This window comes from Mixta hanseatica (genome assembly GCF_023517775.1).
Classification (GTDB): Bacteria; Pseudomonadota; Gammaproteobacteria; order Enterobacterales; family Enterobacteriaceae; genus Mixta; species Mixta hanseatica.
Genome location: NZ_CP082904.1, coordinates 915,827 through 973,497 on the forward strand (window position 1 = coordinate 915,827; position 57,671 = coordinate 973,497).

Below are 57,671 nucleotides of genomic sequence, written 5' to 3' on the forward strand. Positions count from 1 at the left end.
CTGAGCGATACGCTGGGCGTTTTCCAGTTGCGGGTACCAGAACATTGCGGCGAACAGGAAGGCTGGGTTAACCCGCATCTGGTTTTGAATGCGCGTATCAGTATTTTTCAATACCTGCGCCAGCATCCGCTCCATCTGGCTGTCGCTATGCTCGGTAAAGCCGCGGCTCAGAATCGGGAACAGCGGCTGGAATAGCTGGTATTCGCGCAGCAGCAGGTAGGTTTTATAACCGTAGCCCGCCTGCAGCAGCTTCAGCGCTTCCTCAAACAGACGCGCCGGAGGAATATCGTTCAGCAGCGTGGCAAGACGCGGAATCGGCTCGGCGGTGGTTTCCGCGATGGTCATATCCAGCTTGGCGGCAAAGCGCACCACGCGCAGCATCCTGACCGGATCTTCACGATAGCGCGTTTCCGGATCGCCAATCAGGCGGATGATACCCTGCTGCAGATCCTGCAGGCCGCCGACATAATCGCGCACGCTAAAGTCAGCTACGCTGTAGTAAAGGCTGTTGATGGTTAAATCACGGCGCTGGGCGTCATCTTCAATGGTGCCGAAGATGTTGTCGCGCAGTAGCATGCCGTTTTGGCCGCGCTGGGCGTTGCTGTCTTCTTCAGCCTGATGATGACCGCGGAAAGTGGCCACTTCGATCACTTCCGGGCCAAACATCACGTGCGCAAGACGGAAGCGACGGCCAACCAGACGACAGTTGCGGAACAGCTTACGCATTTGCTCCGGCGTGGCGTTGGTGGTCACATCAAAATCTTTCGGCGCTTTACCCAGCAGCAGGTCACGGACACCACCGCCCACCAGATAGGCTTCATAGCCCGCTTTATTCAGGCGATAAAGAACTTTCAGGGCGTTTTCGCTAATGTCTTTGCGCGAGATGTTGTGACTTTCACGAGGGATGACGGTCATCTGCAGTTCGTCTTCCTCAACCTCTGCCAGCGCCGTGTCTTCACGACTCAGAACTTTACGGCAAAAATTAGCTACTCGGGTAAAAATAGGACACCTCGATAATGACGATAATTCGGTGGTAAAATCAGCGGCTAATCATAGCCTGTTGCGAACCATTTGAGAATGGTGTTGTCGTTTCAATGGCGGCCAGCGCGTCATCGCGCGGCACTTTTGCCAAATCCCACTGCGCAACGGCCAGCGCTAACAGCTGCGTGGTTGTTATATCCTGCCAGTTTTCCGGCGTGCTTTGTCCCAGAAAACGCAGCGCCTTTACCAGCACCGGACGCGGATCGCCATCCGGCAGGGCAGGGGCATGGTTCTGCTTCGACAGTTTGTTGCCGTCATGATTCAGCACCAGCGGCAAATGCAGATAAGCCGGTTCCTGCCAGCCCAGCTGCCGCCAGAGCGCAATCTGCCGTACCGTTGGCGCGATTAAGTCCGCGCCGCGCACGATTTCCGTCACGCCCTGAAAATGGTCGTCCACTACTACCGCCAGGTTATAGGCGAACAGCCCGTCGCGGCGGTGAATAATAAAGTCTTCTTCCGCCAGCGCGGGCTCGACGCGTACCGCGCCGCGCAGTAAATCATCGAACTGATAAACCGGCTGCCGCTGACGCAGACGCAACGCCGCCTGCTGCGGGCCAAGGTGCAGGTCGCGGCAGTGTCCATCATAAAAGCCGCCAATCTGCTGAATACGGCTACGGGTACAGGTGCAGTAGTAGCTTTGTCGATGCTGACGCAGCCACTCCAGCGCGTCGCGGTAGGCCTGATGCCGTTGCGATTGCCATACCACTTCACCGTCCCAGTGCAGGCCGTAGTGTTCCAGCTGATGCAGAATAGCGGTAGCGGCGCCGGGCACTTCACGCGGCGGATCGATATCTTCGATGCGAACCAGCCAGCGGCCGCCCTGAGCACGGGCGTGCAGATAGCTGCCAAGCGCGGCAATAAGCGAGCCGAAGTGAAGTTCACCGGAAGGGGAGGGAGCAAAACGTCCTGTACAGGATGTTGACATAACCGCTTTCACGTAATAGCAGCGAGGCGGGATAATCATCCCGCCCGCACTGCTTTTAACGTGCCGTTAGCCGGCCATTTGTTTTTCGCGGATTTCCGCCAGCGTTTTACAATCGATGCAAAGATCGGCGGTCGGACGCGCTTCAAGGCGACGAATACCGATTTCAACGCCACAGGATTCACAGTAGCCGAAATCGTCGTCTTCCACCTTTTTCAGAGTCTTCTCGATCTTTTTGATCAGTTTACGCTCGCGGTCGCGGTTGCGCAGTTCGAGGCTGAACTCTTCTTCCTGAGCGGCACGGTCGACCGGATCGGGGAAGTTAGCGGCTTCGTCCTGCATATGAGATACCGTACGATCGACTTCATCCCTGAGTTGATTACGCCACGCTTCTAGGATTTTCCTGAAGTGAGACAGCTGGGCTTCGTTCATATACTCTTCGCCCGGTTTCTCCTGGTACGGCTCCACCCCAGCGATGGCGAGAATACTCAGGGACGATGTTTTACGGTTTTGCCCTTCTTGCATGTTGTTTCTCCTGGATAACACGCACTATCGATCCCCAGAGGGGAAAAAAACAGGCCGCTATAAATAACAGAAGCAGTCAAGGTTGGCAATTATTCCTGAACATGTCTTGACAAGCCTGTGAGGAACAGCGTATTTAGCGCAACGCTACTTTCTATCACAGCAAATCGCACAAAATATTACAACGCCAGGTTTATCCGCTGATTCAGCCACATGCCCGCCGGTGATAACTGCGCCTTATAACAGAGGATCTCCACCCCGCTCTGTTGTGCCTGTGCCAGTTGTTCTGCGTAACGCACATCAATATGACGCGCGGGGGCTACGTCCTCAATCCCCGAGTGCAAAACAGTAAATAACATAACCGCGCGTTCGCCCCGCTGGGCGATGCTGGCCAGTTCACGCAGGTGCTTCTGGCCCCGAACGGTCACCGCATCCGGAAAGTATCCTTTACCCTGTTGTAACAGCGTTACGGATTTCACTTCAATATAGCACTCAGGCCTGTTGTGCGCCTGCAGCAGAAAATCGATTCGGCTACGTTCTGCGCCATATTTCACTTCAGCCCGCAGCTGCGGGTAACCAGATAATTCTGCAATTTTCTCTGCCGCCAGCGCTTCGCGTACCAGCTGATTCGCACGCAGCGTATTAACGCAGATAAGATGACCGGTTTGCGTTTCCGTCAGCTCCCAGCTGTGCGGATATTTGCGCGTCAGGCTGGTAGAAGTAGAGTACCAGACGGTATCGCCAGGCGTCGCGCAGCCGGTCATCGCGCCGGTATTGGCGCAGTGTATCGTTAATGTTTCGCCTTCCGGTGTGACGACGTCGGCAAGAAAACGTTTATAACGGCTTATCAGCCGCGCCGGACGCAATGCCGGTTGAAAATTCATAGCTTCTCCTGCAGCGGCCAGCTTTGCAGCGCGCGATAGCGGGTTCGTCCCTGGGCGAAAACCGACTGGTATAAAGAAAAATGATCCACCGTAAACTGCCAATGAAAATTGCGCGGCGGCAGAGCGACCGGGCGGGTCGCATTGCGCAGCAGCGTAATGTGCGGATGAAACGGTTGCGGGCTTTGATAACAGCCGCTGCGCGCCGCCTGAGCGCGCAGCATCTCCGCCAGCTGCAGCAGGCCGCGCGGCGCCTGACGACAGCCGAGCCACACTACGCCGGGGCGCGGCCAGTGACCGGCATCATCCAGATGCAGAGTAAACGCAGGCTGGCGAATACGTCCGGCCAGCTGTTGCAGCCCCTGCGCCTTTTCATCACTGATTTCGCCCAGGAACGCCAGCGTAATATGCAGGCTGGCGGCCACCACCGGGCGGCCAGCCTCCTCGGGAAACTGTTCGGCGCGCCAGCGAACCAGCTGCTGCTGTAGCGGTTTGGGTAAACCGATGCCGAAAAAGAGACGACGTGCGCTCATAACACTCTCCGGTAAACAACACAGAGGAATGCTACAATGCGCACCATCATAAGACCAATGCTGGACGGAGTTTCGTTTGAGTGAATTACCGGTAAGCGCCGTGCTGCCAGAGGTGCTGGCGGCGTTAAAACAGGCGCCGCAGGTATTGCTGGCTGCGCCGACGGGCGCAGGTAAATCCACCTGGCTGCCGCTGCGGCTGTTGCAGCAGGGCGACATTGCCGGGCGCATTATTATGCTGGAGCCGCGTCGTCTGGCGGCACGTAACGTGGCGCAGCGGTTGGCGGAGCAACTGGGTGAAGAGCCTGGCGCAACCGTAGGCTATCGCATGCGCGCCGACAGCCGCGTTGGGCCCGCCACCCGGTTAGAAGTGGTTACCGAAGGTATCCTGACGCGTATGCTGCAGCAGGACCCAATGTTGGACGGCGTAGGGCTGGTTATCCTTGATGAGTTTCATGAGCGTAGTTTGCAGGCCGATCTGGCGCTGGCGCTGTTGTTGGATGTACAGCAGGGGCTGCGCGACGATCTGCGTCTGTTAATTATGTCCGCTACGCTGGATAACGCACGCCTAAGCGCGCGTTTGCCCGCCGCGCCGTTGATCGTTTCCGAAGGGCGCAGTTTTCCGGTTGAGCGCCGCTACGCCAGCCTGCCGGCGCAGTTGCCGTTCGATGAGGCGATCGCGCGCGAAGTGGCCCAGCTGTTGCGTGAAGAGAGCGGTTCACTGCTGCTGTTTTTGCCCGGCGTCGGGGAAATCGAGCGGGTCAAAAACCAGCTGGCGCAGCGCGTCGGTAGCGATATTGAGCTGTGTCCGTTGTATGGCGCGCTGCCGCTGGCGGCACAGCGACGGGCGATTCTGCCGGCGCCGCCGGGCAAACGCAAAGTGGTGCTGGCGACCAACATCGCCGAAACCAGCTTAACCATCGATGGCATTCGTCTGGTGGTGGACAGCGCGCTGGAGCGCTCGGCGCGTTTCGATGCGCGCAGCGGCATTACGCGGTTACAAACTCAGCGTATCAGCCAGGCCTCAATGACGCAGCGCGCCGGACGCGCCGGACGTTTAGCGCCCGGCATCTGTTTACATTTGATCGGCCGCGAACAGGCGGAACGCGCCGCCGCTCAGAGCGAGCCGGAGATCCTGCAAAGCGATCTCAGCGCGCTGTGGCTGGATCTGTTGCAGTGGGGCTGCCATGACGCCGCGCAACTGAACTGGATCGATGCGCCGCCAGCACCTGCATTGCTGGCGGCGCAAACGCTGCTGCGGATGCTGGGCGCTCTGGGCGAGAACGATCAGCTGACGGCGCAGGGCCGTGCTATGGCGAAGCTGGGCAGCGAGCCGCGGCTGGCGGCGTTATTAACCGCCGCCCACGATCGCGATGCGCAGGCGACCGCCGCCCGGTTGGCCGCTATCCTCGAAGAACCGCCGCGTCAGGGCAGTCGTAATCTGCTTGATCATCTGTTTACCCCGCATACGGGCTGGCAGCAACGCGCTCGCCAGCTGCAAAAACGGCTGAACGTCGCGGGCGGTCACCCGGACGCGGCGCTGGCGCCCATGCTGCTGGCGCAGGCCTTCCCCGATCGCCTGGCGCGCCGACGTGGTGAAAGCGGACGCTACCAGCTGGCGGGCGGCCCGGGTGCGATGCTCGATCATGAAGATGGCCTGACGCGGCATGAATGGCTGATCGCGCCGCAGCTACTGCAGGGCGATGCGCAGACCGAGGCGCGTATCCTGCTGGCGCTGCCGGTGGATATCCATACGCTGCAGCGCGACTATCCCGGCCTGGTGCGTAGCGAAACCGATATCGAATGGGACGAGGCCAAAGCCACGCTGCGCGCCTGGCAGCGCGATAAAATCGGCGTGCTGGCGCTGAAATCGCAGCCGCTGGCGAAGCCTGACGTGGACGTGCTGCATCCGGCGATGCTGCGCTGGATCCGCGAAAAGGGGCTGGAAGTGCTTAACTGGACGCCGGAAGCGCAGCAGCTGCGGCTTCGTCTGCAGTGCGCTGCGCAGTGGCTGCCGGAGGAAAAGTGGCCGGCGATGGATGATGAGGCGCTGCTCGCCACGCTGGAAAGCTGGCTGCTGCCGGAAATGCGCAGCGTACGCGATATGAAAGGTTTACGTCAGGTTAGCCTGGTCGGCGCTTTATTACATTTGCTCACATGGTCACAACGTCAGCGGCTGGATAGTGCGCTACCAACTCATTACACTGTGCCGACCGGCAGCCGTCTGCCGATTCGCTACGATAGCGAGAAGCCGCCCGCGCTGGCGGTGCGCCTGCAGGAAATGTTCGGCGAGGCGCAAAACCCGACGATTGCGGAAGGGCGCGTGGCGCTGGTGCTGGAGCTGTTATCACCTGCGCAGCGGCCACTGCAGATCACTCGCGATCTCGCAGCTTTCTGGCAGGGCGCGTATCCACAGGTGCAGAAAGAGATGAAGGGACGCTATCCCAAACATGCCTGGCCTGACGATCCGGCCAGCGCGTTACCTACGCGCCGTACCAAAAAATATGCTGCGCCGCAGTAGCAAGGCAGCGCTGATTTCAGAGGGTTCTGCTTTTCGAAATAGAGCAGTAAGAACAGAGTAGCCGGCCATTACCTGGAGAAATGAAACGAATGTCTGGGAACGATCGCGAACCTATCGGGCGTAAAGGAAAACAGCCTAAACCGCCACGTCAATCGGGCGGACCGGGACGCCGCAGGGAAGAATATAACGACGAACAGAATGATGATGACCAGGAGGAAAGAGCGGTGCCACGTAAAGGAAAAGGGCGGCAAACACGCAGCAAAAAAAGAAAATGGCTGGGATGGTTAATTAAGCTATTTATCGTGGCTGTGGTGGTGATGGCCGCTTACGGCGTTTACCTCGACTCGGAAATCCGCAGCCGTATTGACGGCAAAGTCTGGCAACTGCCGGCGGCGGTATATGGTCGGATGGTCAGCCTTGAGCCGGGCATGGCCTATAACAAAAAAGAGATGATTGCGCTGCTGGAAGGCACACAGTATCGCCAGGTTACGCGGATGACGCGTCCCGGGGAATTTACCGTACAGGCCAACAGCATTGAAATGATCCGCCGGCCGTTTGATTTTCCTGACAGTAAAGAAGGGCAGATCCGCGCACGGCTGACCTTCAGCAACGACTCGCTGAGTGAAATTAAGAACCTTGATAACGGACGCGACTTTGGTTTCTTCCGGCTCGATCCGCGCCTGATTACCATGCTGCAATCGCCTAACGGTGAGCAGCGTCTGTTTGTGCCGCGTGCCGGTTTTCCCGATCTGCTGGTCGATACGCTGATTGCTACTGAAGATCGCCATTTCTATGAGCATGACGGTATCAGCTTCTATTCAATTGGCCGTGCATTCCTGGCGAATATCACCGCTGGCCGCGCGGTGCAGGGTGGCAGTACGTTGACGCAGCAGTTGGTGAAAAACCTGTTCCTCACCAACAAGCGTTCCCTGTGGCGTAAAGCCAACGAAGCCTATATGGCGCTGATCATGGATGCGCGTTATAGCAAAGATCGCATTCTTGAACTCTATCTGAACGAAGTCTATCTCGGACAGGCGGGTAACGATCAGATCCGCGGCTTCCCGCTGGCCAGCCTCTATTACTTTGGGCGTCCGGTTGATGAACTGAGCCTCGATCAGCAGGCGCTGCTGGTGGGTATGGTTAAAGGCGCATCGCTGTATAACCCATGGCGCAATCCGAAGCTATCGCTGGAGCGTCGCAACCTGGTGTTGCGTCTGTTGCAACAGCAGAAGGTGATCGACCAGGAGCTGTATGACATGCTCAGCGCCCGACCGCTTGGTGTGCAGCCAAAAGGCGGCGTGATTACCCCGCAGCCCGCCTTTATGCAGATGGTTCGCGGCGAACTGCAGGCGAAGCTAGGGGATAAAGTGAAAGATCTCTCCGGGGTGAAAATTTTCACCACGCTCGATCCGGTTTCGCAGGACGCGGCGGAAAAAGCGGTGGAAGAGGGCATTCCGGCGCTGAAAAAACAGCGCGGCCTGAAGGATCTGGAAACCGCGATGGTGATTGTCGATCGCTTTAGCGGCGAAGTTCGGGCGATGGTCGGCGGGGCCGATCCGCAATTTGCCGGCTATAACCGCGCCATGCAGGCGCGTCGCTCTATCGGCTCGCTGGCTAAACCGGCCACCTATCTGACGGCGCTGTCGCAGCCTGATACCTGGCGTCTGAATACCTGGATTGCCGATGAACCGATCGCACTGAAGCAGCCAAACGGGCAGGTATGGAAACCGCAGAACGACGATCGTCGCTTTAGTGGTAAAGTCATGTTGGTGGATGCACTGACTAACTCCATGAACGTTCCTACGGTAAACCTGGGGATGACGCTGGGGTTGGACAACGTGGCGAATACCTGGGTCAAACTGGGGCTGCCGAAGGATCAGCTGCATCCGGTGCCGGCCATGCTGCTGGGTGCGCTAAACCTGACGCCGGTTGAAGTGGCGCAGGCGTTTCAGTCGATTGCCAGCGGCGGTAATCGCGCGCTGCTCTCGGCCGTGCGCTCGGTGATTGCCGAAGATGGCAGCGTGCTGTATCAGAGTTTCCCGCAGGCGGAGCGCGTTGAACCGGCGCAAGCGGCTTATCTGACGCTGTATACCATGCAGCAGGTGGCGGCGCGCGGCACCGCGCATGCGTTGGGCGCAAGGTATCCTAATGCGCACCTTGCCGGGAAAACCGGCACCACTAACAATCAGGTCGACAGCTGGTTTGCCGGTGTGGATGGCAAAGAGGTAGCGATTACCTGGGTAGGACGCGACAATAACCAACCGACGAAGCTCTATGGCTCTTCTGGTGCGATGCAGCTCTATCGTCGCTATCTGGATAATCAGTCGCCGATGCCTCTGGTGCTGACGCCGCCGGAGGATATTGCTTCGATGGCGGTCGATTCTGCCGGCAACTTTGTCTGTGATACCGGCAGTAGCGGCTGGCGTACGCTACCGGTTTGGACCACCGATGCGACAGCGCTTTGTCAGCAGCAGATGCAGCAACAGATGCAGCAACAGCAGCAGCAACAGCAGCAGCAACAGCAGCAGCAAATGGAGCAGCAGCAACCGCAGCAACAGCCGCAGCAAAAGCAGGATAGCGATGGCGTTGCCGGATGGATCAAGGATATGTTTGGCGGTGATTAAACCGCGTTACTGAGCCATAAAAAAACGGGCGCATCCTGAAGGAGCGCCCGTTTTTTATAGCGAGCTTTTGGTTTAAAGCTCTTTATTTAATATCACAGGGCGGTTAAATAAGGCCTTAGGTTTTATTTAAGCAATTAAACCTATTTAAGATCTTGTTTGTTCCCCCTTAAGTAAACTGTGCGGTTGTTTTTTATTGCTTTGTGAGAAATTGCTGTGTTATTTTTTTTCAGGCAATAGCTGGTCCGTTAAAAAGCAGTTTGCGGTCCATCTGCTTGCTAATTTTCTTTTGCTTTATTAAGTCGGCCAATTATCGGATTTTTCCAAAGCGCTTAACCTTTTGTAATATTGCTTAGCGCTTTTAGCCAGCAGAATCGAAAGATGTGGGCATCATTATTAATGAAAAGGAATTTACTGTGGGCAATCTCTTAAAAAATATCAACCTATCCGCTAAGTTAGCGATGCTGGGCATTTTCGCCCTCGCACTGTTTCTTTTACCTACCGCGCTGTTGCTTAATCAAGGCAATCAAGCTATTGATGTGAAGCAGCAGGAGATAAACGGTATTCCAACAGCAAAGCAGTTATTAACCTTACTTGATGCGTACCAGCGTCACTGGCATGAAAGTCATATCGTCATTTCCCAGCAGAAAAACATGTCGTCAGCCCTTTCAGCAGAAATAAGCCAGATAGAAAAGCTGCAGACTTCATTGCTTAACACGTTGACTACGTCGCAGGCCAAATTTGCTATGAAAAAGATGCAAAGCACCATTGATGAATGGGCAGAGCTGCAGCGCAGCCTGAATAATCCCGCCTTCACGCTGAGTGACAACAACTTAAGTCATGAAAAATTAATGGCCTCATTGCTGGACGTTTCCGTAGACCTACTCGATTTTTCACAGCTGTCGCTCGATGCGGATTTGGACAGCTATCAGCTGATGTTGAGTACCTTTACCCGCGTACCGGAAATGATGACCGGCCTCGCTCAGGTGCGCGGCAGCGGTGCGGAATTTTTAGCGACCAATAACGTGAAGAAAGAGGTGATGCTGCCAACTTACTGATTTAGTGTATGATGGTGTTTTTGAGGTGCTCCAGTGGCTTCTGTTTCTATCAGCTGTCCCTCCTGTTCAGCTACTGACGGGGTGGTGCGTAACGGCAAAAGCACCGCCGGACATCAGCGCTATCTCTGCTCTCACTGCCGTAAAACATGGCAACTGCAGTTCACTTACACCGCTTCTCAACCCGGTACGCACCAGAAAATCATTGATATGGCCATGAATGGCGTTGGATGCCGGGCAACTGCCCGCATTATGGGCGTTGGCCTCAACACGATTTTACGTCACTTAAAAAACTCAGGCCGCAGTCGGTAACCTCGCGCATACAGCCGGGCAGTGACGTCATCGTCTGCGCGGAAATGGACGAACAGTGGGGCTATGTCGGGGCTAAATCGCGCCAGCGCTGGCTGTTTTACGCGTATGACAGGCTCCGGAAGACGGTTGTTGCGCACGTATTCGGTGAACGCACTATGGCGACGCTGGGGCGTCTTATGAGCCTGCTGTCACCCTTTGACGTGGTGATATGGATGACGGATGGCTGGCCGCTGTATGAATCCCGCCTGAAGGGAAAGCTGCACGTAATCAGCAAGCGATATACGCAGCGAATTGAGCGGCATAACCTGAATCTGAGGCAGCACCTGGCACGGCTGGGACGGAAGTCGCTGTCGTTCTCAAAATCGGTGGAGCTGCATGACAAAGTCATCGGGCATTATCTGAACATAAAACACTATCAATAAGTTGGAGTCATTACCAAGAAAGAGGCGGATTATGTCCGTGTTTCTTATCAAATAGAGCAAGCGAAAAGATCGCTGGATATATTCCATAAATACTTTGATAAAACCTTTATTCTGAACGATGAGTTAAAAACAAAATTAGCCCAGCCGGTCGATCAGCTATGGAAAGAAACTGCCGCTGTGCTTCAGATCGCAGATAATATCTTTACCCACCGGCAGGCGATTAAACTGAGTGAAAGCGATTATATGCTGCGCTTCGACTCTGTTTTAGCTAAATATGAACGTATTGGCCTGGCAGCAGCCGATGAACTTTCACAAATGCTGGATAAACAGGCCGGCGCTAAACGTCTTTCACAACTATGGTTATTGGGCTCGCTAATCGTACTGGCATTATTGATGGTTGCCTTTACCGTATTTATTGTAAAAACGGTAACCCGTCCGTTGAATGAAGCGACCCGCATTGCGCAGAAGGTCGCCAGCGGCGATTTAACCCATATTATTCAGGTGGAAGGCAATAATGAAACGGCTTCCCTGTTGCGTTCATTAAGCGAAATGACGCATCGCCTGTCGAATTTAGTTTACTCTATTCAGGAAAGTTCGGACGTTATCGCCCACTCTTCGGAAGAGATCGCCAGCGGCAACCAGAATCTTTCTGAACGGACGGAAAGCCAGGCCTCATCGCTTGCCGAAACGGCGGCCAGCATGGAACAGCTGACCTCTATTATTGGTCAAAATGCGGATAATACGCGTCACGCCGCTGAAATGGCGCAGGAAGCGACCGAAGCGGCATTAAGCGGCGGGGAAGCGATGGAGTCGGTCAAAACCTCAATGGAGCAGATCAATAACAGCGCCGGACAAATCCAGGAAATCATTGGCGTGATTGACGGCATCTCTTTTCAAACCAATATACTGGCGCTGAATGCCGCGGTGGAAGCGGCGCGCGCGGGCGAGCATGGTAAAGGTTTTGCCGTAGTAGCCGCTGAAGTACGTGCGTTGGCGCAGCGTTCAGCTACTGCCGCTCGCGAAATCAAACAGCTGATTGAACAGTCGGTAGTGCATTCGATGCAGGGCATTACTATGGTGCAGGACGCCCGGACGAAAGTGAACCAGAGCGTAACCTCTATCGAACAGACTGCGCAGATGGTTAAAGATATTTCTTCTTCCTCGAAAGAGCAAAGCGCCGGGATTTCGCAGATCAGCATCGCCGTTAATCAGATGGACAGCTCAACTCAGCAGAACGCCGCGCTGGTAGAGCAATCGGCAGCGGCTTCAGGTTCGCTGGCTGAGCGAGCAAGAACATTGCGTGAGGTTATCTCAGTGTTTCGCACCAGCAAAACGGAATAAAGCGGCTCAGGGCAGGGCTGCATTATCATCTCGCCCTTCCAGACACTAATAACAGCATCAGCAGCAAAGCAACACCGCAAACAGGGAAAAGGTTAATTCGGGCGCATTCAGGATGCGCCCGTTTTTTGATCTGACTCATAGCGCCCCGGGCACCGCTCTAAAGCTAGCCTGAATCGGGAGCGCATCGCCGCATTACCGCTTGCAGATCTGAGTTTGTTTCGCATATTATCCAACCACAACAATAAGCATACGAATAATTATCGTTTGCGTTTCCTTTTTCATCGTCTTTTCTATTTCCACTCAGAGAAAACATAATGGCAAATGCGCGTAGTAAAATCTTTGCTGCATCCGCTTCGGCGGGCTTATCGAAACGTCCGCTGGCGGTGCTGGTGGCTTTAACCCTGGCGGGAGGAAGTTCTGCGTTTGCGGCAGAGCAGACGCTAGTGGTTGATGCTTCAGCCGCCGCGCCGCAGGAAAGCGCATGGGGGCCGGCGGCGACTATCGCCGCTAAGCATAGCGCCACCGGCACCAAAACCGACACGCCGATTGAAAAGAACCCGCAGTCAGTCTCGGTGGTGACGCGTCAGGAAATGGATATCCATCAGCCAACCTCCGTTAAAGAAGCGCTGGGCTATACGCCGGGCGTGACGGTTTCTACGCGCGGCGCATCAAACACGTATGATGCAGTCAAAATTCGTGGTTTTGGTTCGGTTAACCAGAACAATTATCTGGATGGCCTGAAGTTGCAGGGCGACTTCTATAACGAAGTCCTTATCGATCCCTATATGCTTGAGCGCGTAGAGCTACTGCGCGGCCCGACTTCCGTACTGTATGGTAAAAGCAGCCCGGGCGGGATTATTACCATGACCAGCAAACGTCCGACGACAGAGCCGCTGCGTGAAGTGCAGTTCAAGATGGGCACCGATAATCTGTGGCAGACCGGGTTCGACTTCAGCAATGCGCTGGATGATGCCGGGGTCTATGCGTGGCGTCTTACCGGCGTGGCGCGTTCGAATGATAACCAGCAGGAGCGCGCGAAAGAGAAACGCTACGCTATTGCTCCATCCTTTACCTGGCGCCCAGATGATAAAACCAACCTGACGCTGTTGGCTAACCTGCAGGATTCGCCGGAAACCGGCTATTATGGTTGGTTGCCGAAAGAGGGGACCGTAGAACCCTTACCGAACGGTTCTCGTCTGCCGGTTAGCTTTAATGAAGGCGCCCGCAACAACACCTACTCGTTGTCGCATAAATTAGTTGGCTATAGCTTCGAGCACGGCTTTAACGACACATTTACGGTGCGTCAGAACCTGCGTTACGTAGAGGCAAAAACCTCGCAAAAAAGCATTTACGGCTACGGTATAAGCGCCGATAACCCCTATATCCTGAATCGTAGTACCGTGGTTGATAATGAAAAACTGCATAACTTCGCTGTTGATACGCAGCTTGAAAGCCAGTTTGCGACCGCAGCGGTAACGCACACGCTGTTAACAGGTATCGATTTCCAACAGATGCGTAACGATATCAATGCCCTGTTTGGCACTGGCACACCTCTGGATTTACGTAACCCGGATTACAGCGATTATGCTTTTGGCGCCGCTACTCCGTACCAGCAAAACAAGCAGAAGCAGACCGGGCTTTATGTGCAGGATCAGGCGGAGTGGAATCGATTCGTTCTGACCGCAGGCGGACGCTATGACTGGTTAAAACAGTCTACGCGCGCTTACCAGGCGGGTACCTATACCGAGCGCAGCGACAGCCAGTTTACCGGACGCGTGGGGCTGAACTATCTGTTTGATAATGGCATTACGCCTTACGTTAGCTATAGCGAATCGTTCGAGCCTAATTCCGGCGCGGATGCCGCTGGTCATACCTTTAAGCCCTCTAAAGGCCGTCAGTATGAAGCGGGCGTTAAATATGTGCCGAAAGACCAGCCGATTGTGCTGACCGCAGCTATCTATCAGCTGACTAAAACCAACAACCTGATGTCCGATCCCGCCAATCCTTATTCATCTATTCAGGGTGGAGAGATTCGCTCGCGCGGCGTAGAGCTGGAAGCGAAAGCGGCGTTAACGGCCAATATCAATATGACCGCGTCTTACTCCTATACCGATGCGGAATACACCAAAGACACTACCATGAAAGGCAATACGCCGGAGCAGGTACCAAAGCATATGGCTTCGCTGTGGGGCGATTACACCTTTAATGAGGGGCCGTTAAGCGGCCTGACGCTGGGCACTGGTGGTCGTCTGATCGGTTCCAGCTATGGCGATCCGGCGAACAGCTTTAAAGTCGGCAGCGCCGCCGTGGTCGATGCCGTGGTGAAATATGACCTTGGTCGTTTCGGCATGTACGGCTCCAGCTTAGCATTAAACGTTAACAACCTGCTGGACCGCGAATATGTCGCCAGCTGCTTCCAAACCTACGGCTGTTTCTGGGGCGCGGAACGCCAGGTGGTTGCTACCGCAACATTCCGTTTCTAAATCCATCCATCCGGGCGCGGCTTTGGTCGCGCCCGTCACCGTTGAAGATAACCATGTCACATCAGCTGTCACAGGAAACCACCTTCACGCTTGACCACGTCAGTTTTCGCGTCCCCGGACGTACGCTGCTGCATCCTCTCTCGCTCACCTTTCCCAGCGGTAAAGTGACCGGCCTTATTGGTCATAACGGCTCAGGGAAATCGACCCTGCTGAAAATGTTAGGTCGCCATCAGTCCGCCAGCGAAGGCCGCGTGCTGTTAAATAGCAAGCCGCTGGAGGAATGGAACAGCAAAGCCTTTGCCCGTCAGGTCGCCTATTTACCGCAGCATCTGCCGGCGGCGGAAGGCATGACGGTGCGCGAGCTGGTCGCGGTGGGGCGCTATCCGTGGCACGGCGCGCTGGGCCGCTATGGCGAAGAGGATCGCCAGCGCGTAGAGGAGGCGATTGCGCTGGTAGGGCTGAAGCCCTTTGCGCAACGGCTGGTGGATAGCCTCTCCGGCGGGGAACGTCAACGCGCCTGGCTGGCGATGCTGGTGGCGCAGAACAGCCGCTGCCTGCTGCTTGATGAACCGACTTCGGCGCTGGATATCGCGCATCAGGTTGAGGTGCTGGCACTGATCCAGCGTCTTACTCAGCAGCGCGGGCTAACGGTGATTGCCGTTCTGCATGATATTAATATGGCGGCGCGCTATTGCGATTCACTGGTTGCGCTACGTGCCGGCGAGATGATTGCGCATGGCGCGCCGGCAGAAATTATGCACAGCGACGTGCTGGAGCGCATTTATAACATTCCGATGGGCATTCTGCCGCACCCGCAAGGCGGCGCGCCGGTCAGCTTTGTTTACTGATACAAGGATGTGGCTATGCTGCCAATAACTCGTCGTCGCCTGCTTGCCGCTATGGCGCTCTCTCCGCTGCTTTGGCAGCAAACGCTGCGAGCCGAAACGCTTGATGCCAGTCGGATCGTCGCCCTTGAGTGGTTGCCCATCGAATTGATGATGGCGCTGGACGTGGTGCCGATGGCCGCCGCCGAACTCTTTAACTATCGCGACTGGGTCGGTAAGCCTGAACTGCCCACCAGCGTGATAGACGTCGGGCTGCGTACCGAGCCAAACCTTGAACTGCTGACGCAGCTCAAACCCTCCCTGATCCTTTACTCCAGCGGCTACGGCCCTTCGCCGCAGACCTTATCGCGTATCGCTCCCAGCCAGGGATTCGCCTTTAACAACGGTGACGGCAAACCGCTCTCGGCGGCGCGCCAGTCGCTGGCGCAGCTGGCGCAGCGCATCGGCAAAGAACCGCAGGCGCAGGCCCATCTTCAGATGTTTGATGATTTTATTGCCGCTACGCGCGCGCGTCTGGCGCCGCGTGCGGCAAAGCCGTTACTGCTGATGTCCCTGATTGATAAAGGCCACGCCATTGTGTTTGGTAAAGGCAGCCTGTTTTTAGAGGTGATGCAGAACCTGGGCTTGCAAAACGCCTGGCTCGGCGAGACCAACTTCTGGGGCAGCGCGGTGATAGGCATCGAACGTCTGGCGACCATTCATGATGCGCAGGTCATCTGCCTGAGCCATGGGGATGAAAGGTTAATGCAGCAGGTGGCGGCGACCGAACTTTGGCAATCGTTACCTTTTGTGCGTCAGCGGCGCTTTACCCGTGCGCCGACCGTCTGGTTTTATGGCGCCACGCTCTCGGCGATGGAATTTTGCCGTATTCTCGATAACGTACTGGAGGCATGATGCGTAGGCGTTTCGCTTTTCCGGTGATGCTAATCGGCGCGCTGTTCATGGGCGCGCTGGCGTTAACCGGCCTGAACTTCACTCATCATCTGTCGCAGCAGCAGTGGCTGAATGCGTTACTGCAGCCGGACCATACGAATATCGATCAGATGGTATTTCACTTTAGCCTGCTGCCGCGGCTGGCGGTGGCGCTGCTGGCCGGGGCCGGACTGGGGCTGGTAGGCGTGCTGTTCCAACAGGTATTGCGCAACCCGCTGGCGGAACCGACTACGCTGGGCGTGGCGAGCGGCGCCCAGCTTGGCATTACGGTGGCGACGCTATGGGCTTTGCCTGGCGGGATGTTCACGCAACAGATTGCCGCGCTAACCGGCGCGGTGAGCATTGGCCTGCTGGTGTTTGGCATCGCCTGGGGCAAGCGGCTGTCGCCGGTGACCCTGATCCTTGCTGGGCTGGTAATGAGCCTGTACTGCGGCGCGGTTAATCAGATCTTCGCTATTTTTAATCACGATCAGCTGCAAAACCTCTTTTTGTGGAGCACCGGTTCCTTAAGCCAGCAGGACTGGGGCAACGTAACCTTTTTGCTGCCGCGCCTGCTGCTGGGCTTTGCGTTAGCCTTGCTGCTGAGGCGGCCGCTGACGGTGCTGGGGCTGGATGATGGCGTAGCCAAAAATCTGGGTATGGCGCTGTCGCTGGTGCGGCTGGCGGCGCTGGGCCTGGCGATTATTCTGAGCGGCATGCTGGTGAATGCTGTCGGTATCATCGCCTTTATCGCTCTGTTTTCACCGCTGATGGCGAAACTGCTGGGCGCACGCCGTCTGGTTAGCCGCATGTTGCTGGCTCCGCTGCTGGGCGCGCTGCTGCTTTGGCTGGCGGACCAGTGCGTAATTTGGCTGACTGATAACTGGCGTGAAGTTTCCACCGGCACCTTAACGGCGCTGGTCGGCGCGCCAATCCTGCTGTGGCTGCTGCCGCGCCTGCGGACCGGCACAGTACCGCCGCCGCAAAGCCTGGGCGATCGCGTGCCTGCGGAGCGTCAGCATGTGCTGCTGTGGGTGCTGGCGGCGCTTGGCGTGCTGCTGCTATTGGCGGTGACCGCGTTGTCGCTGGGGCGCGATGCGCACGGCTGGCTGTGGGCAAGCGGCGATCTCTGGCATCAGTTGCAGACGTGGCGTGCGCCGCGGATGGTCGCCGCGCTGGCGGCGGGCGTCATGCTGGGCGTGGCGGGCAGCCTGATCCAGCGTCTGACCGGCAACCCGATGGCCAGTCCGGAAGTGCTGGGCATTAGCTCCGGAGCCGCCTGCGGCGTAGTGCTGATGCTGTTTCTGGTGCCGGGCGACGCCTTTGCCTGGTTGTTGCCGGCCGGCAGTCTCGGCGCGGCGGTAACGTTGATGCTGATTATGCTGGTCGCCGGGCGCGGCGGTTTTTCACCGGAGCGTATGCTGCTGGCGGGCATGGCCTTCAGCACCGCCTTTACCACCTTACTGGCGATGCTGCTGGCCAGCGGCGATCCGCGCATGGCGCAGCTGCTAAGCTGGATATCGGGTTCCACCTACGGCGTGGACGCAGGGCAGGCGCTACGTACCGCGCTGGTAGCGGTGGCGCTGGTGACGATAGCGCCGTTCGCCAGCCGCTGGCTGACTATTTTGCCGCTGGGAAGCGCTACGGCGCGTTCAATTGGCGTGGCGCTGATGCCGGCGCGCCTGTGCCTGTTACTGCTGGCCGCCGCGCTGACCGCCGCCGCGACGCTGACCATCGGGCCGTTAAGTTTTATTGGCCTGATGGCGCCGCATATCGCAAGGATGCTGGGGTTCCGACGGGCGCTGCCGCAGATGGTGGTTGCCGCGTTAATGGGCGGTGGCTTGATGATTGTTGCCGACTGGGGCGGCAGAATGGCGGCGTTTCCGAATCAGATCCCGGCAGGATTACTGGCAACTTTTATCGGCGCGCCTTACTTTGTCTGGCTGCTGCGAAAGGTAAAATAATAAACGGGCGCCGCAGGGCGCCCGTTAACGTTTAATCCAGGCTGGCTAAGCCGCTGGCGGTCAATCCTTACAAACGCGCGAAGCTGCGACGCGCCGCATCCACGGTGCGCTGAATATCTTCAGCACTATGCGCCAGCGACATAAAGCCCGCTTCAAACGCCGACGGCGCCAGGTAAACCCCTTCTTCCAGCATCAGATGGAAGAAGCGCTTAAAGCGCTCGGTATCACAACGCGTCACATCGTCATAGCAGGTCACTTCTGCCGCATCGGTAAAGAACAGGCCGAACATGCCGCCGACGTGATTAACCACCAGCGGGATATTTTCCGCCTGCGCCGCCGCGCGTAACCCCTGCGCCAGCTGGGTTGTCAGCTCGGTCAGCGTGGCGTGCGTGCCGGGCTGCGCAATTTCTGTCAGGCAGGCGTAACCAGCCGCCATAGCGATCGGGTTGCCGGAAAGCGTACCCGCCTGATACACCGGACCGGTCGGCGCCAGCGCTTCCATCACGTCACGGCGTCCACCGAACGCACCTACCGGCATCCCGCCGCCGATAATCTTACCCAGGCAGGTCAGATCCGGCGTTACGCCATAGTGCGCCTGAGCGCCGCCCAGCGCCACACGGAAGCCGGTCATCACTTCATCGATAATCAGCAGCGCGCCAAACTCATCGCACAGCGCGCGCAGGCCCGGCAGGAAATCTGGCTGCGGCGGAATACAGTTCATATTGCCCGCTACCGGCTCTACGATAATGCAGGCGATCTCATGCGGATATTGTTCAAACGCCGCGCGCACCGATGCCAGATCGTTATAGGTGCAGGTCAGGGTGTGCTTAGCGAAATCCGCCGGAACGCCGGGCGAATTTGGTTGGCCGAGCGTCAGCGCGCCGGAACCGGCTTTGACCAGCAGGCAGTCAGCATGGCCATGATAGCAGCCTTCAAATTTAATAATTTTATCGCGCTGGGTGAAGCCGCGCGCCAGACGAATGGCGCTCATGGTCGCTTCGGTGCCGGAGTTTACCATCCGTACCATTTCCATTGACGGCACCAGTTCGCACACCAGTTCCGCCATCTTCACTTCCATCTCTGTCGGCGCGCCAAAGCTTAAGCCGCGCTCCGCCGCTTCGATAACTGCGCTGCGGATCGCTGGATGATTATGGCCCAACACCATCGGGCCCCAGGAACCTACATAGTCGATATAGGCTTTGCCATCGGCATCGTACAGCCAGGCGCCATCGGCACGCTCAATAAATAACGGGACGCCGCCGACGCCGGTAAAGGCGCGTACCGGCGAATTCACGCCGCCGGGAATGGAACGCTGCGCCTGCTGATACAGGTTTTCGGACTTACTCATTAATCGGCTCCTGAATGAAAGAAAAACCCGGCTATTCTACGGGAACTTAGGGGTGCGTTGAAGGCGCGCAGCAGAGATTGATAACAAAGTATCTGGCTTTGCCGACCTTTACTGGCCTGCGCGCCGGCAACAGGAGTATTACCCAGAATGGCATTTTTTGCCCCTGCACAGGGTGCGGCGTATGATAACGGACTTCATTAACTTCCTGATGTGAGCGTTATGAATCAAACACCCACTTCCACCGAGCAACTGCATGTCATTCCTCTGCGTCGTACCGATTTTCTGCGGATGCTGCTGCGCCGTGATAAAACGCCCGTGGCGATTCTAATTGTCGCCGGTATCGTCGGCACGCTGGCCGGGCTGGTTGGGGTGGCCTTTGAGAAAGCGGTAACGGCGGTGCAGGCCTGGCGTCTGGGCGTGGTTGCCAGCACCGGAGATCATTTATGGCTGGCCTTCCCGCTGGCCTTTTTATTGTCCGCAGTACTGGCCGCCTTTGGCTACTGGCTGGTGCGTCGCTTTGCGCCAGAGGCGGGCGGTTCCGGCATTCCGGAAATTGAAGGCGCGCTGGAAGAGCTGCGTCCGGTCCGCTGGTGGCGCGTTATTCCGGTTAAATTCCTCGGCGGTATGGGCACGCTGGGGGCCGGCATGGTCCTGGGCAGAGAAGGGCCCACGGTACAGCTGGGCGGTAATGTCGGACGTATGGTGCTGGATCTATTTCGCATGCGCAGCGCTGAAGCGCGCCACTCGCTGCTGGCTACCGGGGCGGCCGCCGGGCTTTCCGCCGCCTTTAATGCGCCGCTGGCCGGTATCCTGTTTATCATCGAAGAGATGCGTTTGCAGTTTCGCTACAGCCTGATTTCTATTAAGGCGGTATTTATCGGCGTCATTATGTCGAGCGTGGTGTTTCGCTATTTTAATGGCGAACATGCGGTGATCGCTGTCGGCAAACTGGCGAGCGCGCCCATCAATACGCTGTGGCTCTATCTGCTGCTGGGCATGCTGTTTGGCGTTGTCGGCGTGTTGTTTAACCGGCTGATTTTTATGACTCAGGACTTTTTTCAGCGGCTGCACGGCGGCGTGATGAAAAAAGCGCTGATTATCGGGGCGCTGCTCGGCGGCCTGTGCGGTATTCTGGCAGTGATTAAACCAGAAGCGGCGGGCGGCGGATTCAGTCTGATTCCCATCGCGGCGGCAGGGCACTATACGGTAGGGATGCTATTGTTTATTTTTATCGCGCGCGTGATCACCACGCTGCTGTGCTTTAGCTCGGGCGCGCCGGGCGGTATCTTTGCGCCGATGCTGGCTCTGGGGACGCTGTTGGGCACTGCTTTCGGCATGGCCAGCGCCACTTTACTGCCTTCATTAACGCTCGATCCGGGCACCTTTGCCATTGCCGGAATGGGCGCGCTGTTTGCTGCTTCCGTGCGTGCGCCGTTGACCGGCATCGTGCTGGTGCTGGAGATGACCGATAATTATCAGCTAATTTTACCGATGATTATTACCTGCCTCGGCGCGACGCTGCTGGCGCAGTTCCTCGGCGGCAAGCCGCTTTACTCCTCGCTGTTAGCCAGGACACTGGCGAAGCAGCAGGCGCAGCAGGATGAGGAAAAGGCACAGAGTGCGAGGGCGGATACTTGATTGCTGCACCAGGCTATTAGATAATATTGACAAGCGCGGCCATTTCTGGCCTGGGCCGGAACAATTGCGGAGTGTTTCAATGAGTGATGAAGTAGCAGCACTGCCGCTGCAATTTACCGAGGCGGCAGCCAGTAAGGTGAAAACCCTGATTGCTGATGAAGACAATCCCGATCTGAAACTGCGGGTTTATATTACCGGCGGCGGTTGCAGTGGTTTTCAGTACGGCTTTACCTTCGATGATAAAATCAACGACGGCGATATGACCATTGAGAAATCAGGCGTTTCGCTGGTGGTGGATCCGATGAGCCTTCAATACCTGGTCGGTGGCGCGGTGGATTATACCGAAGGTCTGGAAGGTTCCCGTTTTATTGTCACCAATCCGAATGCTAAAACCACCTGTGGCTGTGGTTCTTCCTTCAGCATCTGACAACAGAGCGTGCTTTACGTCCTGTAAAGCACGTTGATTTTTCCTACCATTCAACGGTAATCAAACGCGTTTCCTGGCGAATCTTCGCATCCTGTTGCAGCGTAGTGGTGGTCACTTTCGGTTGCGCGGAGGGCTGCTGGCCGCAGTCCACCGCCGGCTGGCCGCGGATTGGCGCTTGCCCGTCGATTTCGCACTGCTTATAAATAGTCAACCTGACATCTATGCTGCCGGAAATTGTCGCCGCGCAGACGCTTCCCGTCATCAATAGCCCACAGGCAAAGAGAAGGATTTTCATGGTTTGTCCTGGTGTTAAACGCGCTTAACGCGCAGCAAAACCGGCGACCTTTATTTTTTGGCCGCTCGGTAAAACAGCTATCGGTATAAAAAACGAAACCTTTAATTAATGTTTGTCGGGCTGTAACGCCTGACACAGTTTTTCCGCCGCCAGCACGCTGCGTGGACCGGGACGACTCAGCCAGTCTTCCGGTATCGCCACCACTGGCACCGACAGCTGCGGCTGCCAGAAACGCCCGATCTGAGCGGCGGCATGGCTGTCGCCAGGAATAACGATCATATCGGGATGGCGCGCCAGCACCTGCTCGCGGCTGACCTGCGGCCAGGGCGCCGCGCTGGCCGCAAAGATATTTTCACCGCCGCACAGCGTCAGCAGCTGGTTTTGTAAGGTCGCGCGCGCGGCGGTAAATAGCGGTTGCTGACCAAACTGTAAAAATACGCGTCGATGGGTGGGGTTGGCATAGCGCTGGCGCAACGCCGCAAAACGCGCGGCCAGATCCTCTGCGGCGCGATGCGCCTGTTGCGGGGCAGGACTCCACGCCGCCAGCTGATGCAGCGCGGCGACAATGCTATCAACCGAGTTGGGATCCAGCCAGATAACCTCTACGCCCAATGCCCGCAGCTGATCAATTTGCCGCTGCGGGGAACCGCCGCGCCATGCTAACACCAGATCCGGCTTGAGCGCCAGGATGCGCTCCAGCTTAATGCCTTGCCAGTTGGCGACCTGCTCCAGCGACTTTGCCTCTGGTGGGTAATCGGACCAGGCGCTAACCGCCACCGGCGTAATGCCGGCGGCAAAGGCGAGTTCGGTAAGATGCGGCGCCAGCGTGATCACGCGCGGCGCGCCGACTGCCAGCGCCAGGCTGGAAAACAACCAGAGCGCCAGCAGGCAGATAACGTGTTTAGCCACGCGCCAGGTTGCCCAGCAGCGTTTCCACCAGCAGCGAAGATTGTTTAGCCGCGACGCTAAGGAACTCTTCAAAGCTAAGATGGGATTCCTGATCGGCAACGTCCGAGATGGCACGGATCACCACAAACGGCGTGGCGAACTGATGGCAAACGTGGCCGATGGCCGTAGCTTCCATTTCCACAGCGATCGCCTGTGGGAAGGTGGCACGAATACGCGCCAGCGGTTCTGCGCCGTTGATAAAGGCGTCGCCGCTAACCACCAGACCGCGTACCGCATGCAGATTCAGCTGGCTAATGCACGCTTCTGCGGCGGCAATCAGCGAGGCGTCCGCCGGGAAAGCGGCCGGGCAGCCCGCCATTTGGCCTGGCTCATAACCGAAGGCGGTGACGTCCGCATCGTGATAGCGCACTTCGTCTGAGACCACGATATCGCCTACCTTCAGCGAGGAGGCCAGCCCGCCCGCCGAACCGGTATTGATAATAAAGTCAGGGCGGCAGTGCTCCAGCAGCAGCGCGGTGCCCAACGCGGCAGAAACTTTACCGATCCCTGATTTCAACAGCGCCACTTCCACGCCGTTCAGCGTGCCGGTATAAATTTCACAGCCGGCGACAGAAATCGTCTGACGGTTTTCAATTTTATCGCGCAGCAGTGTGACTTCCTGCTCCATTGCACCAATAATGCCTGCTTTCATAGGGTTACTCGCTAAGTAATTAAAGTGGAATTCAGCGTTTGAACTGTTGCATAGTCTATCACAGGCCCACGGCAAGATGTTTTCATGCAGAAACAAGGGGAATCGATGGATAAGATTAATTTCCGGCAGCGAATCAGCTTCCAGCGCCCATGGAACAGTCGGGAAGCGCCGCAGGGGGAATATGCCATTACCCGCCATTTTGAAAGCGACCGTGGGCGTATTATTAATTCAGCGGCCATCCGCCGTTTACAGCAGAAAACGCAGGTATTTCCGTTAGAGCGTAATGCCGCGGTACGCTCACGTCTGACGCACTCGCTGGAAGTGCAACAGACCGGGCGCTACATCGCGAAAGAGATCCTGGAAACCTTAAAAACGCGTGGCGGCCTGGAAAAATATGGTTTGCATGAGCTGTCCGGCGCGTTTGAAAGCCTGGTAGAGATGGCCTGCCTGCTACACGATGTGGGTAATCCACCTTTTGGTCACTTTGGCGAGGCGGCGATTAACGACTGGTTCGACGCCAATTTACCGGCCGAGCTGGTGGATCCGCTGGTGGCCGGAGTGGACGATGGCGACGCGGCGCAGCAGGCGGATTTTAGCGCATTAAACGCCACTATCCGCCAGGACCTGTGCCATTTCGAAGGCAACGCGCAGGCGATTCGTCTGGTCCATACGCTGCTCCAGTTGAACCTGACCTACAGCCAGGTCGCCTGTATTTTAAAATATACCGCGCCCGCCTGGTGGCAGGGCGAAAAGCCAGCGCAGTTCACTACGTTGATGAAAAAGCCGGGATTTTATCTTTCCGAGCGCCACTATATTGCTGAACTGCGTGCGGCGACGCAGCTGCCGGAGCACCATCGTTTTCCGTTAACCTGGATCATGGAAGCGGCAGATGATATTTCCTACTGTATCGCTGATTTAGATGATGCGGTGGAAAAGGCGATTTTCAACGTCGATACGCTGTATGGCTATCTGGAAAAACTGTGGGGGCCGGTGCGTCCCGGCGATGCCTTTAGCCGCACTATCGGTTATGCGTGGCGTGAGGCCAACGGTAAGAAAATACGCGGACGCAGCGATCAGTTTTTTATGTCGTTGCGCGTTAGCGTGCAGAATGTGCTGGTTAGCCACGCCGTTAATCGGTTTGTGGATAATCTGGCGGCGATTTTCAACGGCGACTTTAATCACGCGCTGTTGGAAGATGAGGGCGAAGAAGGGCGTCTGCTTACGCTGTTTAAAACCGTTGCCCGTCGTCACGTATTTAATCATTCGGAAGTCGAACAGTTAGAATTACAGGGCTATCGGGTAATAAAAGGGCTGCTGGAGATTTACCAGCCGCTGCTTGAGCTTAATTATGAAGCCTTTACCACGCTAATGAAGGAGGATTTCCTTGCCGGACATCCTATCGAAACCCGGCTGTTCCATAAGCTTTCCGGCAAACATCGCCGTGCTTATCAGCAACATATGCGCACCGTGAAAATTGAGCATAAATATCAGCGGCTATTGTGGGAGCGTTATTATCGCGCGCGTCTGATTCAGGACTATATTAGTGGCATGACCGATCTTTATGCCTGGGATGAATACCGCCGTTTAATGGCGGTTGAATAATGAAGTTATAAAAGGAGTTTTGTAAAGATGCAGAATATTTTTTTACTTTTGCCAAAAAGTTACTGATGAACTTTGCGGTAAAAATTTAATCTCATCAACACGGCCAATATGATGGTCAGCTTCATTGATCCAATACGAGTAACAGACGAATGAAAAAAACAACTCTTGTATTAAGCGCATTAGCTCTTAGCCTGGGAATGGCGATGAGCCCGAGTTACGTTATGGCTGCTGAAACAGCCTCTTCCTCTACGCAGCAGCTTCCCAGCCTGGCGCCGATGCTGGAAAAGGTGATGCCGTCGGTGGTCAGTATTAATGTTGAAGGCAGCACCACGGCGAAAACGCCGCGTCTGCCGCCGCAGTTCCAGCAGTTCTTCGGCGACAACTCACCCTTCTGTCAGGAGGGGTCGCCGTTCCTGAATTCGCCGATGTGCCAGGGCGCCGCGCCTGGCGGCGCTGCGCCGCAGCAAAAATTCCGCGCGCTGGGCTCCGGCGTGGTGATTAATGCTGATAAAGGGTATGTGGTTACCAACAATCACGTGGTGGATAACGCCACCAAAATTCAGGTGCAGCTTAGCGATGGGCGTCGCTATGAGGCCAAAGTGATCGGCAAAGATCCGCGCTCTGATATAGCGCTGATTCAGTTACAGGATTTCAAAAATCTTACCGCCATCAAAATGGCTGACTCAGATAGCCTGCGCGTCGGCGATTATACGGTGGCCATCGGTAACCCGTACGGACTGGGCGAAACCGTCACCTCCGGTATCGTCTCCGCGCTGGGTCGTAGCGGCCTGAACGTAGAAAATTATGAGAACTTTATTCAGACCGATGCGGCCATTAACCGGGGTAACTCCGGCGGCGCGCTGGTTAACCTGAACGGTGAACTGATCGGGATTAATACCGCGATCCTCGCCCCGGATGGCGGCAATATCGGTATCGGCTTCGCCATTCCGAGCAATATGGTGAAGAATCTGACCGCGCAGATGGTGGAGTATGGTCAGGTGAAACGTGGCGAGCTGGGCATCATGGGCACCGAGCTAAACTCTGAGCTGGCGAAAGCGATGAAAGTGGACGCGCAGCGCGGCGCGTTTGTTAGCCAGGTGATGCCGAAATCTTCCGCGGCTAAAGCGGGGATTAAAGCGGGCGACGTCATCACCTCGCTCAACAAAAAACAGATCTCCAGCTTTGCCGCGTTGCGTGCTGAAGTTGGCTCGCTGCCGGTCGGCACTAAGCTGGAGCTGGGCCTGCTGCGTGACGGTAAACCGCTAACGGTAACGGTGGAACTGCAGCAAAGTTCGCAAGATAAAGTGGATTCCGCCACCATTTATACCGGCATTGAAGGCGCAGGCCTGAGCAATGCGGAGGTGAATGGTCAGAAAGGCGTGCGCGTAGACAGCGTTAAGCCTGGCAGCGCCGCGGCGCGTATCGGCCTGAAAAAAGACGATATGATCCTTGGCGTTAACCAGCAGCCGGTGACGAACCTCGGCGAGCTGCGTAAGATCCTGGATACCAAACCCTCCGTACTGGCGTTGAATATTAAACGCGGCGACAGCAATATTTATCTGTTAATGCAATAACGCTTTTTCGCGGGAAAACCCGTAAAGCAGCATGCAGCTAACGGCCCGACGGCCTGTTCGTCGGGCCGTTTTTACTTTGTGATATCGCCCGCAAATTTATTAACCGGAACGGTGCTTTGTGCAACTGCACAATGCTTCGCCGCGGTCGCCAACGTATGCTGCTTCTTCAGGCCCCGGCTGGAGTGAATGATGGCTAACTATCACCTGGATGCTCGTCTGGCCCAGGATATCGTTGCGCGTACGATGAAAATTATCGACAGTAACGTCAATGTCATGGATGCCCGTGGCCGGATTATCGGCAGCGGCGATCGCGAGCGTATTGGGGAGTTGCACGAAGGCGCGCTGCTGGCGCTGTCGCAGGCGCGCGTGGTGGATATTGACGAGGCCGTCGCGCGTCACCTGCACGGGGTACGGCCTGGCATCAATTTGCCGCTGCGTATAGCCGGTGAAATCGTTGGCGTGATCGGCCTGACCGGCGATCCCGTTTCGCTGCGTCAGTACGGCGAGCTGGTCTGTATGACGGCGGAAATGATGCTGGAGCAGGCGCGGCTGCTGCATATGCTGGCGCAGGATAGTCGTCTGCGCGAAGAGCTGGTGCTGAACCTTATTCGCAGTGAAACCCTTTCTCCGGCGCTGATGGCATGGGCGCAGCGGTTGGGCATCGATCTTAATCAGCCGCGCGTAGTGGCGGTGGTCGAGGTTGATAGCGGACAACTGGGGGTCGACAGCGCCATGGCCGAGCTACAGCAGCTCCAGACGCTGTTGACCATGCCGGAGCGCGACAATCTGATCGCTATCGTGTCGCTAACGGAAATGGTCGTGCTGAAGCCCGCGTTGAATGCCCATGGCCGTTACGATCAGGATGAGCATCGGCGGCGTGTGGAGCAACTGTTAGGACGTATGAAAGAGAGCGGACATCTGCGCATTCGCATTGCGTTAGGTAACTACTTTAGCGGCGAGGGCAGTATCGCCCGTTCTTACCGGACGGCGCGTACCACCATGAGCGTGGGCAAACAGCGTATGCCGGAACAGCGCAGCTTTTTTTATCAGGATTTAGTGCTGCCGGTGCTGCTTGATAGCCTGCGCGGCGGCTGGCAGGCGAATGAACTGTCGCGTCCGCTGGCGAAGCTAAAAGCGATGGATAATAACGGACTGCTGCGGCGTACCTTAATCTCCTGGTTCAGCAATAACGTGCAGCCTTCGGCCACCGCCCGGGCGCTGTTTATTCATCGTAATACGCTGGAATATCGACTGAACCGTATTTCTGAATTGACCGGGCTTGATCTGGGTAATTTTGACGATCGGCTGCTGTTATATGTGGCGCTACAGCTGGATGAACAACCCTAACAGGAGAAGACGCCGCATGATGCCGCGGCGTAGTCAGCGTTCTGCACCAGCTTGAGACAGACAGACCTGGTTTAGCGTGTCACTGGCGGCTATTACGGGTCAGCTTATCCAGGTCAGATTCAATTTCGGCGATTTTATTCGATACTACGCTCTCCAGATGACGCAGATCGTCCAAAATTTTACGCTTCAGGTCAATTTCCACCTGGTCACGCTGGCAGATCTGATCCAGCTCATCGATCACATAGCGCAGATTTGGGCTGATCTCCTGCACCTCTTTGTAACCCTGCCCGATGCCATCCGCCACCACGGTTTTACGCTGACGCGGATATTTAAATTTAACGCTTTTGGCAAAAAATTCGCCCTTATCTTTACGGAAGTAAATTTTCAGAATGTCATTGTTCGCTTCCTGACGCAGGCTGTAGCGATCGATATCTTCCGGATTGGAAATGCCCAGGCTTTTTAAATTGTCATACATGGCGATGTTTCCTGTGAACGTGAAATTAGGGCGTCGCAACTGTTCCGTTACACCTTATTTCGGCCCCTACGCTGTACGGGCATCCTGCTGAAACAGGGAAAAGGGCCTGTCATCACTGTAGACATAAACGACGACTTTCGGGAAATTGCGCCGCAGAAATGGCGGAGATGAATTATCGCCCGCGCAAAAAATAAACGCACCTTTAATTTGCAGCGATGCGAAGCGGCGCGGATAACGGCCAGGCGCAACAGGTCGAATGCCGGAACGGCGACGGGAAACCACGAAAGAGGGGGACGCCCTGCCGCAGAGACAGGGCAGGGCGTCAGGCCTTATTCATCAATGGTGCGCAGCAGCTCATTGATGCCAACCTTGCCGCGCGTTTTCGCGTCGACTTTCTTCACGATAACCGCGCAGTAGAGGCTGTAAGAGCCATCTTTTGACGGCAGGTTGCCGGAAACCACCACTGAGCCAGCCGGCACGCGGCCGTAATGGATTTCGCCGGTTTCACGATCGTAAATTTTGGTGCTCTGGCCGATATACACGCCCATAGAGATCACTGAACCTTCCTCAACGATCACGCCCTCTACGATTTCAGAACGTGCGCCGATAAAGCAGTTGTCTTCGATGATGGTCGGATTAGCCTGCAGCGGCTCCAGCACGCCGCCGATGCCGACGCCGCCGGAAAGGTGGACGTTTTTGCCAATCTGCGCGCAGGAACCCACGGTCGCCCAGGTATCCACCATCGAGCCTTCATCAACCCACGCGCCGATATTGACGTAGGAAGGCATCAGAACGGTGTTGCGGGCGATAAAGGCACCCTGACGTACGGCCGCCGGCGGCACCACGCGGAAGCCCTCTTTTTTGAAGCGCGCTTCATCATACGCGGCAAACTTCATCGGCACTTTATCGTAATAACGGCTTTCAGCGCCTTCGATTACCTGATTGTCATTGATACGGAAAGAGAGCAGCACAGCTTTTTTCAGCCACTGATGCGTGACCCACTGGCCATCAATCTTTTCGGCTACGCGCAGGGCGCCGCTGTCCAGCAGCGCGATAACCTGCTCTACGGCTGCGCGGGTGGCGGAATCTACGCTGGCAGGCGTGATGTCGGCACGGCGCTCAAACGCGCTCTCAATGACACTCTGTAACTGTTGCATTTACATTTTCTTCCTGGTTAGTGCATTCACCGTCGGGCTGCGTCGCTACTGGCCCGATGGGGTGGTGAACGACGGTGTAAAAAAGATCGGGGTCACACTTTATCGTTTGGATTAAGGGCCTCTGTCAACCGTTGTCGCAGCTTATGGCGCAAATTGGCGCTCAGCGCCCGGCGTTCATCATCGGCCAGAATAAACAGGTCTTCGACCCGTTCGCCGATGGTGCTGATACGCGCACCGTGCAGCGAAATACCTAAGTCGGCGAAAACTTCGCCTACCTGCGCCAGCAGGCCGGGGCGATCGAGCGCGATCAGTTCAAGCCAGGTACGGCGCTCATTAAAGGATGGCAGAAAGCGCACTTCGGTATCGACGTTAAAATGTTTCAGCTTCGCCGACTGACGGCGGGTGCGCGGCGGCGTCCAGCTAGTCTGGGTAATCGCCTGCTCCAGCGCCTGGATAATCATCTGATGACGATCTGCCGCCAGCGGACTGCCGTCCGGCTCCAGCACAATAAAGGTATCCATCGCCATCCCGTCGCGGCTGGTAAAGATCTGCGCATCGTGCACGCTGAGATTACGGCGGTCCAGCTCGCCGGCCACGGCGGCGAACAGGTAGGGGCGGTCCGGGCTCCAGATAAAGATTTCCGTGCCGCCGCGCGTCGCCTGCGGGCTGACCAGCACCAGCGGCTGGTGCAGGTCATGGTTCATTAAATGACGCGCATGCCACGCCAGCTGGTTAGGCGTATGGCGCAGGAAATAGTCGGCGCGGCAGCGGCTCCAGATCTGGTGCAGCGCCTCTTCATTGATGTTATCCATACGCAGCAGGGCTAACGCCTGCAGGCGATGATGGCGTACGCGCTCACGCAGATCGGGAGAGTTTTCCATTCCGCGGCGCAGCTGTTTTTCCGTGGCGAAAAACAGTTCGCGCAACAGGCTCTGTTTCCAGCTGTTCCACAGCGTTTCGTTGGTGGCGCAAATATCCGCCACCGTCAGGCAGACCAGATAGCGCAGGCGATTCTCGTTCTGCATCACCTCCGCGAACTGCTGAATCACCGTCGGGTCCTGAATATCGCGCCGCTGGGCGGTGACCGACATCAGCAGATGATAGCGCACCAGCCAGGCAAGCAGCTGCGCCTCGCGGGAGTTCAGGCCGTGCAACTCGGCAAAGGCCAGCACGTCCTGCGCGCCGAGAATGGAGTGGTCGCCGCCGCGGCCTTTGGCGATATCGTGAAACAGCGCCGCCAGCAGCAGCAGCTCCGGCTGCGGCAGACGCGGCCACAGCTCCACACAAAGCGGATGGCGCGAGCGGGTCTCTTCGCTGGCGAAACTTTCCAGCTTTTGCAGTACGCGTACGGTATGTTCATCCACCGTGTAGGCATGAAACAGGTCAAACTGCATCTGGCCGACGATTTTGCTCCACTGCGGCATATAGGCGGACAGCACGCTATGACGATGCATCGGCACCAGCGCCCGGCTGACCGCGCCCGGATGGCGAAGGATGGCGAGAAAATGGCTTCGCGCCTCCGGCAGATAGCAGAGCGGCTGTTGCAAATTACGGCGCGCGTGACGCAGCTGGCGCAGGGTAGATGAATAGATGCCTTTGATATTTTCATTGCGCACCATCACCCAAAACATGCGCATAATCGCCGCCGGCTGACGGCTGAACAGCGCATCATCGCGTAGATCGATCAGGCCGCCGCGTAGCTGAAAGTCTTCATCGATCGGCTGCGGTTTATCGGTGGCATCCAGTGCCAGAATCGCATCGTCAAACAGCTGCAGCAGCATCTGATTGAGTTCGCCGATGCGCCGCGTCACGCGGAAAAAGTCTTTCATCATCCGCTCGACCGGTTCGTTGCCTTCGCCCCGGTAATCCAGGCGTTGCGCGACGGTAAGCTGACGATCGAACAACAGCCGGTTATCGTAGCGGGGCAGGGTAAGGTGCAGGGCGAAGCGGATGCGCCAGAGAAAAGCCTGACATTCATTCAGCTCGTTGCGTTCGGCTTCAGTAAGAAAGCCAAAACCGACCATTTCATCCAGCGAGGTGGCGCCGAAGTGGCGGCGCGCCACCCACAGCAGGGTATGAATATCGCGCAGGCCGCCGGGGCTGCTTTTAATATCCGGCTCCAGATTGTAGCTGGTACCGTGATAGCGCTTATGGCGCTCCTGCTGCTCAGCGATTTTGGCGGCGTAAAAGCGCGAAGAGGGCCAGAAGCCGTCGCTGAAAATATGTTTTTGCAGTTCGAGGAACAGTGCCACATCGCCAACCAGCATTCGGGATTCAATCAGGTTGGTGGCGACGGTAAGATCGGAAAGCCCTTCCAGCAGGCACTCTTCCAGCGTGCGCACGCTGTGGCCCACCTCCAGCTTCAGATCCCATAGCAACGTCAGCAGCTCGCTGGCCTGCGCCGCGCTCTGTTCATCCAGCGTTTTACGGCTCAGGATCAGCAGGTCGATGTCGGAAAGGGGATGCAGCTCGCCGCGACCAAAGCCGCCCACCGCCACCAGCGAAACGCCATCGCGCGCTTCAAAACCGTAAAATCGCCACAGGCGACGCAGCAAGGCATCAATAAACAGCGTTCGGGCATCGATTAGGGTCGCGACATCTTCACCGGCGTCAAATGCGGCGGCAAGATGCTGCTGGAAGCGTTCAAGATGCTGCTTTAGCAACTCACGCGTGAGCTGCGTATCCTCCCAGCCTGACGCCGATTCGGCCAGGCCATTGATTACTTCATCGGTCACGCCATTGCGCATGGAAGAGTTGCTCCGCTTTCGCCATAAAAAAAGCCGACGTCAAGTCGGCTTTCGTTAAACCACGGTCAGGCGGTGTCCGCGCCCTCAGGCTTCGTTGACCAGCACTGCCGGAATGGTGTCATCTTTACGCAAGGTAAGAATTTCACAGCCGTTTTCCGTCACCACAATAGTATGCTCATACTGCGCCGACAAGCTGCGATCTTTAGTTTTTACCGTCCAGCCATCTTTCATGCTGCGGATGCGGTAATCGCCAGCGTTGACCATCGGCTCAATGGTAAAGGTCATGCCCGGCTGCAGCACTACGCCGCCGTCATCAGCATCATAATGCAGCACCTGCGGCTCTTCATGGAAGCCTTTGCCGATGCCGTGCCCGCAATATTCACGCACCACGGAAAAATCCTGCGCTTCAACGAATTTCTGGATCTCGCGGCCCAGCGTGCGCAGACGGATGCCCGGTTTCACCAGACGCAGCGCCAGATAGAGGCTTTCCTGGGTTATGCGGCACAGTCGCTCGCCCTGGATGGTTGGTTTGCCGACGAGATACATTTTTGAGGTATCGCCGTGATAGTCGTCTTTAATCACCGTCACGTCGATATTAACGATATCACCCTCTTTCAGCAGTTTATCGTCGCTGGGAATGCCGTGGCAAACCACGTCATTCACTGAGATGCAGACCGATTTCGGGAATCCGTGATAGCCCAGGCTGGCAGAAACGGCATGCTGCGTGTTTACGATATAATCATTGCAAATGCGATCGAGTTCGCCGGTAGAAACGCCCGGTTTAACGTAAGGTTCGATCATCTCCAGCACTTCAGCGGCGAGACGTCCCGCGACGCGCATTTTTTCGATTTCTTCTGGGGTTTTAATTGAAATTGCCATTAATTTAATCCGCAGTTGTCGTCATTTTCGACAATAATAGAGCAAGTGGTGCCATGTTAGCAGGTCGGCCTGTAGGCTGCCACTGGGCGTTTAGCCCCCGCTGACGCTAATTGTCATCATTACGCAACGGCAGCGGCCTATTATTCGCTGCGAAAGCGACGCGAACAATTATTGGCGTCAAATCGCGCTTTATGGTATAAAGCGCGCCGACGATTCCATGTAAGGCTGAAAAGCCCTGCGGGAAACGCATAAATCTCCCGTGTAAACAACACACACATATCGGCACATGCGCCGGGGTGCCTTTCGGGGTCGGTTGCATGGGATATGTGGAGGCCCAACCCCAAACTTACTACAGAGGTAATCATGGCAACTGTTTCCATGCGCGACATGCTCAAGGCTGGTGTTCACTTCGGTCACCAGACCCGTTACTGGAACCCGAAAATGAAGCCGTTCATCTTCGGTGCGCGTAACAAAGTTCACATCATCAACCTTGAGAAAACGGTTCCGATGTTCAACGATGCTCTGGCTGAGCTGAACAAAATCGCTTCCCGTAAAGGCAAGATCCTGTTCGTTGGTACTAAGCGCGCTGCCAGCGAAGCTATCAAAGAATCTGCTCTGAGCTGCGACCAGTTCTTCGTAAACCACCGCTGGTTGGGTGGTATGCTGACTAACTGGAAAACCGTTCGTCAGTCAATCAAACGTCTGAAAGATCTGGAAACTCAGTCTCAGGACGGTACTTTCGACAAACTGACCAAAAAAGAAGCGCTGATGCGTACTCGTGAACTGGCCAAGCTGGAAAACAGCCTGGGCGGTATCAAAGACATGGGCGGTCTGCCGGACGCACTGTTCGTGATCGATGCTGACCACGAGCACATCGCAATCAAAGAAGCAAACAACCTGGGTATCCCGGTATTTGCTATCGTTGATACCAACTCCGATCCGGATGGCGTTGATTACATCATCCCGGGTAACGACGATGCGATCCGTGCTGTTAGCCTGTACCTGACTGCTGTAGCGACCACCGTGCGCGAAGGCCGTTCTCAGGATCTGGCTGAGCAGGCAGAAGAAGCTTCTTTAGAGAACGCTTAATAAGGTTTGCTCTGTACAGAGCCCTTATCATTCAGATGTGATCTGTAAGGGGCCGATTATGGCCCCTTTATTTTTTTAACCGCGGCCCGGCACCTGGCCTGGCTGCGAAGCACTCCTGCTAACAGAAGCTGTTGACCCGCGGCAGGTTAAAGCGGGGCAAGCAGGCAACAGACAACTGAGGAAGAGAGAATGGCTGATATTACCGCTGCTCTGGTAAAAGAACTGCGCGAGCGTACTGGCGCTGGCATGATGGAATGTAAAAAAGCGCTGGTTGAAGCCAATGGCGACATCGAGCTGGCGATTGACAACATGCGCAAATCAGGTCAGGCGAAAGCGGCGAAAAAATCGGGTCGCGTTGCTGCTGAAGGCGTTATCCTGACTGAAGTCTCTGGCAACACCGGCGTGATCGTTGAGCTGAACTGCGAAACCGACTTCGTTGCGAAAGATGCAGGCTTCCTGGCTTTCGGTAAAGAAGTTATCGCTGCCGCTACCGCTGAGCGCATCGCTGATATCGATGTTCTGAAAGCGAAATTCGAAGATCAGCGCACCGCGCTGGTAGCGAAAATCGGTGAAAACATCAACATCCGTCGCGTAGCTATCCTGGAAGGCGAGATGGTTGGTTCTTACCTGCACGGCGCACGTATCGGCGTTCTGGTTTCTGCAACTGGCGCTGATGAAGAGCTGGTTAAACACGTTGCAATGCACGTTGCAGCAAGCAAGCCGGAATACGTTAAGCCGGAAGACGTACCGTCTGACGTGGTTGAGCGTGAGCACCAGATCCAGCTGGACATCGCCATGCAGTCTGGCAAACCGCGCGAAATCGCAGAGAAAATGGTTCAGGGCCGTATGAACAAGTTCACCGGCGAAGTTTCCCTGACCGGTCAGCATTTCGTTATGGATCCGAGCAAAACCGTTGGTCAGCTGCTGAAAGAGAAAGGCGCCGACGTGATCAACTTTATCCGCTTCGAAGTGGGTGAAGGCATTGAGAAAGTAGAAAGCGACTTCGCTGCTGAAGTAGCGGCCATGTCCAAGCAGTCTTAATGGTCCCAAAAGAACCGCCAATCGGCGGTTCTTTTTTGTCTGAGATCTTCACCATTTTTCAGTCTCATCCCAATAGCTTTCCCAACCGGCTAAGCGGATGATAGTTCGGATCTAACTCCTCATTATTTTCATGATAGCTTCCAGGAAAAAAACGACCATGGCTACCAATGCAAAACCTGTTTATCAACGTATCCTGCTAAAATTAAGCGGCGAAGCGCTACAGGGCGCCGAAGGTTTCGGCATCGACGCGAGCGTGCTCGACCGCATGGCTCAGGAAATTAAAGAGCTGGTTGAGCTGGGTATTCAGGTTGGCGTCGTTATTGGTGGAGGTAACCTGTTCCGCGGCGCGGGTCTGGCTCAGGCGGGAATGAATCGCGTTGTCGGCGATCATATGGGCATGCTGGCGACCGTCATGAACGGCCTGGCGATGCGTGATGCGCTGCACCGCGCCTATGTGAACGCGCGTCTGATGTCGGCAATTCCGCTTAACGGCGTGTGCGATAACTACAGCTGGGCGGAAGCGATTAGCCTGCTGCGTAATAATCGCGTTGTTATTTTCTCTGCCGGCACCGGCAATCCTTTCTTTACCACCGATTCCGCAGCCTGCCTGCGCGGTATCGAAATCGAAGCCGATGTGGTACTGAAGGCGACCAAAGTCGACGGCGTTTATTCCGCCGACCCGGTGAAATCCCCGGACGCCACGCTGTACGATCAGCTCTCCTATCAGGAAGTGCTGGAGCGTGAGCTGAAAGTGATGGATTTAGCCGCCTTTACGCTGGCGCGCGACCATCAGCTGCCGATTCGCGTCTTCAATATGAATAAGCCGGGCGCGCTGCGTCGTGTGGTGATGGGTGAAAAAGAAGGCACCCTGATTACGCATTAATATCCGTCACGGCGTAAAATAAGGTATATTCTGTCTGCGCGGCGCAAATAAGCGACGCGCACCGTTCAGGATTACCGACGAATTTTACCGTTTCCTGACACGCAGCTGTGGCAGGTCAAACAGAATCCAAGGGTTACAACGTGATTAACGACATCAAAAAAGATGCCGACACGCGCATGGAAAAATGCGTTGAGGCGTTCAAAAATAACATCGGCAAAGTACGCACTGGCCGCGCATCACCAGCGCTTCTCGACGGTATCGTAGTTGAGTATTACGGTACGCCGACTCCGCTGCGCCAGCTGGCCAACGTTACCGTCGAAGACTCACGCACGCTGAAGATCAACGTGTTTGACCGCTCCCTGAGCCAGGCCGTTGAGAAGGCGATTATGTCCTCCGATCTCGGCCTGAATCCGAGCTCTGCCGGTACCGATATTCGCGTGCCGCTGCCAGCGCTGACGGAAGAACGTCGTAAAGATCTGATTAAGGTCGTGCGCGGCGAAGCCGAGCAGGGTCGCGTTTCCGTGCGTAACGTGCGTCGCGATGCTAACGATAAAATCAAGGCATTGCTGAAAGATAAAGCGATCGGCGAAGATGAAGAGCGCCGCGCGCAGGATGAAATCCAGAAAATGACCGACGCGTATATCAAAAAAGTTGATGCCGCGCTGGCTGAAAAAGAAACGGAGCTGATGGATTTCTAATTCCATCCAGCCTCGGTAAAACGCCGTCCACAGCGTACAGCTTACGCTGTTTGACGGCGTTTTGTTTTGTCCCACCATGATTGGCGCACTGGCGCATTTCTCTGTAGCGCCGTGTCCGAATTTTCTACACAGAGCGGCCTCATGAAGCAATTAACCATTCTCGGCTCCACCGGATCGATTGGCACCAATACGCTGGCAGTGGTGCAGGCAAACCCCCATCTCTATGCGATCAAGGCGCTGGTCGCCGGCTATAACGTCGATCTGATGACCGAGCAGTGCCTGCGTTTCCGTCCCGCCTTTGCCGCCATGGCGGACGAGGCTTCCGCGCAGCAGCTGCGTCAGCGTCTTAGCGAGCAGGGCGTTAAGACAGAGGTAATGGCGGGCGAAGAGGCCGCGTGTCAGCTGGCGGCGCTGGATGATGTCGATCAGGTGATGGCGGCGATTGTCGGTGCGGCGGGGCTGCTTCCTACGCTGGCGGCGATTCGCGCCGGAAAAACCGTGCTGTTGGCCAATAAAGAGTCGCTTGTCACGTGCGGCCGTTTATTTATGGAGGCGGTGAGTGCCAGCGGCGCGCGCTTGCTACCGGTCGACAGCGAGCATAATGCCATTTTTCAGAGTTTACCGGCTTCCATCCAACAACAGTTAGGATACGCTAACCTCCAGGAAAACGGCATAGAGTCGATTATCCTTACGGGATCGGGTGGACCGTTTCGTGACACGCCGCTGTCGGCACTGGCAACCGTTACGCCGGAGCAGGCCTGCGCGCATCCGAACTGGTCGATGGGGCGAAAAATCTCTGTTGACTCCGCCACCATGATGAATAAAGGCCTGGAATACATTGAAGCCCGCTGGCTGTTTAATGCAACCGATGCGCAGATGGAAGTTATTCTGCACCCGCAGTCGGTCATTCATTCTATGGTGCGTTATCGCGACGGCAGTGTGCTGGCGCAGCTGGGATCGCCGGATATGCGCACGCCGATCGCCCATACGATGGCCTGGCCGCAGCGTGTAGAAGCTGGCGTAACGCCGCTCGATTTTACCCGCATGAAGGCGTTAACCTTCGCCGAGCCTGATTTTAATCGCTATCCCTGCCTGAAACTGGCAATGGATGCGTGTGAACAGGGGCAGGCGGCGACCACCGCGCTGAATGCGGCAAATGAAATTGCGGTCGCCGCGTTTCTTCAGGGGCAAATTCGCTTTACCGATATTGCCGCGCTTAATGCAGCAGTATTGGCAGCGCTGCATCACGGCGAACCACAAAGCGTAGAAGCGGTATTAGTCATCGATAGCGAGTCGCGTCGTGCCGCGCAGGCGTTGCTGCCGCGTTTCGCCAGGGCGGGTTAATTCGCCAATTTGCGTGGCCGCTATTTGTGAGCCTGGGATGAAACTGGTATAGTCCCCGGCTCCCGTTTCGCATTTACACACAGCCAAAGCGGTGAACAGAGCCGTGGTCGTCACGGCTTTTTTACAGCCGCACGGGAAATGTATTCAGAAGCCGCTGTATTTCTGATGAAAGGAAATGAATACGCGTTATGTCGTCCGAAACTCAAATAACAACCGATGACCAGCAGCGGACAGGCCCGCGTCATGTGGCCATCATCATGGATGGCAACGGCCGCTGGGCGAAAAATCAGGGTAAACTCCGTGTTTCCGGTCACAAAGCGGGCGTGAAATCGGTGCGTCGCGCCGTAAGCTTCGCGGTAAGTAATAAACTGGAAGCGCTCACGCTTTATGCCTTCAGTAGCGAAAACTGGTCCCGTCCGGCGCAGGAAGTGGTGGCGTTGATGGAGCTGTTTGTCTGGGCGCTTGATAGCGAAGTAAAAAGCCTGCACAAGCACAATGTTCGGTTAAGAATTATTGGCGATATTAGCCGTTTTAATTCACGCTTACAGGAGCGCATTCGTCGCGCTGAGGAACTGACTCAACAAAATAATGGATTAACCCTCAACATTGCCGCGAATTATGGCGGCCGTTGGGATATTATTCACGGCGTAAAAAAGATAGCCGAGCAGGTGCAGGAAGGTTTACTCCGTCCTGACCAGATCGAAGAATCTACGCTGTCCGAATTTCTCTGTATGCATGATTTGGCGCCGGTGGATCTGGTAATAAGGACCGGGGGGGAACACCGCATCAGTAATTTCCTGCTGTGGCAAATCGCCTACGCGGAGTTTTACTTTACCGATGTTCTCTGGCCTGATTTTGACGAACAAGTTTTTGAAGGTGCAATGAATGCTTTTTCACATCGTGAGCGTCGATTTGGCGGCGCAGCACCTGGCGGCGCCTGAGCGCCCTGGGGGTAACCTTTGCTGAAGTCGCGTCTGATTACAGCATTCATCCTGATCCCGTTGGTGATTGCTGCGCTTTTCTGGTTACCGCCATCAGGATTTGCCATTACCACTCTGGTGGTGTGCATGCTGGCCGCATGGGAATGGGGCCAGTTTGCTGGCTTCACCTCCCGTCTGCAACGTATCTGGCTGGCCGTGCTTTGCGGCCTGCTGCTTGCCGTGATGCTCTTCACGCTTCCCCCTTATCAACATGCCGTTCAGCTGCCGCAAATAGGCGGTTCGCTTTGGATCGCCCTGGCGTGGTGGATTGGCGCTTTGTTGCTGGTGCTGCGCTATCCAGCCTCGGCGGGGCTCTGGCGCCATTCGCGCGTGCTGCGTCTGATTTTCGGCATTTTCACCATCGTCCCGTTCTTCTGCGGCATGGTCGCGCTGCGTCAGTATCATTATGATGCCGACCATTTCGCCGGCGCCTGGTGGCTGCTGTATGTGATGATCCTGGTCTGGGGCGCCGATTCCGGAGCCTATATGTTTGGCCGTTTGTTCGGCAAACATAAGCTGGCGCCGAAAGTTTCGCCGGGCAAAACCTGGGAAGGTTTTTTTGGCGGCCTGCTAACTTCCGCGCTAATTGCGTGGCTGTTTGGCCTCTGGGCGCCGCTGAGCGTGGCGCCGGGCGTATTGCTAACCTGTTCCGTTATTGCGGCGCTGGCTTCTGTACTGGGCGATCTCACCGAAAGCATGTTTAAACGTGAAGCGGGCATTAAAGACAGCGGACATCTTATTCCCGGTCACGGCGGCATCCTCGATCGCATTGACAGCCTGACGGCGGCAGTGCCGGTTTTCGCCTGTTTGCTGCTGTTGGTATTCAGGGCGCTGTAAGGACAAGACGTTATGCTGAGCTTTATCTGGAGTCTTGCCGCCTTTATCGTTGCGCTGGGCGTACTGATTACCGTTCATGAGTTTGGTCACTTCTGGGTTGCGCGCCGCTGCGGCATTAAAGTCGAGCGCTTTTCCGTCGGCTTCGGTAAAGCGATTTGGCGTCGTCGCGACCGTCTCGGCACTGAATATGTGATTGCCTTAATTCCGCTGGGCGGCTACGTCAAAATGCTGGACGAGCGCGTAGAAAGCGTGCCGCCCGAGCTGCGTCATCAATCCTTCAATAATAAAACGGTGCTGCAGCGAGCCGCGGTGATCGCCGCCGGCCCTGTCGCTAACTTTCTGTTTGCTATCTTCGCTTACTGGCTGGTCTTTATTCACGGCGTGCCGGGCGTCCGTCCGGTAACCGGTGAAATCGTGAGCGGCTCGGTAGCGGCGCAGGCGCAAATTTCGCCTGGCATGGAACTTAAAGCGGTTGATGGTATCGAAACGCCTGACTGGGATGCTGTGCGCATGGCGCTGGTGGGTAAAATCGGCGATGCCGAAGTGACCTTAAGCCTGGCGCCGTTCGGCTCATCGCAGCGCGTGGAAAAACAGGTCGATCTGCGTAACTGGCATTTCGAACCTGATAAGCAGGATCCGGTGGTTGCATTAGGCATTGAACCGCGCGGCCCAGAGATTGAAACGGTTCTGGCGCAAGTCCAGGCGAACTCACCTGCCAGTGCGGCAGGTTTGCAAGCAGGAGACAGGATCGTTAAAGTCGATGGTCAACCGCTGGCGGACTGGCGGCAGTTTGTCAATCTGGTGCGGGAGCGTCCTAATCAGGCGATTGCGCTGGATGTGGAACGGCAGGGCAGCGTGATCAATGTGTCACTGACGCCGGCCGCAAAGGGTTCGGAAGGGTTCGCTGGCGTTGTGCCGCGCGTGCTGCCGCTGCCTGAGGAGTATAAAACGGTGCGCCAGTATGGCCCGTTTGCCGCGATTGGCGAGGCTGGGGAGAAAACCTGGCAGTTAATGAAGCTAACGGTCGGCATGCTTGGCAAACTGATCACCGGAGATGTTAAGCTGAACAACCTGAGCGGGCCGATTTCTATCGCGCAAGGCGCCGGGATGTCAGCAGAGTATGGGATGATTTATTACCTGATGTTTCTCGCGCTTATCAGCGTGAACCTCGGTATTATTAATCTTTTCCCGTTACCGGTATTAGATGGTGGGCATCTGCTTTTCCTGGCGATTGAAAAAATCAAAGGGAAACCGGTGTCTGAGCGAGTTCAGGACTTCAGTTATCGCATTGGCTCAATTCTGCTGGTGCTGTTAATGGGGCTTGCACTATTCAATGATTTCTCTCGCCTGTGATGACCGGAACGTTATTCAGGCTGAGACGTGTTAGGAAGAACGCATAACAACGATGGCGATGAAAAAGTTGCTCATAGCGTCGCTGCTGTTTAGCAGCGCCACCGTTTACGGTGCAGACGGGTTCGTAGTGAAGGACATTCATTTCGAAGGACTGCAGCGAGTCGCTGTCGGTGCGGCTCTGCTCAGCATGCCGGTGCGTGTTGGTGATACGGTAGACGATGAAGATGTCAGTAATACCATTCGCGCCCTGTTTGCTACCGGGAATTTCGAAGATGTTCAGGTTCTGCGCGACGGCAACACGCTGATCGTTCAGGTGAAAGAGCGTCCCACCATTGCCAGCATCACTTTCTCCGGTAACAAGGCGGTGAAAGATGACATGCTCAAACAAAATCTGGAAGCTTCCGGCGTGCGCGTCGGCGAAGCGCTGGATCGCACCACCATTTCCAGCATTGAGAAAGGGCTGGAAGATTTCTACTACAGCGTGGGTAAATATAGCGCCAGCGTAAAAGCTGTCGTGACCCCGCTGCCGCGCAACCGCGTCGATCTTAAACTGGTGTTCACTGAAGGCGTTTCGGCGAAAATCCAGCAGATTAACGTAGTCGGTAATAAAGCCTTCAGCTCTGATGAGCTGATCTCGCGCTTCCAGCTGCGTGATGAAGTGCCGTGGTGGAACCTGGTCGGCGATCGTAAATATCAGAAGCAGAAACTGGCGGGCGATTTAGAAACCCTGCGCAGCTTCTATCTCGATCGCGGCTACGCGCGTTTCAATATCGATTCCACCCAGGTCAGCCTGACGCCGGATAAAAAAGGCATCTATATCACCATCAACATTAACGAAGGCGAGCAGTATAAGCTTTCCGGCGTGGTGGTGAATGGCAGCATGGCCGGTCACTCCGCAGAGATCGAAAGTCTGGCGAAGGTGGAACCGGGCGAGCTGTATAACGGCACCAAAGTCACCAAAATGGAAGACAACATCAAGCAGCTGTTAGGCCGCTATGGTTACGCCTATCCGCGCGTGGTGACGCAGCCGGAAATTAACGATGCCGATAAAACGGTTAAGCTGCATGTGAACGTCGATGCCGGTAACCGTTACTACGTGCGCAAAGTGCGTTTCGAAGGCAACGATACCTCGAAAGATTCGGTACTGCGCCGTGAAATGCGTCAGATGGAAGGCGCATGGCTGGGCAGCAACCTGGTTGAGCAGGGCAAAGAGCGTCTGAACCGTACCGGCTATTTCGAAACGGTGGATGTGGATACCCAGCGCGTGCCGGGTACGCCGGATCAGGTCGACGTCGTTTATAAGGTGAAAGAGCGTAACACCGGTACCTTTAACTTTGGTATTGGCTACGGCACCGAAAGCGGCGTGAGCTTCCAGGTGGGCGTGACCCAGGATAACTGGCTGGGTACCGGTAACACCGTTGGCATCAGCGGCACCAAAAACGACTATCAAACCTACGCGGAATTCTCCCTGACCGACCCGTACTTTACGGTGGATGGGGTGAGCCTCGGCGGACGTATTTTCTATAACGACTTTAAAGCGGATGATGCCGACCTGTCTGACTATACCAACAAGAGTTATGGTGTAGATGGCACGCTGGGCTTCCCGGTCAATGAGAACAACACGCTGCGCGTGGGCCTGGGCTATGTGCATAACGACCTGTCGAATATGCAGCCGCAGGTGGCGATGTGGCGTTACCTGGAGTCGGTGGGCCAGAACCCTTCACTGTCAGGCGACAGCGAATATTCCGCCGATGACTTTACCTTTAACTATGGCTGGACGTACAACAACCTGGATCGCGGCTTCTTCCCGACCTCCGGTAACCGTACCAACCTGAACGGTAAAGTGACAATTCCGGGATCGGACAACAACTTCTACAAGGTTACGCTGGATACGCAGCAGTACATGCCGATCAATGACGATCATACCTGGGTACTGTTGGGTCGCGGCCGCGTCGGTTATGGCGACGGTCTGAGCGGTAAAGAGCTGCCGTTCTATGAGAACTTCTACGCGGGCGGCTCCAGTACGGTGCGCGGCTTCCGTTCCAATAACATTGGACCGAAAGCGGCTTACCTGAACGACAACTCGTCGACCTGTTCCGGCAACCAAAACCTGTGTAAATCGGATGATGCAATCGGGGGTAACGCCATGGCGGTGGCCAGCATGGAGCTGATCACCCCAACGCCGTTTATCAGCGAGAAGTATTCCAACTCGGTGCGTACCTCACTGTTCGTGGATGCCGGCACCGTGTGGGATACCAACTGGGATAACACTACGGATAGCCGCGCTGCGGGCATTCCGGACTACAGCGATCCGGGCAACATTCGCATCTCCAGCGGTATCGCGCTGCAGTGGATGTCGCCGCTCGGCCCGCTGGTGTTCTCTTACGCCCAGCCGGTTAAGAAATATGATGGAGATAAAGCGGAGCAGTTCCAGTTTAACATTGGTAAAACCTGGTAATGTCCGCTTCAGGGAAGCATAGCTGTTAAGTATCGCACTGTTCCCTGGCCTGCGGGTTTCCTGCCGGCCGGAGTCTCAGGCAAAAGTGTGTCTTTGACACAAACGTTGATGGTAAGGAGTTAATAGTGAAAAAGTTGTTGTGTGCCGCAGGTCTGGGTCTCGCTTTAGCGGTTTCCGCAGGCGCTCAGGCTGCTGATAAAATTGCCGTGGTAAACGTGTCCAGCATTTTCCAACAGTTACCGCAACGTGCCTCTGTTGCGAAGCAGCTGGAAAACGAATTTAAAGGCCGCGCTACCGATCTGCAGAGCCAGGAACGCGATCTACAGGCAAAAATGCAGCGCCTGCAACGTGATGCTTCCACCATGAAGGCCAGCGAGCGCAGCCGTATGGAAAAAGACATCATGTCTCAGCGCGAAGCGTTCTCCAGTAAAGCGCAGGCTTTCGAGCAGGACAATCGTCGTCGCCAGATGGAAGAGCGTAATAAACTGCTGAGCCGTATTCAGGACGCGGTGAAGAAAGTGGCTGCTGATGATGGTTACGATGTAGTTATCGACGCTAACGCAGTCGCTTATGCTGCGAATGCCAAAGACATCACTGCTGACGTTCTGAAACAGGTTAAATAATCCATGTCCTCAATTCGACTGGCTGATTTAGCCCAGCAGTTGGATGCAGAATTGCACGGAGATGGCGATATCGCCATCTCCGGCATTGCTTCTATGCACTCCGCCCAAGATGGTCAAATCACTTTTCTCGCCAACAGCCGCTACCGTGAGCAGCTTGCTGAGTGCCGCGCTTCCGCCGTGGTATTGACGCAAGACGATCTCCCGTGGTGCCACAGCGCCGCGCTGGTGGTTAAAAACCCTTACCTGACCTACGCCCGCATGGCGCAACTGCTTGATACCACGCCGCAGCCAGCGCAGAATATCGCCCCAAGCGCGGTAATTGACGCCAGCGCGACGCTGGGCAGCAATGTTTCCATTGGCGCCAATGCGGTGATCGAGTCTGGCGTCGTACTGGGCGATAACGTAGTGATCGGCGCAGGCTGCTTCGTGGGTAAAAACAGCCATATCGGCGCCGGCACGCGTCTGTGGGCCAACGTCACTATTTATCATGAAATCCGCATTGGTCAGCAGTGCCTGATTCAGTCCGGCACGGTGATCGGCGCTGACGGCTTCGGCTATGCCAACGATCGCGGCAACTGGGTGAAGATCCCGCAGCTCGGCTCGGTGGTTATTGGCGATCGCGTTGAAATCGGCGCTTGCACCACTATCGATCGCGGCGCACTGGATAACACTCAGATTGGTAATGGTGTTATCATTGATAACCAGTGTCAGATTGCACATAACGTAGTGATTGGCGACAATACGGCCGTTGCTGGCGGTGTAATCATGGCGGGTAGCCTGAAAATCGGTCGTTACTGTATGATCGGTGGGGCCAGCGTCATTAATGGACACATGGAAATTTGTGACAAAGTGACGGTAACCGGCATGGGAATGGTGATGCGCCCCATCACTGAACCTGGGGTATACTCTTCAGGCATTCCGTTGCAACCTAATAAAACCTGGCGTAAAACCGCAGCGTTGGTGATGAATATCGATGAAATGAGCAAGCGCTTAAAAGCCATTGAGCGTAAAGTCGGCAAAGACGACTAAACGCCCGTTTCATTGAGCGTACAGTCGGTAAAACGACTCAACGCCCGTTTCACCGCTGTCCGGCTTTCATAAATAAAACATGCTAAGCAGGGAAGCCAGGCGCCACATAAACTAATTTGCGGCCTGCCGACGATCGTCCGATCGGTGCAGGCCGTGTTATTGATGCCATCAGAATTTTTAGGACAGGAAGAGTATTTTGACTACTGAAACTCATACTCTGAATATTGAAGAGATTTTAGAACTGCTGCCGCACCGTTACCCATTTTTACTGGTCGATCGTGTCCTGGAGTTCGAAGAGCACAAATATCTGCGAGCGGTGAAAAACGTCTCGGTTAACGAACCGTTTTTCCAGGGACATTTCCCTGGTAAACCGATTTTCCCGGGCGTGTTGATCCTTGAGGCAATGGCGCAGGCGACAGGTATCCTGGCGTTTAAAAGCGTCGGTAAACTGGAGCCGGGCGAGCTGTATTACTTTGCCGGAATTGACGAAGCGCGCTTTAAGCGTCCGGTGGTGCCGGGCGATCAGATGATTATGGAAGTGACTTTCGAAAAAACCCGTCGTGGCCTGACGCGCTTTAAAGGCGTTGCTACCGTAGACGGTAAAATTGTCTGTGAAGCGACCATGATGTGTGCCCGTAGCCGGGAGGCATAATACGTGATTGATGCAACTGCCGTAATTCATCCAAGTTCTATCGTCGAAGAGGGCGCCGTTATCGGTGCCCGTGTCCACATTGGCCCCTTCTGCTATATCGGTGCGAATGTTGAAATTGGTGAAGGTACCGTCCTGAAATCCCACGTGGTGGTGAACGGACATACCCGCATCGGTAAAGACAATATTATTACCCAGTTTGCCTCTATCGGTGAGGTAAACCAGGACCTGAAATATGCTGGTGAGCCAACGCGCGTTGAAATTGGCGATCGCAACAGCATCCGCGAAAGCGTGACCATTCATCGTGGTACGGTGCAGGGCGGTGGCGTGACCCGCATCGGCAGCGATAACCTGCTGATGGTAAATGCGCATATCGCTCACGACTGCATCATTGGCAACCGCTGTATTTTTGCTAATAACGCCACGCTGGGCGGGCACGTGACGGTGGATGACTTTGCCATTATTGGCGGTATGACGGCGGTGCATCAGTTCTGTATTATCGGCGCGCACGTTATGGTGGGCGGCTGTTCCGGCGTCGCGCAGGATGTGCCGCCTTACGTCATCGCGCAGGGCAACCACGCGACGCCGTTTGGCATTAATATTGAAGGTCTGAAACGTCGCGGCTTCGATAAAGAAGCGCTGCATGCAATTCGTGCGGCCTATAAGCTGTTATATCGCAGCGGCAGAACGCTGGATGAAGTGAAGCCGGAAATCGAAGCGCTGGCGCAGAAGCACGCGGAAGTTAAGCCGTTTTATGATTTCTTTGCCCGCTCAACGCGAGGTCTGATTCGTTAACTTATGGCTGCTCGTCCTTTAACGATTGCCCTTGTCGCCGGAGAAACCTCCGGCGATATTCTTGGTGCCGGTTTAATTCGTGCGCTAAAGGCCAAACATCCTGACGCCCGCTTTGTCGGCGTGGCTGGCCCGCGCATGCTGGCGGAAGGCTGTGAAAGCTGGTACGACATGGAAGAGCTGGCGGTCATGGGCATTGTTGAGGTGCTGGGGCGCCTGCCGCGCCTGTTAAAAATCCGCCGTGATTTAACCCGCCGCTTTACGGCCCTTAAGCCCAATGTCTTTGTCGGTATTGATGCGCCCGATTTCAACATTACCCTTGAAGGGCGGTTGAAACAGCGTGGCATCCGCACTATCCACTATGTCAGTCCTTCGGTATGGGCGTGGCGACAAAACCGCGTATACAAAATCGGTCGCGCTACCGATCTGGTGCTGGCCTTCCTGCCGTTCGAAAAAGCCTTTTACGATCGCTTTGATGTTCCCTGTCGTTTTATCGGGCATACCATGGCGGATGCTATGCCGCTTCAGCCGGATAAAGCCGCGGCGCGGCGCACGTTGGGCATTGACGAGCAGGCGCTCTGCCTGGCGCTGCTGCCCGGCTCGCGTTCAGCAGAAGTCGAGATGCTGAGCGCCGATTTTCTCAAAACGGCGCAGCGGCTACGTGAAAAGTGGCCGCAGCTGGAGATCGTGGTGCCGTTGGTGAACACCCGGCGGCGCGAACAGTTTGAGCAAATTAAAGAAAAGGTCGCCCCTGAGCTGCCGCTGCATTTGCTGGACGGCCATGGCCGCGAAGCGATGATTGCCAGCGATGCGGCGCTGCTGGCGTCCGGTACGGCGGCGCTGGAGTGCATGCTGGCGAAATGTCCGATGGTCGTCGGCTATCGGATGAAGCCCTCTACCTTCTGGCTGGCGCAGCGGCTGGTTAAAACCGACTATGTTTCGTTGCCCAATCTGCTGGCCGGACGCGAACTGGTGCCGGAACTGCTGCAGGATGAATGTCAGCCCGAACGGCTGGCCGCCGCGCTGGAGCCGTTGCTGGCGCAGGGCGTAACGCGCGACAAGCTGTTGGCGACCTTTACAGAATTACACCAGCAGATCCGCTGGAATGCCGATGAACAAGCGGCTCAGGCCGTACTGGAGTTGGCTAATGGCTGAATTTATTTATCCCAACGCGCGGCTGATCGCTGGCGTTGATGAAGTTGGACGCGGGCCGCTGGTCGGCGCGGTCGTGACGGCGGCGGTGATCCTCGATCCCGCGCGTCCGATCGCCGGTCTGGCGGACTCGAAAAAGTTGAGCGAAAAGCGTCGGCTGGCGCTGTACGATGAAATTCGTGAAAACGCCCTGGCCTGGAGCCTGGGCCGCGCCGAACCGGAAGAGATTGACCAGCTTAATATATTGCATGCCACGATGCTGGCGATGCAGCGCGCCGTGGCCGGGCTGGCCGTCACGCCTGATTATGTATTAATTGACGGCAACCGCTGCCCGAAGCTGCCGATGCCGTCCGCAGCGGTAGTAAAAGGCGATAGCCTGGTGGCGGAAATCAGCGCCGCCTCTATTATCGCTAAAGTGACGCGCGATCGCGAAATGGCCGAGCTGGATGCGGTTTTTCCGCAGTACGGCTTTGCACAGCATAAAGGTTATCCCACCGCGCAACATCTGGCGATGTTGACAGAGCATGGCGCTACGCCGCACCATCGTCGTAGTTTTGCTCCGGTGCGCAATGCGCTGCTGGACATCGAAGTGACGACTCTCACCGCCAATCGCGCGCGCTAAGCGCGCTTTGCTGCAGTTAACCGGAAAGAAAGATGGCCGAACCACGTTTTATTCATCTGCGTATCCACAGCGATTATTCGATGGTCGATGGACTGGCGAAGACCGGCCCGCTGGTGAAAAAAACCGCGGCTCTCGGGATGCCAGCGATGGCAATCACCGACTTTACCAACCTGTGCGGGCTGGTGAAATTTTACGGTACGGCGCACGGCGCAGGGATTAAACCGATTATTGGCGCCGATTTTCTGGTCGCCAGTGAGCTAATGGGCGATGAACTGACGCAGATTACCGTGCTGGCGATGAATAACGTCGGCTACCAAAATCTGACGCTGCTGATTTCACGCGCCTATCAGCGCGGCTATGGCCCGGAAGGCCCGACAATCGAACGTGACTGGCTGGCCGACCTTCAGGAGGGGCTGATTCTGCTCTCCGGCGGACGGCGCGGCGATGTAGGCCGCAGTCTGCTGCGCGGCAATCAGGCGCTGGTGGCGCAGTGTCTGGCTTTTTACCAGCAACATTTCCCCGATCGCTACTATCTTGAGCTGATCCGCACCGGGCGTCCGGATGAAGAAAGCTATCTGCACGCCGCCGTCGAGCTGGCGATTGCCGAAGGCATTCCGGTGGTGGCGACCAATGAAGTTTGCTTTATCAACGAAGATGACTTCGACGCGCATGAAATCCGCGTGGCGATCCACGACGGCTATACGCTGGACGATCCCAAACGCCCACGTAATTACAGCCCGCAGCAGTATATGCGCAGCGCCGAAGAGATGTGCGAGCTCTTTTCCGATATCCCGGAAGCGCTGGAAAACAGCGTGGAAATCGCGCGTCGCTGCAACGTCACCGTGCGGCTGGGCGAATACTTCCTGCCGCAATTCCCCACCGGGGAGATGACCACCGAAGATTTTCTGGTGAAGCGTTCGCGCGAAGGGCTGGAAGAGCGCCTTGAGTTTCTGTTTCCCGATGCGGAAGAGCGGGCGCGCAAGCGGGTGGAATATGACGAGCGTCTGGAGATCGAACTTAACGTTATCAACCAGATGGGCTTCCCCGGCTACTTTCTGATCGTGATGGAGTTTATCCAGTGGTCGAAGGATAACGGTATCCCGGTGGGGCCGGGGCGTGGCTCAGGCGCCGGTTCGCTGGTGGCCTACGCGCTGAAAATTACCGATCTCGATCCGCTGGAATTTGACCTGCTGTTTGAACGCTTCCTGAACCCGGAGCGCGTATCGATGCCTGACTTCGACGTCGACTTCTGTATGGAGAAGCGCGATCAGGTTATTGAGCACGTCGCCGATATGTATGGGCGCGATGCGGTATCGCAGATCATTACCTTCGGCACCATGGCGGCGAAGGCGGTTATCCGCGACGTGGGCCGCGTGCTGGGGCATCCCTATGGCTTCGTTGACCGTATCTCTAAGCTGGTGCCGCCCGATCCGGGCATGACGCTGGAGAAAGCGTTTGCCGCCGAGCCGCAGCTGCCGGAAATCTACGAGGCGGATGAAGAGGTCAGGGCGCTGATCGATATGGCGCGCAAGCTGGAAGGGGTCACGCGTAACGCCGGTAAGCATGCCGGCGGCGTGGTGATCGCGCCAACTAAAATTACCGACTTCGCGCCGCTTTACTGTGATGAGCATGGTAACCATCCGGTTACCCAGTTTGATAAAAACGATGTGGAATATGCCGGGCTGGTGAAGTTCGACTTCCTTGGCCTGCGTACCCTGACGATCATCAACTGGGCGCTAGAGATGATCAACGCGCGCCGGGCGAAGCAGGGCGAGCCGCCGATCGATATCGCCGCGATTCCGCTGGAAGATAAAAAAAGTTTTGATATGCTGCAGCGCGCGGAAACCACGGCGGTGTTCCAGCTGGAATCGCGCGGCATGAAAGACCTGATTAAACGTCTGAAGCCGGACTGCTTTGAAGATATGATCGCGCTGGTGGCGCTGTTCCGTCCCGGCCCGCTGCAGTCGGGGATGGTGGATAACTTCATTGACCGTAAACATGGCCGTGAAGCGATCTCCTATCCTGATATTCAGTGGCAGCACGAATCCCTGAAACCGGTGCTGGAGCCGACCTACGGCATTATTCTGTATCAAGAACAGGTGATGCAGATCGCCCAGGTGCTGGCGGGCTATACGCTCGGCGGCGCAGATATGCTGCGCCGTGCCATGGGTAAGAAAAAGCCGGAGGAGATGGCCAAGCAGCGTTCCGTGTTTAAAGAGGGCGCGGAAAGCATGGGCATCGACGGCGAGCTGTCGATGAAAATCTTCGATTTGGTGGAAAAATTCGCAGGTTACGGCTTCAATAAATCACACTCCGCTGCCTATGCGCTGGTTTCTTACCAGACGCTGTGGCTGAAGGCGCACTATCCGGCCGAGTTTATGGCGGCGGTGATGACTGCCGATATGGACAACACCGAGAAAGTCGTCGGCCTGGTGGACGAGTGCTGGCGTATGGGGCTGAAAGTACTGCCGCCGGATATCAACTCCGGCCTCTATCAGTTCCACGTCAATGATGACGGTGAAATCGTGTATGGTATCGGCGCGATCAAAGGCGTCGGTGAAGGCCCGATCGAAGCGATTATCGAAGCGCGTAATAAAGATGGCTATTTCCGCGAGCTGTTCGATCTTTGCGCGCGCACCGATCCGAAAAAAATTAACCGTCGGGTGATGGAAAAACTGATCATGTCCGGCGCGTTTGATCGCCTGGGACCGCACCGCGCCGCGCTGATGAGCGCGCTGGGCGATGCGCTGAAGGCGGCGGATCAGCATGCGAAAGCGGAAGCGATCGGGCAGGCGGATATGTTTGGCGTGCTGGCGGAAGAGCCGGAACAGGTAGAGCAATCTTACGCCAGCATTACGCCATGGCCGGAACAGGTGCAGCTGGATGGCGAGCGCGAGACGTTGGGTCTCTATCTCACCGGCCATCCGATAAATCAGTACCTGAAAGAAATTGAGCGCTACGTGGGTGGCGTTCGCCTGAAAGAGATGCATCCAACCGAGCGCGGTAAGATTACCACCGCGGCCGGTTTGGTGGTGGCGGCCCGCGTGATGGTCACTAAACGCGGTAACCGTATTGGCATCTGCACGCTGGATGACCGTTCCGGTCGTCTGGAAGTGATGTTGTTCACAGATGCGCTTGATAAATACCAGCAGCTGCTGGAAAAAGACCGTATCCTGATCGTCAGCGGACAGGTCAGCTTTGATGATTTTAGCGGTGGGCTTAAAATGACCGCTCGCGAAATTATGGATATCGATGAGGCACGTGAAAAATACGCGCGCGGACTTGCTATCTCGCTGACGGACAGGCAAATTGATGACCAGCTTTTAAACCGTCTCCGTCAGTCTCTGGAACCCCATCGTTCGGGGACAATTCCGGTACATCTCTACTATCAGAGAGCGGATGCGCGGGCTAAGCTGCGTTTTGGCGCAGCCTGGCGCGTATCTCCCTGCGATCGTTTGCTAAATGACCTGCGATCGCTGATAGGATCGGAGCAGGTGGAACTGGAGTTTGACTAAAACAGGAACATTATGAGTCTTAATTACCTGGATTTTGAACAGCCAATTGCAGAACTGGAGGCGAAAATCGACTCCCTCAAGTCGGTTGGCCGTCAGGATGAAAAACACGATATTAATCTGGATGAAGAGATCCAGCGTCTGCGCGAAAAAAGCGTTGAGCTGACCCGTAAAATCTTCTCCGATTTGGGCGCATGGCAGATCGCGCAGCTGGCGCGTCATCCGATGCGTCCTTACACGCTGGACTATGTCCGTAACGTGTTTACTGACTTTGATGAACTGGCTGGCGATCGCGCCTATGCGGATGACAAAGCGATTGTCGGCGGCATTGCGCGCCTGGACGGACGCCCGGTAATGATCATCGGCCATCAAAAAGGTCGCGAAACCAAAGAGAAGATTCGTCGTAACTTCGGCATGCCGGCGCCGGAAGGCTATCGCAAAGCGCTGCGCCTGATGGAAATGGCCGAGCGCTTTAAGATGCCGATTATTACCTTTATCGATACGCCGGGTGCTTATCCGGGCGTGGGCGCGGAAGAGCGCGGTCAGTCTGAGGCTATCGCACGCAACCTGCGTGAAATGTCCGGTCTGAAAGTGCCGGTGATCTGTACCGTTATCGGGGAAGGTGGTTCCGGCGGCGCGCTGGCGATCGGCGTCGGCGATAAGGTCAATATGCTGCAGTACAGCACCTATTCGGTGATTTCGCCGGAAGGCTGCGCCTCAATTCTGTGGAAGAGCGCAGACAAAGCGCCGCTGGCCGCTGAAGCGATGGGCATCATTGCGCCGCGTTTGAAAGAGCTGGAGCTGATCGATTCTATCGTTCCTGAACCGCTGGGCGGCGCGCATCGCGATCCGCTGGCGATTGCCGCTTCACTAAAAGCTCAGCTGCTGGCCGATTTGGCCGATCTGGACGGGCTGAATACCGAAGAGTTACTGAATCGCCGCTATCATCGTTTGATGAACTACGGCTACGCCTGATTTCCATCGGGTGACTAACAGGGCGGCCTACGGGCCGCCTTTTTTACTTTGACGACAAGACGATTTCCCGCAATAAATATCCTGTTATCGATTGTTTTACACACGGCGATGAGGGAAGTTGAGCCGCCTGGAAATAAACAGCAATAACGGGAGATAAAATGGGATATTACGAAATACGTAAGTCGAGTAAAGATACGCCGCAGCCCTGGTATTTTGTCCTGCGTGCCGCCAATCATGAAATTATTGCGGTAAGCGAGATGTACGCCAGTAAGCAGGGCGCGGAAAACGGCATCGCCTCCGTACGCGTCAACGCGCCGTCCACCACCGTCTACGATCGCAGTTAAGTTGCGCTATGTCTTTCCAGACCTGCTATTCAGCGGGTCTGTCTGCTCCCCCCTGCGCTATCCGCTATGCTTATTCTTTATCGCTCATCTACCTGGAGGTGCGAATTGAATATTATTGCGATAATGGGACCGCATAACGCTTTTTATAAAGATGAACCGATCCGCCAGCTGCATCAGGCGCTGATCGGCCAGGGGTTCGATCTTATCTATCCGAAAGACGCTAACGATTTAGTTAAGCTGATTGAGCATAATCCGCGGGTATGCGGCGTGATTTTTGACTGGGATGAATACAGTCTGGATCTCTGTAGCGAGATCAATCAACTCAATGAGTATCTACCGCTCTACGCCTTTATTAATACCCATTCCACCATGGATATCAGTATTAATGAAATGCGCATGGCGCTGTGGTTCTTTGAATATGCGCTTGGCGTGGAAGAAGATATTGCCCAGCGTATCCGCCAGTATACCGATGAGTATATTGAAAACATTACGCCGCCGTTGACGCGCGCGCTGTTCACCTATGTCAAGGAAGGGAAATATACCTTTTGTACGCCGGGCCATATGGCAGGCACCGCTTTTCAAAAAAGCCCGGTCGGCACGCTGTTTTATGATTTTTATGGCCCGAACACCTTAAAGGCCGATACCTCTATTTCTGTTACCGAGCTGGGCTCGCTGCTCGATCACACCGGACCGCATCTGGAAGCGGAAGAATATATTGCCCGCACCTTTGGCGCCGAGCAGAGTTATATGGTGACTAACGGCACCTCGACCTCGAATAAGATTGTCGGCATGTACGCCGCGCCGGCGGGCAGCACGGTGCTTATCGATCGCAACTGCCATAAATCGCTCACTCATTTACTGATGATGAGCGATATTGTGCCGATCTGGCTAAAGCCGACGCGTAATGCGCTGGGCATTCTCGGCGGTATTCCGAAACGCGAGTTCACGCGCGAAAGTATTGCATTGAAGGTGGCGCAAACCGAGCATGCCAGCTGGCCGGTACATGCGGTAATCACTAACTCCACCTATGACGGCCTGTTGTATAACACCCGCTATATTAAAGAGACGCTGGAGGTGCCTTCGATTCACTTCGATTCCGCCTGGGTGCCATACACCAATTTTCATCCCATCTATATGGGCAAAAGCGGCATGAGTGGCGACCGCACGCCGGGCAAAGTGATTTATGAAACCCAGTCCACCCATAAGCTGCTGGCGGCGTTCTCTCAGGCTTCGCTGATCCACATTAAAGGCGACTACGATGAGCAAACCTTTAATGAAGCCTACATGATGCATACCACCACCTCACCTAACTATTCCATTGTCGCCTCTATCGAAACGGCGGCGGCGATGCTGCGTGGCAATCCTGGACGTCGGCTGATTAACCGTTCCGTTGAGCGGGCGTTGCATTTCCGTCGCGAAATCCAGCGGCTGCGCGAAGAGTCAGACAGCTGGTTTTACGATATCTGGCAGCCGGACGGTATTGAAGAGGCGGAGTGCTGGCCGATCCAGCCGGGAGAAGAGGATTGGCACGGCTTTATTGATGCCGATCGCGATCATATGTATCTCGATCCGATCAAGGTCACCATCCTGACGCCGGGCATGAGCGAACAGGGTGAAATGGCGGAAGAGGGGATCCCGGCGGCGCTGGTAGCGAAATTCCTTGATGAACGCGGCATCGTGGTGGAAAAAACCGGACCTTATAATCTGCTGTTTCTGTTCAGTATCGGGATCGACAAAACCCGGGCGATGGGGTTGCTGCGCGCGCTGCTGGACTTTAAGCGCGCTTACGATCTGAATCTGCGGGTGAAAAATATCCTGCCGGATCTCTACGCCGAAGATCCCGACTTCTATCGCAATATGCGTATCCAGACGCTGGCGCAGGGCATTCATCAGATGATCAGCCAGCACGATCTGCCGCGTCTGATGCTGAAGGCGTTTGATGTGCTGCCGGAGATGAAAATGACGCCGCATCGGGCGTTTCAGCTGCAGGTAAAAGGAGAAGTAGAGACCGTCGAGATCGATCAAATGATCGGACGCGTATCGGCCAATATGATTTTGCCTTACCCGCCAGGCGTGCCGCTGGTAATGCCAGGGGAAACGATCACTGAATCCAGCCGGGCCGTACTCGATTTTCTGTTGATGCTGTGTGCGATTGGCCGTCATTATCCGGGGTTTGAAACCGATATTCACGGCGCCAAACTTACCGAGGATGGGCGCTATCTGGTGCGGGTGCTTAAACAGGAGGGGCCGGATACCGAGCGCTAACTTGCAGATTATGCCGTCTTGCTTCAACTCTTGTGAGTGAGTAGGGTGCTGCTGTAAACAAAGGAGAAGCTATGCTGGGTATCAAACAGGTTCATCATATTGCGGTAATCGCCAGTGACTATGCGTGCAGCAAGACGTTTTACTGCGATATTCTTGGCTTTACGCTGCAGCAGGAAGTTTATCGCGCCGAACGTGATTCATGGAAAGGCGATTTGGCGCTGAACGGGCAGTATCTGATTGAGCTGTTCTCTTTCCCGACGCCGCCCGCCCGCGTTAGCCACCCGGAAGCCTGCGGCCTACGTCATCTGGCGTTCGCGGTGGACGATATCGATCGCGCCTGTGACTTTCTGCGGGAAAAGGGCGTCGCCTGTGAGCCTGTTCGTCTCGATCCGCTGACCAACAAACGTTTTACCTTTTTTAGCGACCCGGATAATTTGCCGCTTGAGCTATACCAGGCTTAAAATAACTGCTTTTACGGCCATCGCTTCGGTGGCCGCCTGCCAATAGGTTTTTCATGACGCAGCTTGCACAACTTGAACAGCAGCTGGCCGGCGAGCAACGGCTGCTGGTGGCGTTCAGCGGCGGGCTGGACTCCACCGTTCTTCTGCATCAACTGACCCTGCTGCGCCAGCAACGGCCTGAGCTACAGCTGCGCGCTATTCATATTCATCATGGCTTAAGCCCGCATGCCGATAGCTGGGCGCAGCACTGCCGATCCGTTTGCGCTGCGTGGCTGGTTGAGCTGGAGGTGGTGGCTATCACCGTGGATGGACGTGACAGTGGTATTGAAGGCGCGGCGCGTGAAGGGCGCTATGAGGCTTTCCGCGACAGTTTGCGCGCTGGAGAAGCGTTGGTAACGGCGCAGCATCTTGACGATCAGTGTGAAACCTTGCTGCTGGCGCTAAAGCGCGGCAGCGGGCCTGCTGGGCTGGCCGCAATGCCTGTTAGCCTGCGTTTAGGCGAACATCGCCTGCTGCGTCCGTTGCTGTCCTGTCAGCGAACGGTGCTGGAAAGCTGGGCGGAAGCGTATCAGCTGCGCTGGATTGAGGATGAGAGCAATCAGGATATTCGCTATGACCGCAATTTCCTGCGTCAGCGAATATTGCCGGCGCTGCATGAACGTTGGCCGCACTTTGCCGCCGCCGCCGCCCGCAGCGCCGCGCTGTGCGGTGAACAGGAACAGCTGCTGGATGAGCTGCTGGCGGAGTCGCTGGCGGCGCGCATCCAGGCGGATGGCGCACTGCGCATTGATGGCTTTGCGGCGCTGAGCGAGGCGCGACGCGCGGCGCTGCTGCGGCGTTGGATTGCCGGCTGCGGCGGCAAAATGCCCTCCCGGGACGCTCTCCAGCGCCTGTGGCAGGAAGTGATTGCGGCGCGGGAAGATGCCGCGCCGCGGCTGCAGTTGGGCGATCACGAGATACGCCGCTATCGTGAGAAGCTCTATTGGCTGCCGCTGAGGCCATCGGTGCGTACATTGGTTTTATCCTGGTCCGATCCTACCCGGCCGCTCTCTCTGCCACACCATCTGGGCACGTTGCAGCTGGCGGAGAGCGGCACGGAAATA

The 57,671-nt window shown here is 56.0% G+C and carries 47 protein-coding genes and 1 pseudogene (2 of these 48 running past the window's edge); 35 read left to right on the plus strand and 13 right to left on the minus strand.

What is annotated here, in order from left to right; genetic code table 11:
- The 5 genes from pcnB to thpR form a co-directional block, all read right to left on the minus strand.
- Positions 1 to 1,002 carry the 5' portion of a polynucleotide adenylyltransferase PcnB gene (pcnB, locus tag K6958_RS04265; RefSeq protein WP_249894595.1) on the minus strand. Its footprint begins 405 nt before the window's first position, so 1,002 of the gene's 1,407 nt are visible here — the first part of the coding sequence; its start codon is at positions 1,000 to 1,002; the stop codon falls past the left edge of the window.
- A gap of 37 nt (positions 1,003 to 1,039) precedes the next feature.
- Positions 1,040 to 1,966, minus strand: a complete 927-nt coding sequence (gene gluQRS / locus K6958_RS04270; protein WP_249893503.1) for a tRNA glutamyl-Q(34) synthetase GluQRS — start codon at positions 1,964 to 1,966, stop codon at positions 1,040 to 1,042.
- Positions 1,967 to 2,032: 66 nt separating this feature from the next.
- Positions 2,033 to 2,488 (minus strand): RNA polymerase-binding protein DksA, encoded by a 456-nt coding sequence (gene dksA, locus K6958_RS04275; RefSeq protein WP_013507920.1) that lies wholly within the window; start codon positions 2,486 to 2,488, stop codon positions 2,033 to 2,035.
- Between the two features lie 176 nt (positions 2,489 to 2,664).
- The gene (gene sfsA / locus K6958_RS04280) at positions 2,665 to 3,369 is read right to left on the minus strand and encodes a DNA/RNA nuclease SfsA (RefSeq protein WP_249893504.1); all 705 of its coding nucleotides are present in this window, start codon (positions 3,367 to 3,369) and stop codon (positions 2,665 to 2,667) included.
- Positions 3,366 to 3,899 (minus strand): RNA 2',3'-cyclic phosphodiesterase, encoded by a 534-nt coding sequence (thpR, locus tag K6958_RS04285; RefSeq protein ID WP_249893505.1) that lies wholly within the window; start codon positions 3,897 to 3,899, stop codon positions 3,366 to 3,368. The genes sfsA and thpR overlap by 4 nt, the downstream gene beginning before the upstream one ends.
- Before the next feature lie 76 nt (positions 3,900 to 3,975).
- Between thpR and hrpB the strand changes: the two genes are divergently transcribed.
- The 9 genes and pseudogenes from hrpB to fhuB all read left to right on the plus strand — a co-directional run bounded on the left by hrpB (position 3,976) and on the right by fhuB (position 18,372).
- Positions 3,976 to 6,417, plus strand: a complete 2,442-nt coding sequence (gene hrpB / locus K6958_RS04290) for an ATP-dependent helicase HrpB (RefSeq protein WP_249893506.1) — start codon at positions 3,976 to 3,978, stop codon at positions 6,415 to 6,417.
- Between the two features lie 89 nt (positions 6,418 to 6,506).
- On the plus strand, positions 6,507 to 9,041 hold the full coding sequence (gene mrcB / locus K6958_RS04295; protein WP_249893507.1) for a bifunctional glycosyl transferase/transpeptidase: 2,535 nt from the start codon (positions 6,507 to 6,509) through the stop codon (positions 9,039 to 9,041).
- 380 nt (positions 9,042 to 9,421) lie between these two features.
- On the plus strand, positions 9,422 to 10,096 hold the full coding sequence (locus K6958_RS04300; protein ID WP_249893508.1) for a hypothetical protein: 675 nt from the start codon (positions 9,422 to 9,424) through the stop codon (positions 10,094 to 10,096).
- 33 nt (positions 10,097 to 10,129) lie between these two features.
- Positions 10,130 to 10,827 (plus strand): IS1-like element IS1A family transposase gene (locus K6958_RS04305; protein ID WP_103215986.1). Its coding sequence is split into 2 segments (ribosomal slippage): positions 10,130 to 10,379 and positions 10,379 to 10,827, totalling 699 coding nucleotides; the frame shifts between segments, so codons are not numbered across the junction.
- A 315-nt stretch (positions 10,828 to 11,142) separates the two neighbouring features.
- A pseudogene (locus tag K6958_RS04310) lies at positions 11,143 to 12,168 on the plus strand (methyl-accepting chemotaxis protein); the annotation flags it as partial.
- A 314-nt stretch (positions 12,169 to 12,482) separates the two neighbouring features.
- The gene (gene fhuA / locus K6958_RS04315; protein WP_249893510.1) at positions 12,483 to 14,651 is read left to right on the plus strand and encodes a ferrichrome porin FhuA; all 2,169 of its coding nucleotides are present in this window, start codon (positions 12,483 to 12,485) and stop codon (positions 14,649 to 14,651) included.
- Positions 14,652 to 14,704: 53 nt separating this feature from the next.
- A complete protein-coding gene (gene fhuC / locus K6958_RS04320) occupies positions 14,705 to 15,499 on the plus strand; it encodes a Fe3+-hydroxamate ABC transporter ATP-binding protein FhuC (RefSeq protein WP_249893511.1) in 795 nt (264 codons plus the stop codon).
- Between the two features lie 15 nt (positions 15,500 to 15,514).
- Entirely contained in the window at positions 15,515 to 16,390 is an 876-nt protein-coding gene (gene fhuD, locus K6958_RS04325) for a Fe(3+)-hydroxamate ABC transporter substrate-binding protein FhuD (protein ID WP_249893512.1), read from the plus strand.
- Positions 16,390 to 18,372, plus strand: coding sequence for a Fe(3+)-hydroxamate ABC transporter permease FhuB (fhuB, locus tag K6958_RS04330; protein ID WP_249894596.1), 1,983 nt, complete (start codon positions 16,390 to 16,392; stop codon positions 18,370 to 18,372). The genes fhuD and fhuB overlap by 1 nt, the downstream gene beginning before the upstream one ends.
- Positions 18,373 to 18,439: 67 nt before the next feature.
- Here fhuB and hemL read toward each other — a convergent pair whose 3' ends face one another.
- A complete protein-coding gene (gene hemL, locus K6958_RS04335) occupies positions 18,440 to 19,720 on the minus strand; it encodes a glutamate-1-semialdehyde 2,1-aminomutase (protein ID WP_249893513.1) in 1,281 nt (426 codons plus the stop codon).
- Between the two features lie 219 nt (positions 19,721 to 19,939).
- Between hemL and clcA the strand changes: the two genes are divergently transcribed.
- Together clcA and erpA are read left to right on the plus strand one after the other, a co-directional pair.
- Positions 19,940 to 21,358, plus strand: a complete 1,419-nt coding sequence (clcA, locus tag K6958_RS04340; protein WP_249893514.1) for a H(+)/Cl(-) exchange transporter ClcA — start codon at positions 19,940 to 19,942, stop codon at positions 21,356 to 21,358.
- A 79-nt stretch (positions 21,359 to 21,437) separates the two neighbouring features.
- Positions 21,438 to 21,785, plus strand: a complete 348-nt coding sequence (gene erpA, locus K6958_RS04345; RefSeq protein WP_085067931.1) for an iron-sulfur cluster insertion protein ErpA — start codon at positions 21,438 to 21,440, stop codon at positions 21,783 to 21,785.
- A 43-nt stretch (positions 21,786 to 21,828) separates the two neighbouring features.
- Here erpA and K6958_RS04350 read toward each other — a convergent pair whose 3' ends face one another.
- The 3 genes from K6958_RS04350 to mtnN all read right to left on the minus strand — a co-directional run bounded on the left by K6958_RS04350 (position 21,829) and on the right by mtnN (position 23,680).
- A complete protein-coding gene (locus K6958_RS04350) occupies positions 21,829 to 22,080 on the minus strand; it encodes a hypothetical protein (protein ID WP_249893515.1) in 252 nt (83 codons plus the stop codon).
- A gap of 105 nt (positions 22,081 to 22,185) precedes the next feature.
- Entirely contained in the window at positions 22,186 to 22,989 is an 804-nt protein-coding gene (gene btuF / locus K6958_RS04355; RefSeq protein ID WP_434085190.1) for a vitamin B12 ABC transporter substrate-binding protein BtuF, read from the minus strand.
- Positions 22,982 to 23,680, minus strand: a complete 699-nt coding sequence (gene mtnN, locus K6958_RS04360; RefSeq protein ID WP_249893516.1) for a 5'-methylthioadenosine/S-adenosylhomocysteine nucleosidase — start codon at positions 23,678 to 23,680, stop codon at positions 22,982 to 22,984. The genes btuF and mtnN overlap by 8 nt, the downstream gene beginning before the upstream one ends.
- A 105-nt stretch (positions 23,681 to 23,785) precedes the next feature.
- On the opposite strand from mtnN, the gene dgt reads away from it, so the two are divergent.
- The 3 genes from dgt to K6958_RS04375 all read left to right on the plus strand — a co-directional run bounded on the left by dgt (position 23,786) and on the right by K6958_RS04375 (position 28,203).
- The gene (gene dgt, locus K6958_RS04365; RefSeq protein WP_249893517.1) at positions 23,786 to 25,282 is read left to right on the plus strand and encodes a dGTPase; all 1,497 of its coding nucleotides are present in this window, start codon (positions 23,786 to 23,788) and stop codon (positions 25,280 to 25,282) included.
- A gap of 149 nt (positions 25,283 to 25,431) precedes the next feature.
- Positions 25,432 to 26,856 (plus strand): serine endoprotease DegP, encoded by a 1,425-nt coding sequence (degP, locus tag K6958_RS04370; RefSeq protein WP_249893518.1) that lies wholly within the window; start codon positions 25,432 to 25,434, stop codon positions 26,854 to 26,856.
- 189 nt (positions 26,857 to 27,045) lie between these two features.
- A complete protein-coding gene (locus K6958_RS04375; RefSeq protein ID WP_249894598.1) occupies positions 27,046 to 28,203 on the plus strand; it encodes a CdaR family transcriptional regulator in 1,158 nt (385 codons plus the stop codon).
- A 79-nt stretch (positions 28,204 to 28,282) separates the two neighbouring features.
- On the opposite strand, the gene K6958_RS04380 is transcribed toward K6958_RS04375, so the two are convergent.
- The 4 genes from K6958_RS04380 to map all read right to left on the minus strand — a co-directional run bounded on the left by K6958_RS04380 (position 28,283) and on the right by map (position 33,461).
- On the minus strand, positions 28,283 to 28,678 hold the full coding sequence (locus K6958_RS04380) for a DUF3461 family protein (RefSeq protein WP_249893519.1): 396 nt from the start codon (positions 28,676 to 28,678) through the stop codon (positions 28,283 to 28,285).
- A gap of 329 nt (positions 28,679 to 29,007) precedes the next feature.
- On the minus strand, positions 29,008 to 29,835 hold the full coding sequence (gene dapD, locus K6958_RS04385) for a 2,3,4,5-tetrahydropyridine-2,6-dicarboxylate N-succinyltransferase (RefSeq protein WP_249893520.1): 828 nt from the start codon (positions 29,833 to 29,835) through the stop codon (positions 29,008 to 29,010).
- A 92-nt stretch (positions 29,836 to 29,927) separates the two neighbouring features.
- Entirely contained in the window at positions 29,928 to 32,582 is a 2,655-nt protein-coding gene (gene glnD / locus K6958_RS04390) for a bifunctional uridylyltransferase/uridylyl-removing protein GlnD (protein ID WP_249893521.1), read from the minus strand.
- An 84-nt stretch (positions 32,583 to 32,666) separates the two neighbouring features.
- Positions 32,667 to 33,461, minus strand: coding sequence for a type I methionyl aminopeptidase (gene map / locus K6958_RS04395; protein WP_249893522.1), 795 nt, complete (start codon positions 33,459 to 33,461; stop codon positions 32,667 to 32,669).
- Between the two features lie 363 nt (positions 33,462 to 33,824).
- Between map and rpsB the strand changes: the two genes are divergently transcribed.
- From rpsB to tilS, 21 genes are all read left to right on the plus strand, one after another.
- Positions 33,825 to 34,550, plus strand: a complete 726-nt coding sequence (rpsB, locus tag K6958_RS04400) for a 30S ribosomal protein S2 (protein ID WP_165786513.1) — start codon at positions 33,825 to 33,827, stop codon at positions 34,548 to 34,550.
- Between the two features lie 189 nt (positions 34,551 to 34,739).
- The gene (gene tsf, locus K6958_RS04405; RefSeq protein WP_249893523.1) at positions 34,740 to 35,591 is read left to right on the plus strand and encodes a translation elongation factor Ts; all 852 of its coding nucleotides are present in this window, start codon (positions 34,740 to 34,742) and stop codon (positions 35,589 to 35,591) included.
- A gap of 157 nt (positions 35,592 to 35,748) precedes the next feature.
- Positions 35,749 to 36,474: a UMP kinase gene (pyrH, locus tag K6958_RS04410; RefSeq protein WP_104956350.1), complete on the plus strand. Its 726-nt coding sequence runs from the start codon at positions 35,749 to 35,751 to the stop codon at positions 36,472 to 36,474.
- A gap of 140 nt (positions 36,475 to 36,614) precedes the next feature.
- Positions 36,615 to 37,172: a ribosome recycling factor gene (gene frr, locus K6958_RS04415; RefSeq protein WP_103059952.1), complete on the plus strand. Its 558-nt coding sequence runs from the start codon at positions 36,615 to 36,617 to the stop codon at positions 37,170 to 37,172.
- Positions 37,173 to 37,313: 141 nt separating this feature from the next.
- Complete coding sequence (ispC, locus tag K6958_RS04420; RefSeq protein WP_249893524.1) at positions 37,314 to 38,516, plus strand: 1-deoxy-D-xylulose-5-phosphate reductoisomerase; 1,203 nt, start codon at positions 37,314 to 37,316, stop codon at positions 38,514 to 38,516.
- 188 nt (positions 38,517 to 38,704) lie between these two features.
- Complete coding sequence (ispU, locus tag K6958_RS04425) at positions 38,705 to 39,457, plus strand: (2E,6E)-farnesyl-diphosphate-specific ditrans,polycis-undecaprenyl-diphosphate synthase (protein WP_249893525.1); 753 nt, start codon at positions 38,705 to 38,707, stop codon at positions 39,455 to 39,457.
- Positions 39,458 to 39,475: 18 nt separating this feature from the next.
- Positions 39,476 to 40,333 (plus strand): phosphatidate cytidylyltransferase, encoded by an 858-nt coding sequence (cdsA, locus tag K6958_RS04430; RefSeq protein WP_249893526.1) that lies wholly within the window; start codon positions 39,476 to 39,478, stop codon positions 40,331 to 40,333.
- 12 nt (positions 40,334 to 40,345) lie between these two features.
- Positions 40,346 to 41,686, plus strand: a complete 1,341-nt coding sequence (gene rseP / locus K6958_RS04435) for a sigma E protease regulator RseP (RefSeq protein WP_249893527.1) — start codon at positions 40,346 to 40,348, stop codon at positions 41,684 to 41,686.
- Between the two features lie 52 nt (positions 41,687 to 41,738).
- Positions 41,739 to 44,144, plus strand: a complete 2,406-nt coding sequence (gene bamA / locus K6958_RS04440; RefSeq protein WP_249893528.1) for an outer membrane protein assembly factor BamA — start codon at positions 41,739 to 41,741, stop codon at positions 44,142 to 44,144.
- 125 nt (positions 44,145 to 44,269) lie between these two features.
- Complete coding sequence (gene skp, locus K6958_RS04445) at positions 44,270 to 44,767, plus strand: molecular chaperone Skp (protein ID WP_249893529.1); 498 nt, start codon at positions 44,270 to 44,272, stop codon at positions 44,765 to 44,767.
- 3 nt (positions 44,768 to 44,770) lie between these two features.
- Positions 44,771 to 45,796: a UDP-3-O-(3-hydroxymyristoyl)glucosamine N-acyltransferase gene (gene lpxD / locus K6958_RS04450; RefSeq protein ID WP_249893530.1), complete on the plus strand. Its 1,026-nt coding sequence runs from the start codon at positions 44,771 to 44,773 to the stop codon at positions 45,794 to 45,796.
- 196 nt (positions 45,797 to 45,992) lie between these two features.
- Entirely contained in the window at positions 45,993 to 46,448 is a 456-nt protein-coding gene (fabZ, locus tag K6958_RS04455) for a 3-hydroxyacyl-ACP dehydratase FabZ (RefSeq protein ID WP_038628041.1), read from the plus strand.
- Positions 46,449 to 46,451: 3 nt separating this feature from the next.
- A complete protein-coding gene (gene lpxA / locus K6958_RS04460; protein WP_249893531.1) occupies positions 46,452 to 47,240 on the plus strand; it encodes an acyl-ACP--UDP-N-acetylglucosamine O-acyltransferase in 789 nt (262 codons plus the stop codon).
- Between the two features lie 3 nt (positions 47,241 to 47,243).
- Positions 47,244 to 48,392, plus strand: a complete 1,149-nt coding sequence (gene lpxB, locus K6958_RS04465; protein WP_249893532.1) for a lipid-A-disaccharide synthase — start codon at positions 47,244 to 47,246, stop codon at positions 48,390 to 48,392.
- Positions 48,385 to 49,011 carry a ribonuclease HII gene (gene rnhB, locus K6958_RS04470; RefSeq protein WP_249893533.1) on the plus strand — a complete coding sequence of 209 codons (627 nt, stop codon included), beginning with the start codon at positions 48,385 to 48,387 and terminating at the stop codon, positions 49,009 to 49,011. The genes lpxB and rnhB overlap by 8 nt, the downstream gene beginning before the upstream one ends.
- A gap of 32 nt (positions 49,012 to 49,043) precedes the next feature.
- Complete coding sequence (gene dnaE, locus K6958_RS04475) at positions 49,044 to 52,526, plus strand: DNA polymerase III subunit alpha (RefSeq protein ID WP_249893534.1); 3,483 nt, start codon at positions 49,044 to 49,046, stop codon at positions 52,524 to 52,526.
- Positions 52,527 to 52,538: 12 nt separating this feature from the next.
- Positions 52,539 to 53,498, plus strand: a complete 960-nt coding sequence (accA, locus tag K6958_RS04480) for an acetyl-CoA carboxylase carboxyl transferase subunit alpha (protein ID WP_249893535.1) — start codon at positions 52,539 to 52,541, stop codon at positions 53,496 to 53,498.
- A gap of 158 nt (positions 53,499 to 53,656) precedes the next feature.
- Positions 53,657 to 53,842, plus strand: coding sequence for a YegP family protein (locus K6958_RS04485; protein ID WP_249893536.1), 186 nt, complete (start codon positions 53,657 to 53,659; stop codon positions 53,840 to 53,842).
- A 105-nt stretch (positions 53,843 to 53,947) separates the two neighbouring features.
- Positions 53,948 to 56,107, plus strand: coding sequence for a lysine decarboxylase LdcC (locus K6958_RS04490; protein ID WP_249893537.1), 2,160 nt, complete (start codon positions 53,948 to 53,950; stop codon positions 56,105 to 56,107).
- Positions 56,108 to 56,178: 71 nt separating this feature from the next.
- Positions 56,179 to 56,568 carry a VOC family protein gene (locus K6958_RS04495; protein ID WP_249893538.1) on the plus strand — a complete coding sequence of 130 codons (390 nt, stop codon included), beginning with the start codon at positions 56,179 to 56,181 and terminating at the stop codon, positions 56,566 to 56,568.
- A gap of 53 nt (positions 56,569 to 56,621) precedes the next feature.
- Positions 56,622 to 57,671: the 5' portion of a tRNA lysidine(34) synthetase TilS gene (tilS, locus tag K6958_RS04500; protein WP_249893539.1), read on the plus strand. 249 nt of this gene lie beyond the right edge of the window; only the first 1,050 of its 1,299 coding nucleotides appear in the window; it begins with the start codon at positions 56,622 to 56,624; its stop codon lies off the right edge, out of view.

Coding starts and splice junctions, on each gene's coding strand:
- ispC (WP_249893524.1), top strand. CDS start 37,314: ATGAAGCAATTAACCATTCTCGGCTCCACCGGATCGATTGGCACCAAT.
- rseP (WP_249893527.1), top strand. CDS start 40,346: ATGCTGAGCTTTATCTGGAGTCTTGCCGCCTTTATCGTTGCGCTGGGC.
- accA (WP_249893535.1), top strand. CDS start 52,539: ATGAGTCTTAATTACCTGGATTTTGAACAGCCAATTGCAGAACTGGAG.
- fhuC (WP_249893511.1), top strand. CDS start 14,705: ATGTCACATCAGCTGTCACAGGAAACCACCTTCACGCTTGACCACGTC.
- K6958_RS04350 (WP_249893515.1), bottom strand. CDS start 22,080: ATGAAAATCCTTCTCTTTGCCTGTGGGCTATTGATGACGGGAAGCGTC.
- mtnN (WP_249893516.1), bottom strand. CDS start 23,680: ATGAAAGCAGGCATTATTGGTGCAATGGAGCAGGAAGTCACACTGCTG.
- thpR (WP_249893505.1), bottom strand. CDS start 3,899: ATGAGCGCACGTCGTCTCTTTTTCGGCATCGGTTTACCCAAACCGCTA.
- map (WP_249893522.1), bottom strand. CDS start 33,461: ATGGCAATTTCAATTAAAACCCCAGAAGAAATCGAAAAAATGCGCGTC.
- dksA (WP_013507920.1), bottom strand. CDS start 2,488: ATGCAAGAAGGGCAAAACCGTAAAACATCGTCCCTGAGTATTCTCGCC.
- rpsB (WP_165786513.1), top strand. CDS start 33,825: ATGGCAACTGTTTCCATGCGCGACATGCTCAAGGCTGGTGTTCACTTC.
- mrcB (WP_249893507.1), top strand. CDS start 6,507: ATGTCTGGGAACGATCGCGAACCTATCGGGCGTAAAGGAAAACAGCCT.
- fhuD (WP_249893512.1), top strand. CDS start 15,515: ATGCTGCCAATAACTCGTCGTCGCCTGCTTGCCGCTATGGCGCTCTCT.
- dnaE (WP_249893534.1), top strand. CDS start 49,044: ATGGCCGAACCACGTTTTATTCATCTGCGTATCCACAGCGATTATTCG.
- ispU (WP_249893525.1), top strand. CDS start 38,705: ATGTCGTCCGAAACTCAAATAACAACCGATGACCAGCAGCGGACAGGC.
- rnhB (WP_249893533.1), top strand. CDS start 48,385: ATGGCTGAATTTATTTATCCCAACGCGCGGCTGATCGCTGGCGTTGAT.
- fhuB (WP_249894596.1), top strand. CDS start 16,390: ATGCGTAGGCGTTTCGCTTTTCCGGTGATGCTAATCGGCGCGCTGTTC.
- sfsA (WP_249893504.1), bottom strand. CDS start 3,369: ATGAATTTTCAACCGGCATTGCGTCCGGCGCGGCTGATAAGCCGTTAT.
- hemL (WP_249893513.1), bottom strand. CDS start 19,720: ATGAGTAAGTCCGAAAACCTGTATCAGCAGGCGCAGCGTTCCATTCCC.
- dgt (WP_249893517.1), top strand. CDS start 23,786: ATGGATAAGATTAATTTCCGGCAGCGAATCAGCTTCCAGCGCCCATGG.
- dapD (WP_249893520.1), bottom strand. CDS start 29,835: ATGCAACAGTTACAGAGTGTCATTGAGAGCGCGTTTGAGCGCCGTGCC.
- pyrH (WP_104956350.1), top strand. CDS start 35,749: ATGGCTACCAATGCAAAACCTGTTTATCAACGTATCCTGCTAAAATTA.
- glnD (WP_249893521.1), bottom strand. CDS start 32,582: ATGCGCAATGGCGTGACCGATGAAGTAATCAATGGCCTGGCCGAATCG.
- tsf (WP_249893523.1), top strand. CDS start 34,740: ATGGCTGATATTACCGCTGCTCTGGTAAAAGAACTGCGCGAGCGTACT.
- K6958_RS04485 (WP_249893536.1), top strand. CDS start 53,657: ATGGGATATTACGAAATACGTAAGTCGAGTAAAGATACGCCGCAGCCC.
- lpxB (WP_249893532.1), top strand. CDS start 47,244: ATGGCTGCTCGTCCTTTAACGATTGCCCTTGTCGCCGGAGAAACCTCC.
- lpxD (WP_249893530.1), top strand. CDS start 44,771: ATGTCCTCAATTCGACTGGCTGATTTAGCCCAGCAGTTGGATGCAGAA.
- K6958_RS04380 (WP_249893519.1), bottom strand. CDS start 28,678: ATGTATGACAATTTAAAAAGCCTGGGCATTTCCAATCCGGAAGATATC.
- bamA (WP_249893528.1), top strand. CDS start 41,739: ATGGCGATGAAAAAGTTGCTCATAGCGTCGCTGCTGTTTAGCAGCGCC.
- K6958_RS04375 (WP_249894598.1), top strand. CDS start 27,046: ATGGCTAACTATCACCTGGATGCTCGTCTGGCCCAGGATATCGTTGCG.
- K6958_RS04495 (WP_249893538.1), top strand. CDS start 56,179: ATGCTGGGTATCAAACAGGTTCATCATATTGCGGTAATCGCCAGTGAC.
- erpA (WP_085067931.1), top strand. CDS start 21,438: ATGAGTGATGAAGTAGCAGCACTGCCGCTGCAATTTACCGAGGCGGCA.
- clcA (WP_249893514.1), top strand. CDS start 19,940: ATGAATCAAACACCCACTTCCACCGAGCAACTGCATGTCATTCCTCTG.
- fhuA (WP_249893510.1), top strand. CDS start 12,483: ATGGCAAATGCGCGTAGTAAAATCTTTGCTGCATCCGCTTCGGCGGGC.
- gluQRS (WP_249893503.1), bottom strand. CDS start 1,966: ATGTCAACATCCTGTACAGGACGTTTTGCTCCCTCCCCTTCCGGTGAA.
- degP (WP_249893518.1), top strand. CDS start 25,432: ATGAAAAAAACAACTCTTGTATTAAGCGCATTAGCTCTTAGCCTGGGA.